Origin of the sequence: Natronomonas gomsonensis (genome assembly GCF_024300825.1) — an archaeon.
GTDB classification, from domain to species: Archaea; Halobacteriota; Halobacteria; order Halobacteriales; family Haloarculaceae; genus Natronomonas; species Natronomonas gomsonensis.
Genome location: NZ_CP101323.1, coordinates 611061 through 665327 on the forward strand (window position 1 = coordinate 611061; position 54267 = coordinate 665327).

Annotated in this window: 55 protein-coding genes and 1 tRNA gene (2 of these 56 running past the window's edge); 28 read left to right on the forward strand and 28 right to left on the reverse strand. The window is 65.1% G+C overall.

Going from position 1 to position 54267, the window contains the following annotated elements; translation table 11 throughout:
• From NMP98_RS03405 to NMP98_RS03420, 4 genes are all read right to left on the reverse strand, one after another.
• Positions 1-617: the 5' portion of a metal ABC transporter permease gene (locus NMP98_RS03405; RefSeq protein WP_254860154.1), read on the reverse strand. Its footprint begins 421 nt before the window's first position; the window shows 617 of its 1038 coding nt (coding positions 1-617); the start codon lies at positions 615-617; its stop codon lies beyond the left edge, outside the window.
• On the reverse strand, positions 617-1357 hold the full coding sequence (locus NMP98_RS03410; protein ID WP_156708114.1) for a metal ABC transporter ATP-binding protein: 741 nt from the start codon (positions 1355-1357) through the stop codon (positions 617-619). Before NMP98_RS03410 ends, NMP98_RS03405 begins: the two co-directional genes overlap by 1 nt.
• Complete coding sequence (locus tag NMP98_RS03415) at positions 1354-2337, reverse strand: metal ABC transporter substrate-binding protein (RefSeq protein WP_254860155.1); 984 nt, start codon at positions 2335-2337, stop codon at positions 1354-1356. Before NMP98_RS03415 ends, NMP98_RS03410 begins: the two co-directional genes overlap by 4 nt.
• Positions 2338-2433: 96 nt before the next feature.
• Entirely contained in the window at positions 2434-2910 is a 477-nt protein-coding gene (locus NMP98_RS03420; protein ID WP_254860156.1) for a YbaK/EbsC family protein, read from the reverse strand.
• Between the two features lie 102 nt (positions 2911-3012).
• Here NMP98_RS03420 and NMP98_RS03425 point away from each other — a divergent pair, with 102 nt between their 5' ends.
• A complete protein-coding gene (locus NMP98_RS03425) occupies positions 3013-3564 on the forward strand; it encodes a hypothetical protein (RefSeq protein ID WP_254860157.1) in 552 nt (183 codons plus the stop codon).
• Position 3565: 1 nt separating this feature from the next.
• On the opposite strand, the gene NMP98_RS03430 is transcribed toward NMP98_RS03425, so the two are convergent.
• Positions 3566-4945: an ACP synthase gene (locus NMP98_RS03430; RefSeq protein ID WP_254860158.1), complete on the reverse strand. Its 1380-nt coding sequence runs from the start codon at positions 4943-4945 to the stop codon at positions 3566-3568.
• Entirely contained in the window at positions 4942-6132 is a 1191-nt protein-coding gene (locus tag NMP98_RS03435) for a thiolase domain-containing protein (protein ID WP_254860159.1), read from the reverse strand. Before NMP98_RS03435 ends, NMP98_RS03430 begins: the two co-directional genes overlap by 4 nt.
• Positions 6133-6240: 108 nt before the next feature.
• On the opposite strand from NMP98_RS03435, the gene NMP98_RS03440 reads away from it, so the two are divergent.
• Together NMP98_RS03440 and NMP98_RS03445 are read left to right on the forward strand one after the other, a co-directional pair.
• Positions 6241-8241, forward strand: coding sequence for a hydantoinase/oxoprolinase family protein (locus tag NMP98_RS03440; protein ID WP_254860160.1), 2001 nt, complete (start codon positions 6241-6243; stop codon positions 8239-8241).
• Positions 8238-9926 (forward strand): hydantoinase B/oxoprolinase family protein, encoded by a 1689-nt coding sequence (locus tag NMP98_RS03445; RefSeq protein ID WP_254860161.1) that lies wholly within the window; start codon positions 8238-8240, stop codon positions 9924-9926. The genes NMP98_RS03440 and NMP98_RS03445 overlap by 4 nt, the downstream gene beginning before the upstream one ends.
• Positions 9927-9951: 25 nt before the next feature.
• Here NMP98_RS03445 and NMP98_RS03450 read toward each other — a convergent pair whose 3' ends face one another.
• Positions 9952-10986: a guanosine monophosphate reductase gene (locus tag NMP98_RS03450; protein ID WP_254860162.1), complete on the reverse strand. Its 1035-nt coding sequence runs from the start codon at positions 10984-10986 to the stop codon at positions 9952-9954.
• A 125-nt stretch (positions 10987-11111) separates the two neighbouring features.
• Here NMP98_RS03450 and NMP98_RS03455 point away from each other — a divergent pair, with 125 nt between their 5' ends.
• From NMP98_RS03455 to NMP98_RS03465, 3 genes are all read left to right on the forward strand, one after another.
• Entirely contained in the window at positions 11112-11534 is a 423-nt protein-coding gene (locus NMP98_RS03455) for a hypothetical protein (RefSeq protein WP_254860163.1), read from the forward strand.
• Positions 11535-11622: 88 nt separating this feature from the next.
• Positions 11623-12810 (forward strand): chorismate synthase, encoded by a 1188-nt coding sequence (gene aroC, locus NMP98_RS03460; protein ID WP_254860164.1) that lies wholly within the window; start codon positions 11623-11625, stop codon positions 12808-12810.
• 89 nt (positions 12811-12899) lie between these two features.
• A complete protein-coding gene (locus NMP98_RS03465; protein WP_254860165.1) occupies positions 12900-13331 on the forward strand; it encodes a hypothetical protein in 432 nt (143 codons plus the stop codon).
• Between the two features lie 14 nt (positions 13332-13345).
• Here the strand turns inward: NMP98_RS03465 and NMP98_RS03470 are convergent.
• Together NMP98_RS03470 and NMP98_RS03475 are read right to left on the reverse strand one after the other, a co-directional pair.
• A tRNA-Ser gene (locus NMP98_RS03470) sits at positions 13346-13429 on the reverse strand.
• A gap of 40 nt (positions 13430-13469) precedes the next feature.
• The gene (locus tag NMP98_RS03475; protein WP_254860166.1) at positions 13470-14192 is read right to left on the reverse strand and encodes a hypothetical protein; all 723 of its coding nucleotides are present in this window, start codon (positions 14190-14192) and stop codon (positions 13470-13472) included.
• Positions 14193-14251: 59 nt separating this feature from the next.
• Between NMP98_RS03475 and NMP98_RS03480 the strand changes: the two genes are divergently transcribed.
• On the forward strand, positions 14252-14467 hold the full coding sequence (locus tag NMP98_RS03480; protein WP_254860167.1) for a hypothetical protein: 216 nt from the start codon (positions 14252-14254) through the stop codon (positions 14465-14467).
• Positions 14468-14616: 149 nt separating this feature from the next.
• Here the strand turns inward: NMP98_RS03480 and NMP98_RS03485 are convergent, their stop codons facing one another.
• Together NMP98_RS03485 and NMP98_RS03490 are read right to left on the reverse strand one after the other, a co-directional pair.
• Entirely contained in the window at positions 14617-15084 is a 468-nt protein-coding gene (locus NMP98_RS03485; RefSeq protein WP_254860168.1) for a hypothetical protein, read from the reverse strand.
• Positions 15085-15324: 240 nt separating this feature from the next.
• Complete coding sequence (locus NMP98_RS03490) at positions 15325-16308, reverse strand: FKBP-type peptidyl-prolyl cis-trans isomerase (protein WP_254860169.1); 984 nt, start codon at positions 16306-16308, stop codon at positions 15325-15327.
• Positions 16309-16401: 93 nt separating this feature from the next.
• On the opposite strand from NMP98_RS03490, the gene cyaB reads away from it, so the two are divergent.
• The 5 genes from cyaB to NMP98_RS03515 all read left to right on the forward strand — a co-directional run bounded on the left by cyaB (position 16402) and on the right by NMP98_RS03515 (position 20219).
• A complete protein-coding gene (gene cyaB, locus NMP98_RS03495; RefSeq protein WP_254860170.1) occupies positions 16402-16935 on the forward strand; it encodes a class IV adenylate cyclase in 534 nt (177 codons plus the stop codon).
• A gap of 72 nt (positions 16936-17007) precedes the next feature.
• A complete protein-coding gene (locus NMP98_RS03500; protein WP_254860171.1) occupies positions 17008-18213 on the forward strand; it encodes a methionine adenosyltransferase in 1206 nt (401 codons plus the stop codon).
• A gap of 40 nt (positions 18214-18253) precedes the next feature.
• Positions 18254-18802 carry a hypothetical protein gene (locus tag NMP98_RS03505; RefSeq protein ID WP_254860172.1) on the forward strand — a complete coding sequence of 183 codons (549 nt, stop codon included), beginning with the start codon at positions 18254-18256 and terminating at the stop codon, positions 18800-18802.
• Positions 18803-18866: 64 nt separating this feature from the next.
• Positions 18867-19319 carry a DUF5804 family protein gene (locus NMP98_RS03510; RefSeq protein WP_254860173.1) on the forward strand — a complete coding sequence of 151 codons (453 nt, stop codon included), beginning with the start codon at positions 18867-18869 and terminating at the stop codon, positions 19317-19319.
• Positions 19320-19355: 36 nt separating this feature from the next.
• Complete coding sequence (locus NMP98_RS03515; RefSeq protein WP_254860174.1) at positions 19356-20219, forward strand: alpha/beta fold hydrolase; 864 nt, start codon at positions 19356-19358, stop codon at positions 20217-20219.
• Here NMP98_RS03515 and NMP98_RS03520 read toward each other — a convergent pair.
• Positions 20216-21196: a PLP-dependent cysteine synthase family protein gene (locus NMP98_RS03520; protein ID WP_254860175.1), complete on the reverse strand. Its 981-nt coding sequence runs from the start codon at positions 21194-21196 to the stop codon at positions 20216-20218. The two genes, NMP98_RS03515 and NMP98_RS03520, sit on opposite strands and share 4 nt — an antisense overlap.
• Positions 21197-21306: 110 nt before the next feature.
• On the opposite strand from NMP98_RS03520, the gene NMP98_RS03525 reads away from it, so the two are divergent.
• Both NMP98_RS03525 and NMP98_RS03530 read left to right on the forward strand, forming a co-directional pair.
• Positions 21307-22779: an HTTM domain-containing protein gene (locus NMP98_RS03525; protein WP_254860176.1), complete on the forward strand. Its 1473-nt coding sequence runs from the start codon at positions 21307-21309 to the stop codon at positions 22777-22779.
• A 99-nt stretch (positions 22780-22878) separates the two neighbouring features.
• Entirely contained in the window at positions 22879-23250 is a 372-nt protein-coding gene (locus tag NMP98_RS03530; protein WP_254860177.1) for a TlpA family protein disulfide reductase, read from the forward strand.
• A gap of 18 nt (positions 23251-23268) precedes the next feature.
• On the opposite strand, the gene NMP98_RS03535 is transcribed toward NMP98_RS03530, so the two are convergent.
• Positions 23269-25374, reverse strand: a complete 2106-nt coding sequence (locus NMP98_RS03535) for a thioredoxin domain-containing protein (RefSeq protein ID WP_254860178.1) — start codon at positions 25372-25374, stop codon at positions 23269-23271.
• A 208-nt stretch (positions 25375-25582) separates the two neighbouring features.
• On the opposite strand from NMP98_RS03535, the gene NMP98_RS03540 reads away from it, so the two are divergent.
• From NMP98_RS03540 to NMP98_RS03550, 3 genes are all read left to right on the forward strand, one after another.
• Positions 25583-26362: a hypothetical protein gene (locus tag NMP98_RS03540; protein ID WP_254860179.1), complete on the forward strand. Its 780-nt coding sequence runs from the start codon at positions 25583-25585 to the stop codon at positions 26360-26362.
• A gap of 137 nt (positions 26363-26499) precedes the next feature.
• Positions 26500-27795 (forward strand): phosphoribosylamine--glycine ligase, encoded by a 1296-nt coding sequence (gene purD / locus NMP98_RS03545; RefSeq protein WP_254860180.1) that lies wholly within the window; start codon positions 26500-26502, stop codon positions 27793-27795.
• Between the two features lie 63 nt (positions 27796-27858).
• The gene (locus NMP98_RS03550; RefSeq protein ID WP_254860181.1) at positions 27859-28557 is read left to right on the forward strand and encodes a sterol carrier protein; all 699 of its coding nucleotides are present in this window, start codon (positions 27859-27861) and stop codon (positions 28555-28557) included.
• 1 nt (position 28558) lies between these two features.
• Here the strand turns inward: NMP98_RS03550 and NMP98_RS03555 are convergent, their stop codons facing one another.
• Together NMP98_RS03555 and NMP98_RS03560 are read right to left on the reverse strand one after the other, a co-directional pair.
• Positions 28559-29437: a winged helix-turn-helix domain-containing protein gene (locus NMP98_RS03555; protein WP_254860182.1), complete on the reverse strand. Its 879-nt coding sequence runs from the start codon at positions 29435-29437 to the stop codon at positions 28559-28561.
• A gap of 42 nt (positions 29438-29479) precedes the next feature.
• Entirely contained in the window at positions 29480-31117 is a 1638-nt protein-coding gene (locus NMP98_RS03560) for an NADH-quinone oxidoreductase subunit D (protein ID WP_254860183.1), read from the reverse strand.
• Positions 31118-31204: 87 nt separating this feature from the next.
• Here NMP98_RS03560 and NMP98_RS03565 point away from each other — a divergent pair, with 87 nt between their 5' ends.
• Positions 31205-31867: a helix-turn-helix domain-containing protein gene (locus NMP98_RS03565; RefSeq protein ID WP_254860184.1), complete on the forward strand. Its 663-nt coding sequence runs from the start codon at positions 31205-31207 to the stop codon at positions 31865-31867.
• On the opposite strand, the gene NMP98_RS03570 is transcribed toward NMP98_RS03565, so the two are convergent.
• Together NMP98_RS03570 and NMP98_RS03575 are read right to left on the reverse strand one after the other, a co-directional pair.
• The gene (locus NMP98_RS03570) at positions 31868-32308 is read right to left on the reverse strand and encodes an RNA-binding protein (protein ID WP_254860185.1); all 441 of its coding nucleotides are present in this window, start codon (positions 32306-32308) and stop codon (positions 31868-31870) included.
• A 4-nt stretch (positions 32309-32312) separates the two neighbouring features.
• Complete coding sequence (locus NMP98_RS03575) at positions 32313-32513, reverse strand: DUF1918 domain-containing protein (protein ID WP_254860186.1); 201 nt, start codon at positions 32511-32513, stop codon at positions 32313-32315.
• 152 nt (positions 32514-32665) lie between these two features.
• Here NMP98_RS03575 and NMP98_RS03580 point away from each other — a divergent pair, with 152 nt between their 5' ends.
• A complete protein-coding gene (locus NMP98_RS03580) occupies positions 32666-33232 on the forward strand; it encodes an NUDIX hydrolase (protein ID WP_254860187.1) in 567 nt (188 codons plus the stop codon).
• Here the strand turns inward: NMP98_RS03580 and NMP98_RS03585 are convergent, their stop codons facing one another.
• The 3 genes from NMP98_RS03585 to pyrB all read right to left on the reverse strand — a co-directional run bounded on the left by NMP98_RS03585 (position 33233) and on the right by pyrB (position 35657).
• Complete coding sequence (locus tag NMP98_RS03585) at positions 33233-34099, reverse strand: alpha-amylase family protein (protein WP_254860188.1); 867 nt, start codon at positions 34097-34099, stop codon at positions 33233-33235.
• Between the two features lie 197 nt (positions 34100-34296).
• A complete protein-coding gene (gene pyrI / locus NMP98_RS03590; protein ID WP_254860189.1) occupies positions 34297-34758 on the reverse strand; it encodes an aspartate carbamoyltransferase regulatory subunit in 462 nt (153 codons plus the stop codon).
• Entirely contained in the window at positions 34755-35657 is a 903-nt protein-coding gene (gene pyrB, locus NMP98_RS03595) for an aspartate carbamoyltransferase (protein WP_254860190.1), read from the reverse strand. The genes pyrI and pyrB overlap by 4 nt, the downstream gene beginning before the upstream one ends.
• A gap of 154 nt (positions 35658-35811) precedes the next feature.
• Between pyrB and NMP98_RS03600 the strand changes: the two genes are divergently transcribed.
• The 4 genes from NMP98_RS03600 (at position 35812) to NMP98_RS03615 (ending at position 39246) form a co-directional block, all read left to right on the forward strand.
• Positions 35812-36438 carry an RAD55 family ATPase gene (locus NMP98_RS03600; protein WP_254860191.1) on the forward strand — a complete coding sequence of 209 codons (627 nt, stop codon included), beginning with the start codon at positions 35812-35814 and terminating at the stop codon, positions 36436-36438.
• Between the two features lie 168 nt (positions 36439-36606).
• Entirely contained in the window at positions 36607-37962 is a 1356-nt protein-coding gene (locus tag NMP98_RS03605) for a phosphopentomutase/phosphoglucosamine mutase (protein ID WP_254860192.1), read from the forward strand.
• A 67-nt stretch (positions 37963-38029) separates the two neighbouring features.
• Entirely contained in the window at positions 38030-38422 is a 393-nt protein-coding gene (gene cdd, locus NMP98_RS03610) for a cytidine deaminase (protein ID WP_254860193.1), read from the forward strand.
• Positions 38419-39246 carry a nucleoside phosphorylase gene (locus NMP98_RS03615; protein ID WP_254860194.1) on the forward strand — a complete coding sequence of 276 codons (828 nt, stop codon included), beginning with the start codon at positions 38419-38421 and terminating at the stop codon, positions 39244-39246. The genes cdd and NMP98_RS03615 overlap by 4 nt, the downstream gene beginning before the upstream one ends.
• Positions 39247-39444: 198 nt before the next feature.
• On the opposite strand, the gene NMP98_RS03620 is transcribed toward NMP98_RS03615, so the two are convergent.
• Both NMP98_RS03620 and NMP98_RS03625 read right to left on the reverse strand, forming a co-directional pair.
• Positions 39445-40611, reverse strand: a complete 1167-nt coding sequence (locus NMP98_RS03620) for an NAD(P)/FAD-dependent oxidoreductase (protein ID WP_254860195.1) — start codon at positions 40609-40611, stop codon at positions 39445-39447.
• A gap of 97 nt (positions 40612-40708) precedes the next feature.
• Positions 40709-41248, reverse strand: a complete 540-nt coding sequence (locus NMP98_RS03625; RefSeq protein WP_254860196.1) for an Rrf2 family transcriptional regulator — start codon at positions 41246-41248, stop codon at positions 40709-40711.
• 135 nt (positions 41249-41383) lie between these two features.
• On the opposite strand from NMP98_RS03625, the gene rocF reads away from it, so the two are divergent.
• Positions 41384-42283 carry an arginase gene (gene rocF / locus NMP98_RS03630; protein ID WP_254860197.1) on the forward strand — a complete coding sequence of 300 codons (900 nt, stop codon included), beginning with the start codon at positions 41384-41386 and terminating at the stop codon, positions 42281-42283.
• An 18-nt stretch (positions 42284-42301) separates the two neighbouring features.
• On the opposite strand, the gene trpB is transcribed toward rocF, so the two are convergent.
• The 4 genes from trpB to NMP98_RS03650 all read right to left on the reverse strand — a co-directional run bounded on the left by trpB (position 42302) and on the right by NMP98_RS03650 (position 48618).
• The gene (gene trpB / locus NMP98_RS03635; protein ID WP_254860198.1) at positions 42302-43462 is read right to left on the reverse strand and encodes a tryptophan synthase subunit beta; all 1161 of its coding nucleotides are present in this window, start codon (positions 43460-43462) and stop codon (positions 42302-42304) included.
• 63 nt (positions 43463-43525) lie between these two features.
• Positions 43526-46027, reverse strand: coding sequence for a DNA gyrase subunit A (gyrA, locus tag NMP98_RS03640; protein ID WP_254860199.1), 2502 nt, complete (start codon positions 46025-46027; stop codon positions 43526-43528).
• Between the two features lie 31 nt (positions 46028-46058).
• The gene (gene gyrB / locus NMP98_RS03645) at positions 46059-47987 is read right to left on the reverse strand and encodes a DNA topoisomerase (ATP-hydrolyzing) subunit B (RefSeq protein ID WP_254860200.1); all 1929 of its coding nucleotides are present in this window, start codon (positions 47985-47987) and stop codon (positions 46059-46061) included.
• 82 nt (positions 47988-48069) lie between these two features.
• Positions 48070-48618, reverse strand: a complete 549-nt coding sequence (locus NMP98_RS03650; RefSeq protein WP_254860201.1) for a mechanosensitive ion channel domain-containing protein — start codon at positions 48616-48618, stop codon at positions 48070-48072.
• A gap of 154 nt (positions 48619-48772) precedes the next feature.
• On the opposite strand from NMP98_RS03650, the gene NMP98_RS03655 reads away from it, so the two are divergent.
• The 3 genes from NMP98_RS03655 to NMP98_RS03665 are packed head-to-tail and all read left to right on the forward strand — an operon-like array spanning position 48773 to position 52592.
• Entirely contained in the window at positions 48773-51181 is a 2409-nt protein-coding gene (locus NMP98_RS03655) for a DNA topoisomerase VI subunit B (protein ID WP_254860202.1), read from the forward strand.
• Between the two features lies 1 nt (position 51182).
• On the forward strand, positions 51183-52289 hold the full coding sequence (locus NMP98_RS03660; protein WP_254860203.1) for a DNA topoisomerase IV subunit A: 1107 nt from the start codon (positions 51183-51185) through the stop codon (positions 52287-52289).
• 42 nt (positions 52290-52331) lie between these two features.
• A complete protein-coding gene (locus tag NMP98_RS03665) occupies positions 52332-52592 on the forward strand; it encodes a hypothetical protein (protein ID WP_254860204.1) in 261 nt (86 codons plus the stop codon).
• Here the strand turns inward: NMP98_RS03665 and NMP98_RS03670 are convergent.
• Complete coding sequence (locus NMP98_RS03670) at positions 52589-53281, reverse strand: MBL fold metallo-hydrolase (protein ID WP_254860205.1); 693 nt, start codon at positions 53279-53281, stop codon at positions 52589-52591. The two genes, NMP98_RS03665 and NMP98_RS03670, sit on opposite strands and share 4 nt — an antisense overlap.
• A gap of 97 nt (positions 53282-53378) precedes the next feature.
• On the opposite strand from NMP98_RS03670, the gene NMP98_RS03675 reads away from it, so the two are divergent.
• A complete protein-coding gene (locus NMP98_RS03675) occupies positions 53379-53633 on the forward strand; it encodes a hypothetical protein (protein WP_254860206.1) in 255 nt (84 codons plus the stop codon).
• On the opposite strand, the gene ligA is transcribed toward NMP98_RS03675, so the two are convergent.
• Positions 53630-54267: the end of an ATP-dependent DNA ligase LigA gene (ligA, locus tag NMP98_RS03680; protein WP_254860207.1), read on the reverse strand. The gene runs 1009 nt beyond the window's last position; the window shows 638 of its 1647 coding nt (coding positions 1010-1647); its start codon lies beyond the right edge, outside the window; it ends in the stop codon at positions 53630-53632. The genes NMP98_RS03675 and ligA overlap by 4 nt on opposite strands.

Consider the following 54267-nt stretch of genomic DNA (forward strand, 5'->3'; position numbering starts at 1 on the left):
AGCCACGCACCGCTCGGCGTGACGAAGCCGACGTTGCCGAACAGGAAGCTCTCGATGTTGAGTCCCGAGAACCCGCCACCGATGGAGATGACGATAGTGCCGACGGCGAACGACCCCGTGAGCATGATGGCGATGGGCACGTCGCCGTAGGTGTCGGTGTGTTCGGTGAGCCACTGGACGGCGAAGGCACCGAGAATGCCCGCGATGAGCGCCGGAAGCAGGATCGGGGTCGACCAGCCGGTCGAGGCGGCGAAGAACAGACCGAAGGCGACGCCGGCGAAGGCGGTGTGGGCCAGCGTCTCGCCGATGAGCGCCATCTCGCGGTGAACGAGGTAGGTGCCGACCAGCGGCGCGACGATGCCGATGAGGACGCCGGTCGCAAGCGAGTTCCAGACGAACCGGAACCGAAGCAGGTCGGTCCCGACGAGGAGGCCGAGGAGGTGGCCGGTGTCGACGAGCGTCGTCGCCAGCGTCGCACCGAGGCCGCCGATAGTTCCGGGCCCGTAGGCTTCGGCGAACGTCGCCAGCAGGTAGAGTCCGGAGACGACGGCCAACAGCGCCGTCACACCCACGCCGACTCGGACGAGTCCCCGCCGGGCAGTGCGTCGAACCGCCATCAGTGGTGGTGGCCGACGACCTGTCCGGTCGAACCGTAGGCGCGCTCTAAGGCGTCGCTCTCGTGGAAGGACTCGGGGTCGCCGTGGTGGTACAGTTCCGTGTTGAGACAGGCGATGCGACTCGCGCGGTCGGTGACGACGCCGATGTCGTGTTCGATGAGGACGATGGTGATGCCCTCACTGTTGAGTTCGTCGAGCAGGCCGTAGAATCGGTCCCGTGACTCGGCGTCGACGCCGACGGTGGGTTCGTCGAGTGCGAGCAGGTCGGCGTCGCTGGCGAGCGCGCGGGCGATGAACGCCCGCTGGCGTTGGCCGCCGGAGAGGGTGTTGAGCTTTCGGTCGGCGAGGTCGGTGATGTCCACCCGAGCCATAGCGGCCTCGACGGCCTGGTGGTCTTCCTCCCGAAGGCGGCCGGAGCCGACGTGGGGGTAGCGACCCATCTCGACGACTTCCTCGACGGTGACGGGCATCGCGGTTCCCTTTTCGGTCGATTTCTGGGAGACGTAGCCGATTCGGTGGCCGTCCTCGAAGGACTCGATGGGCTCGCCGAACAACTCGACGGAGCCTTCGTCGGGTTCGACGAGTCCCAACATGACGCTCAAAAGCGTCGTCTTTCCCGAGCCGTTCGGGCCGATGAGTCCAAGGAACTCGCCTTCTGCGATGGTCAGAGACACGTCTCGTAGGGCCGGGGCTTCCCCGTAGCTGAACGAGACGTTCTCGATGCGGACGGCGTCGGTCATTCGGCTTTCAGTGCGGCTTTGAATGCCGGCAGGTTTAGCTCTTTCATCTGTTCGACGTACCCCCAGCCGTCGTCGAGCCATTCCCCTTTCGTTCCCTCCGCCGAGGAGATGGCGACCGCTTCCTCGGCGTTCGATTCGCGGACGATGGTCTCGGCGAGACGCGGGGAGGAGAAGGTGTCGTAGAGGACCACGTCGATGCCGTTGTCGTCGACCACTTCGATGGTGTCGCTGATTTCCGCCGACCCGGGTTCGGCGTTCGGGGAGACGCCGACTGGCGAGCGAACCTCGAAGTCGTAGCGTGCGGCGAGATACTGATAGGAGTCGTGGCCCGCGACGACGACGGTGTCGATAGCGCGCTCTGAGAGTTCCGACTCGAACGTCTCGTCGAGCGCTTCGAGTTCATCGACGTAGGCGTCGGTGTTCGAGCGGTACGTCTCGGCGTTGTCCGGGTCGGCTTCAGCCAGCGCCTCACCGATGGTCTGGACGCTCGTGGCCGACCGGAGTGGGTCGGTCCAGTAGTGGGGGTCGAAGTCGCCGCCGTCGTGGTTGTCCTCCGAGTGACCGCCACCGTCCTCGTGGTCGCCTCCGCCGTCGACCTCTCGAAGCTCTACGTTGGCGAGCGCGTCGACGACGGTGACGGCTTCGTGGTTCGCCTCGAGGTTTTCGGCGCTGTCGAGCGCCCAGTTCTGAAACCCCGGGATGTCGAGGTAGACGAACGCGGCCGACCGGGCGGCGTCGACCTGTGCCTGGGAGCCGACCTCGTACTGGTGGCCCATCTCGCCGGGCGGGATGGGGTTCTGCACCTCGGTCACGTCGCCGACGACGTGACGGGTGAAGTCGGCCAACGTGTAAAACGAGGTAAACACGCCCTCCCCCCCGCTATCGCCGCCAGCGGTGCCGGGGTCACCGAGACAGCCGGCGAGGCTCCCGCCGACAACTGCCGCCGCTCCGCCGAGTACCTGTCGTCGCGTCGGGTTCATACCCACCAGTTACCCATCTCCAGTTAAAAATGTTATTATCTATAGGCCCTTAGTTAATAATATTGGGGCCAATACAGCGCTGTCTTGTTAACCGACTCACGCCGCGATGTCGGCGACCGTCGCCTCGGCGAGGTCCCGGAGCGTCTCCGGGTCGATGGGGAACACCGCCTGTGGTGTTCCAGCGGCGGCCCACACCTCCTCGAACCCTAGAAGCGTCTCGTCCATGAAAACGGGGACGTCCTCGTCGTGACAGAACGCCGGGACGCCGCCGATGGACCACCCCAGCGTCGACTTGATGTCGTCGGCGTCGCCCATCGACACGCTCTCGGCGTCGACGCCGACGAGGTCGGCGACCTTCACCTCGCTCACGCGGTTTGCGCCGCTCGTGACGACCACGACGAGGTCGCCGTCGGCCGAGAGAACGATTCCGCTGGCGATTTGGGCGACATCGCAGCCGATGGCTTCGGCGGCGTCGGCCGCCGTCTTCGTTCCCTCGGGGAACTCGTGTACGTCGACCTCGAAGCCGTGACGGTCCGCAGCACGGGTCCGGAACTCCTCTGCACTCGGGTGCATAGCGAGGGGGTGTCGGCCGGTGTGCAAGAATCCCCCGATGAGAGTCAAACGGTCGTTTGAACCTTCGGCACGGTTTTTATAATCTCCCCGGTAGCCGCTACCGTGAAACGACGTTCCCTCCTCACGGCCGCGGCGGCCGCGACCACGACCGGTATCGCTGGCTGTCTCGGTGGCGGCCCTGCCACGGCCCCCGAAGACGACGAAAGCGACGACCCGACTGATACGCCGACCGGCCCCCGACTCGTCGACCGGTCTTTCGAGGTCGAACGCGTCGAATGCGGCGACGACTACGGCAGCCACGACGTGACCACCGAGGACGGCGTGGTCACCGTCGAGGGCGTTCTCGACGGCCGAGACCCCTCGTACACGGCAGAACTCGTCACAACCGAGTACGACCGCGACGCCGACGAACTGTACGTGGAAATCGAGAGCATCGAGGGTGACGGCGATGACGTGTCGGCACAGTGTATCGTCGAAATCGAGTACGTGGCGACGTTCACTTTCGAGAACGGGGAACCGTCGTCGGTGCGGGTCGACCAATCCGGGGTCAGAAGCGGGTCGTCGAGCGCCAGTAAGTCGGTAAGTGCCGGCACCGAGACCGAGACGCCAGAACTGACTGGCACGCCAACCCGGACACCGTCTGACGACGACTAACCTACAGCGTGACGGCTTTCAGTCCGTAGCGTGGCACGCCCTCTTCGACGTAGACACGTCGGGGGACGGCCCGGATACGGTCACCGACGGACGCACCGCCGGCGACCTGCATCGGCAGCGACACCTCGCCGTCTTCGTCGTCGATACCGAAGCGAACGATGGCAACGCCGAAGGCACCCTGTCGGGCCTGCTGTTCGGCGAACTCCGGCGGCGCGCCACCCTGTCCGATGGTCGTCGCGGCGTCGACGACGCCCTCCAGTTGCGGTTCGACCGTCTCGAACTCGACGAGCGACAGACAGTCGGGGCAGGCACCCTCCGGCGGGAAGGCGACCGCGGCACACTCCGGACAGAGTCCCGCCTCGTGGCGGTGTCGCTGTGGGAGGCTCCGACGCCACGTCGGAACCGGGACGTGTGCCGCGCCGCCGTCGGGTTTCTCGCCGACGATGTCGCCGCGTCGACGGAGGTACGCCGGGTAGTCGAGTTCCTGGTCGCCGTCCAGCGACGCCTCGACCGGCGCAGTTCCCTCGACGACGAACGCCGTCACGCCGGCGCCTGACCCCCACGCGACGGCGAGCGTTCGGTCGTGGCCTGCTCGGAAGGATTCTGCCAGCGATAGCGGGACGCTCGCGGCGGCGGTGTCGCCCAGCGAGGAAACCGTCTCGACCGCGGCGATGGCCTCGGTATCGAGACTCGTCCGGTAGGGGAGTTTCCCGTTCGGTGCCTGCAGCGCGATAGCTTCGGCGTCGGCGTCTTCGAGGGAACCGACGGCGGCCTCGATTGGCTCGGTGAAGGCGGCGCGGTCGTAGGTGCCGATATCGAGTCCCTCGACGTTCTCGCTGCCATGCTGTCGGAACCTCGTTCCCGGACGCACGTCGGCGTGAGCCGCCCGGTCGGTGACGACTGCCGGGGCGTCATCGCCGACGAGGAACGCTGCCGCACCTGCGCCGGCGGCGTGTTCGCGGCTGTCGTCCGGTTCGCCTTCCGGGCAGTCAGCGACGACGACGAGCACCGTGCCGTCGCCATCGATGGCTTCCAGTAATGCGTCGGCACCCGCACGTGTACTGCCAGCGTAGATACGGCGAACAGCGTCGGCCGGGACGTTCAGGTACGACCCCACGCGTGCGGTGAGGTCCTCCTCTTCCAGCGGTGGGGTCGTCGTCGCGACGGCGAGTCGGTCGACGGCCCCGCCGTCGGCGTCACCGGCCGACAGCGCCCGCCGTGCGGCCTGGACGCCCATCGTCAGGGCGTCCTCGTCGGCGTCGGGGACGGCCTTCGTCTCGACGCCCGGCGCATCGAAGCGCCCCCACGCCTCCTCGAAGGCCTCGGCTGTCACTCGGTTTTCGGGCGTGTACGCGCCGATAGCGAGGATACCGCGGCTCATGCGTCCACCTCCTCGGACGCTCGGTCTTCACGCTCGAAGACGTGGACTACCGCCGCGCCGCCGGAGCCGCCGACGTTGTGGGCTAACCCAACGGCCGGCTCGTCGAGTTGTCGCTCGCCGGCTCGTCCGGTCAACTGGTCGAACACCTCGACGACCTGTCCGGCACCCGTCGCGCCGATGGGGTGGCCCTTCGATTTCAGACCACCGGAGGTGTTGACGGGGAGTTCGCCGTCGATTCGGGTTGCCCCCGACTCGACGTAAGGGCCGGCCTCGCCACGCTCGCAGAAGCCCAAATCCTCGTAGGCCATGAGTTCCGCGATGGCGAAGCAGTCGTGAACCTCGGCGAAATCGAGGTCATCGGGACCGATGTCGGCCTCCTCGTAGGCGGATTCGGCGGCCTTCTCCGAGGCCGGCACCGAGTTGTAGGTGTCCCGCTGGAAGAGGCCGACGCGGTCGGAGGCGGCGCCGACGCCCGCCACGCGGACGGGTTCGTCGGTGTACTCGTCGACGACGTCCTCACTGACGATGAGTGCCGTCGCCGCGCCGTCGGTCGTCGGACAGCAGTGATACAGGTTCAGCGGTTCGGCGACATCCGGGGCGTTCACCGCGTCTTCGAGCGTGCAACTGAACCCGAGGTGGGCCTTCGGGTTCTTCGAGCCGTTTGCGTGGTTCTTCACCGCGACGTGGGAGAGTTGTTCTTTCGTCGTTCCGTGTTCGCGCATGTGAGCCGAGGCCATCTGGGCGTAGACGCCGGCGAACGTCGTCCCCGACATCCGCTCCCACTCAGTCTCTCCTGAGACGCCGAGCCAGTAGCGAACGGCGTCGCCCGAGAGGTCGGTCATCACCTCGACGCCCCCCGCGAGCGCCACGTCGGCCATTCCCGACCGAACCGCCATCACGGCCTGTCGGACGGCATACCCGGAGGCCGCACAGGCGTTTTCGACGCGGGTGACAGGCACGCCGTGGAGTCCGACGTGTTCGGTGACCGCCGGACCGGGCAACCCGAGTTGGCGGCCGCCGACACCGAGGGTTCCGACGTAAGCCTCGTCTATTTCGGCGGTGTCGATTCCGTGGTCGACTGAGTCTACCGTGTTCTCGACGGCGGTCTGGAACAGCGACCGATAACTCTCGTCGGGAAAGGAGCCGTACTTCGACTGGCCCGCCCCGACGACGTAGGCATCGCGCATACCCGTGGCTGGGATGGACTGGTCATAAACCCGACGACAACTGAACAGGGGTTGTCCGGGAGCCTTTGTTGGGTAACGTTCAGGGGTTGGCCGCCCCACGCTGTCGGTATGGAGACACGCCTTGGTGTCGACATCGGCGGCACCTTCACCGACCTCGTGACGATTGCCGACGGGTCGGTTCGCGTCGAGAAGGTGGCCTCGACGCCCGACGCCCCCGAGCGGGCGGTCGCGAACGGTCTCGAAACCATCGCGGACGCGGCCCCGCCGGCCGACATCGGCTTTTTCGCCCACGGAACGACCGTCGCGACCAACGCCGTCCTCGAAGGTGAGTTCGCCGAGACGGCGCTCGTCACGAACGAAGGGTTCCGCGACGCTCTCGAAATCGGCCGCCAGAACCGCCCCGACATCTACGACCTCCACGGGACGAAGCCCGACTCGGTGGTCCCCCGGCACCGACGCTACGGGATTCCGGGCCGCCTCGACGCCCGCGGCGAGGAACTCGAAGCGCTCGACGAGGACGCGGTCCGGGAACTCGCTGCCGACATCGACGCCGATAGCGTGGCCGTCTCGCTGCTGTTCGCCTTCGAGAACTCCACACACGAAGAGCGCGTCGCCGACATCCTGCGGGAGGCGGGCGTCGAGAGCGTCTCGCTGTCCTCGACCGTGTTGCCCGAAATCAGGGAGTACGAGCGCACCCTCGCCACGTCGCTTAACGCCGCGCTCCGGCCGGTGATGGACCGCTATCTCGGCCGTCTCGAAAGCGAACTCGACGATTTGGGCGTGACTGCACCCCTGCGCGTGATGGGTTCCAGCGGCGGCATCGTCGACGGCGAGACGGCCCGGACCCGACCGGTCGAGACGCTTCTGTCGGGGCCGGCCGCCGGCGTTCGTGGGGCCGCCCACGTCGCCGGGCGACTCGGCCACGAGAACCTCCTGACGATGGATATGGGCGGCACCTCCTGTGACGTGTCGCTTGTCGAGGGCGGCGACCCGGTCGTGACCCGGGACGTAGAGGTCGGACCGTATCCGGTCGCGGTGCCGATGGTCGACGTCCACACCGTCGGGTCCGGCGGGGGGTCACTCGCGTGGCTCGACGAGGGCGGCGCACTGCGCGTCGGTCCGAACTCCGCCGGCGCCGACCCCGGACCGGTTTGTTACGGACGCGGCGGCACCGACCCGACGGTCACCGATGCCCACTGCGTGTTGGGGCGCATCGACCCCGGTGCGTTCCTCGGCGATGTCGGCGGTGCCGTCGCGGCGGCCGATTCGGCCTTCGAACGACTCGGTGACCGCCTCGGTGTCGGCCGACGGGAGGCGGCGGCCGGCGTCATCGAGGTCGCCAACGCAAACTTGGCGCGTGCCCTCCGAGTGGTCAGCGTCGAGCGCGGCTACGACCCACGGGAGTTCGCCCTCGTGGCTTTCGGCGGTGCGGGACCGCTACACGCCACAGCGGTTGCCGCCGACGTGGGCGTCCCAGAGGTGCTCGTCCCGCGGGCCGCGGGCGTTCTCTCCGCGCTCGGACTGCTCGTCTCGGATTTGACCTACGACGATTCCGCGACCCGAATCCGCCCGTGGGACGACCTCGACGCCGAGACGCTGGAATCGACGCTCCGGGAGTTCGAACGCGTGGGAACGGAGCGGGTTCCCGACGGCCTCCCCGTGGAACACGAGCGCTACCTCGACGTGCGCTACGTCGGACAGTCTTTCGACCTGCGCGTTCCGGCCCCCGACGACATCGACGCTGCCGCACTCGATACGGTCGCAGCGCGGTTCCACGAGCGCCACGAAGCCCGCTACGGCCACGCGGCACGCGGTGAACCGCTGGAACTCGTGACCGTCCGCGTACGAACTCGTGGCGTCGTCGACCCGCCGGATATCGACCCGCCGACCGACGCAGGCACCGCAGACGACGCGGTTCGAGAGACTCGGACGGTACGCTTCGACGGCGACCGAGAGACGCCGGTGTACGACCGGGGGGAACTGCCGACCGAAACCGAACTGGAGGGGCCTGCCATCGTCGAGGGCGCCGAGAGTACGGTCGCCGTTCGCCCGGCGGATTCCCTGACGGTCGAGAGAGACGGCACGCTCCGGCTGGAGGTGGGCCGATGACAGACGAGGAGACGCCATCGGGGGAGACCGGAGTGGACCCGGTGACACTGGAGGTCGTCCGCAACGCCTGTGCCGCGGTCTGTGAGGAGATGAACGCCACGCTCGTCCGGACGAGTTACTCACCGAACATCAAAGAGCGAAAGGACTGCTCGTGTGCGCTGTTCGGCGCCGACGGAACGCTCGTCGCCCAAGCCGAGAACATGCCCGTCCACCTCGGGGCGATGCCCTTTTCCGTCGAAGCGGCGCTAGATGCGTTCCCCCCGGAGACGCTCGAACCGGGCGACGCCGTGCTGTTGAACGACCCCTACGACGGCGGCGCCCACCTGCCGGATTTGACGCTCGTGACGCCCGTGTATCACGACGGCGACCTCGCGGCGTTCACCGCCAACCGTGCCCACCACGCCGACATCGGCGGTGCGACGGCCGGCAGCGTCGGGTCGGATTCGACGGAAATCTATCAGGAGGGACTCCGCATCCCGCCGGTGAAACTCCGGGTCGGCGGCGAGGCCAACGACGCCGTTTACGACCTCATCGAGCGGAACGTCCGCACGCCGGAGGAGCGCCGCGGAGACCTCCGGGCACAGGTCGCGGCCAACGAGACGGGCGCAGAACGGTTCCGGGAACTCCTCGACCGCTACGGCCCGACAACGCTTGCGGACGCCCTCGCGGAGATAACTGATTACTCCGAGCGACGAATGCGCGGCGAACTCGCCGAGATCCCGGACGGAACGTATCGCTTCGAGGACCGACTCGACGGCGACGGCCGGGGCAACGAGGACCTCCCGGTCGTCGCGTCGGTGACCGTCGACGGCGAGTCGGTGACCGTCGACTTCGCGAGCACGGCCGACCAGACGCCCGGCCCGATAAACGCCGTGTTCGCGGTCACGGCGTCGGCGACGTACTACGCCGTCCGCGCCGTCACCGACCCGGATATCCCGCCCAACGAGGGCTGTTACCGCCCCATCGACATCCAGACGCCCGATGGCTCTATCGTCGACCCGGACCCGCCGGCGGCGGTGGTCGGCGGCAACCTCGAAACGTCCCAGCGGGTCACTGACGTGGTTTTGGGCGCCTTCGCCGAGGCGGTCCCCGAACGCGCCGCTGCGGCCGGACAGGGGACGATGAACAACGTCACCTTCGGCGGTACCGACCCTGACGGCGACTCGTTTGCGTTCTACGAAACCCAGGCCGGTGGCTTCGGCGCACACGCCGACGGCGACGGAATGGACGCCGTCCACGTCCACATGAGCAACACGCTCAACACGCCCGCGGAGGTGTTGGAGACGGCGTATCCGCTCCGCGTCCGTCGGTACGCCCTCCGACCGGACACCGGCGGCGCCGGCGAGTACCGCGGCGGTCTCGGCCTCCGACGCGACATCGAGGTCCTGACCGACGCGACCTGTAGCCTGCTGGCCGACCGCCAGCGGCACCCGCCATACGGACTCGTCGGTGGCGAGGGGGGTGCCTGCGGAGAGACGTACCTGCTGGCGGACGGCGAGCGGCGCCGCCTCCCGGAGAAATCGACACACGACCTCGCTGCTGGCGACACGGTTAGCCTTCGGACGCCCGGCGGCGGTGGCTACGGCGACCCGACGGACCGCCGGCGATCGGCGCTCGAACGGGATATCGAACTCGGGAAGGTGAGCCTCGACGCCGCCCGCGAAACCTACGGATACGACCCCTGAAAAACGAGCGTCGGTGCCGGCGGTGTCACTTCTTGCGTGCGAACCCGTGGGCGCCGTTTCGCCCCTTCGTCGTCCCGTTGACTTCCATGAACTCGGCGTTCTTCTGGGCGGTCGAGAGGTCGTGAGCGCCGGCGTACGAGAAGCCCGAGCGGATGCCGGCGACGAACTCCTCGAGATGCGGCGCGACCGGGCCGACGTACTCGGTGACGGCCTCGACGCCCTCGTCGGCATCGACATCGCCCTCCTTGTCGTCGCGGTCCTCGGCGGCCGCCGCCGTCGACATGCCACGGGAACGCTTGTACTGCTCGCCGTCGATTTCGACGGTTTCGCCCGGTGCTTCCGCACACCCGGCGAAGAACCCGCCCATCATCACGGCGTCGGCGCCCGCCAACAGCGCCTTGACGGCGTCGCCGGAGGTTCGGATACCCCCGTCGGCGATGGTCGTGACGCCGGCCTCGTCGGCCGCAGCAGCACACTGCTCGACGGCCGTGAACTGCGGCATCCCGAACCCAGTCACTTCGCGGGTGGTGCAGTGTGAGCCGGGGCCGACACCGACCTTCACGCAGTCGGCACCCGCCGCCGCGAGGTCGGCAACCGCCTCGCGGGTGACGACGTTGCCGGCACACAGCGGCGTCTCGGGGAACGTCTCGGCGAGGTCAGCCGTCGCCTCCAGCGCTCGGTCCATGTGGCCGTGAGCGACGTCGACGACGAGCATCGAGACGCCCGCCTCGACCAGCGCCCGTGCTCGCTCGAGGTGGGCCTCGGCGATGCCGACCGCGGCGGCGACTGGGTGGTCGTCGTCGGCCACCGACCGAACCATCGCGGCCTGTTCGTCGATTGGAAGGAACCGATGGACGACGCCCAGTCCGCCGGACTCGGCGACGGCGCGGGCCATTTCCGCCTCGGTGACGGTGTCCATCGCCGCCGTCGTTATCGGTAACTGCAGTTCGATGCCATCGGCCAACTCCGTCGATAGGTCGACCTCCGAGCGGCTGTCGACCGGCGACCGCTGTGGCACGAGCAACACGTCGTCGTACGAGAGTCCCGTTTCGTAGGGCATACGCAAACCTTCCAAGCGTATCAGATACGGCCGTATAAGCCCCGCGATTTCGGCAGCGTACGACCGTGGGCAGGGGCTGCACCACCGCCGAACGGTTTTGTTCCGCCGGGTTGTCAACTTCTACGATGGACGAATCCGACGGCGTGTCGACGATGCGGCTGTACGGTGCGACGGTTGCCCTCGTCTCGGGGCTGTACTCGGGCTATGTCGCGGTCACCGGGATGGCGATGACGCTCGGTGCGTGGTTCATGCTCGGGGTAGGAGTGGTCGTCTTCGCCCACGGCGTCGTCTTGCTCACGCCCGCGGCCGACAGCCTCGGAGACGCAAGTGGCCCGCTTATGCTCGTCTACGCCGCGTTGATGCTTTTGAATCAGCTCCGAATGCAGTTCGGCGGTGCCGCGGGGATGGTGAACGACGGGATGGGTGGCGGAATGGGGACCGGAATGAACTCCACTGCGACGATGGGTGCCGACCCCGGAATGGTCGCTATCGCCGCGTTGATGCTCGCAAGCGGCGTCATCATGACTGTCCGGAACGACGGGATGTGAGGGATGCAAGCGAGCCGGTCGTCCGCCGAACACAGCGTGCGTTGCGTAATTGCAAAACCTAAACCCCCGGCGGTCCCAGAGTCCGACAATGAACGGCAACCGCTTCGGTCGGCTCTTTCAGGTGACCACGTTCGGCGAGAGCCACGGCGACGCGATGGGCGTCACCGTCTCCGGCTGTCCCGCAGGCGTCGAGTTGGACGAGGAGGCCATCCAGTACGAACTCGACCGGCGAAAACCCGGGCAATCGAAGATTACCACCTCCCGCGGGGAACCCGACGAGGTGACGGTCAACTCCGGGACGCAGGACGGCTACACCACCGGCACCCCCATCGGCATGGTCATCCAGAACAAAGACGCCCGCTCCGGCAAGTACGAACCCTTCATCACCGCGCCACGGCCCTCCCACGGCGACTTCACCTACTCGGCGAAGTTCGGCACGCGCAACTGGGGCGGTGGCGGCCGGTCGTCGGCACGCGAAACCGTCAACTGGGTCGCCGCCGGGGCAGTCGCAAAACAGGTGCTCGAACAGTCCGAGCACGACGTGCGAATCAAAGCCCACGTCAACCAAATCGGCGACATCGAGGCGCCCGACATCACCTTCGAGGAGATGGTCGAACACTCCGAGGAGAACGAAGTTCGGTGTGGCCACCCCGAGACGGCCGAGCAGATGAGAGAGTGCATCGACGAGTACCAACAGGAGGGCGACTCCATCGGCGGCTCAATCGAGTTCGAAATCCGCGGCGTCCCCCGCGGTCTCGGTGGCCCCCGATTCGACGCCTTCGAGGCCCGCCTCGGACAGGCTATGCTGTCCGTCCCGGCAACGACGGGCTTCGAGTTCGGCCTCGGCCGGGAGGCCCGAACCTACACCGGGAAGGACAGAAACGACGAGTGGACCTTCTACGAGGGCGGCCGCGACGATGTCGTCGCCGAAGAGGGCGACCCCATCCCCGTCGAGAACGACCACGGCGGCCTGCAGGGCGGCATCACGACTGGCCTTCCCATCTACGGCGAAGTGACGCTGCACGCGCCGACCTCGATTCCCAAGGAGCAACAGACCGCCGACTGGGAGACCGAGGAAATCGTCGACGACGCACAGGTCATCGGCCGCCACGACCCCGTCCTCCCGCCGCGTGGCGTCCCCGTCGTTGAGGCAATGCTGTATCTCACCGTCTTGGACTTCATGCTGCTGGGCGGCCGCATCAACCCCGACCGACTCGACGGCCGCGCCGGCGAGTACGACACCGACTACCACCCTTCCAGTCCGCGCAACGAGTAACTGCGCTGGCGAGAGAATCGTTTTCTCGCTTCGCTTCGGCGACGGGCGTTTCCAAAGCGCCTATTTCGTCTCGTTGACAACAGCCGACGATGCGTCGACGCGACGTTCTGCGTGTCGCTGCCGGGGCTGGCGTGGCCTCTGCCGCTGGATGTACGCTCCCGGGCGGTGGCGAGGGCGTTTCCGCGACGGTGACTCACGTCTACGTTCTCAATCGGCGTTCGCAGGCGTACCCGTTCGAACTGGAAGTCGAGTACGGTGGCGACCGAATCCTCGACCGCTCACGCGACATCTCCAGCGCGGAATCGGACTCCCAGCCGGCGGCGCTAACGTTCGAGGACTTTCCCAAAGAGCGGGGGCAGTATCGGTTCGGGTTCCGAGTCGGGGACGGCGAGTGGCTTCGAACCGCTCCGACCGAGTTGAACGTCACCGAAGCCGGCGCCGGCTGTGTCCGAGTGACGTTCGTCATCAACCTCGACGACCGAGTGACGGCCTACGCCCGACAGCCGTGTGTCGAGGAGTAGGCTGAAAACACGAGCGGTGGGGCTGGGATTCGAACCCAGGAGGCCGTGAGGCCATCTGCTCTCAAGGCAGACGCAATAGTCCACTCTGCCACCCCACCGCGTTTCGTCCTATCGACGGACGGCCCTAAGCGTTGTCGGTCACCGGACGAGCGTCAAGCCGTCGTCGTCGGCTTCGACTGCGAGCTCCGAATCCGCAATCCACTCCGCAAGGTGCCGTGACACGATGCGGTCGGCCTTCCGGCGAGTTCGGACGGTCGTAATCGCTTCTGCGAGGTCGGCGCCGGTTTCGACGACCGGTTTACGTTCGAGGAAGTCGACCTCATATCCGGCGTCGAGTCCGCGGTCGGTGAGCGTCTCGACGGCGGGCGCAGCGAAGGCGTCGGCGTAGTCGATTGTCTCTTTGAACGCCGCGAAGTACACTCGGCCGCCCGGTGCGGGGCCGAGGACGACCTCGCTGCTGCGGAGTTTCATCGCCGACCCGTCGATTTCGGTGCGGGCGAGGAAGGCGGCCTCGGGGCGGGTGATGGCGACCGAGCCCTCGTCTTCGGTCTCAAGGAGGTGCGTCGCGGTGTTGCCCGCCCGTCCGGAGAACGACTCGCCGACCTGCACCTCGAAGCGAACGTCGTCGGCGTCTGGGTCGACGACGCCGTCGAGGAGGTCACGGATTTCGGCTTCGGCGTCTTCGGAGCGGTAGTTCACCAACAGCGGCCCGCCGCTTTTGTCGACGGCCGAGGCGACGTCTTTCGTCATCGCGGCGTAGAGGTCAGCCGCCTCGCTCTCTGAGAGCGGCGACGTTTCGACGAGTCGGTCGAGAACTTCGCCCGCTCGTGGCGGGTCAACGAGGACGGCGGTCGTGGTCATACCGACACCACTCGCGGGAAGGTCTTGAGTTTTATAATCCGGCGCTCGCAGTGTCGGGTATGGAATCGACGAAACCGCTGTCGTTTGTACTCGCCGCACTGGTCGCGCTGTTGGCCATCGGCGGAGTCGTAGAACTGCTTCGCTCGACGTTCACCAGTGAGTTCGCCGTCGCGGCTATCGCCACGATTGCACTCGTCGCCGTCGCCGTCATCGGGATGGTCGTCGTCGGTGCGCAGAACCGCCAATGGCTCAGCAACCCCGATTCTTACTGGTAGGCGTCTCTGGGTCAACGTTGGGTACGTCCGGCTGAGGCTGTCGAAAATACATGTATTACTGCTCGTTAGTGGGAACGACAGCCTTCGGAATAGAACTGCTTTCGCGGATTCGTATGATGGAACACGCCGTCCGGGCTGTGGGTGTGCACCTAGGCGTGGAGCGTCCATAGAAGTGGAATCGCCGGGTTACCAAGGTCGAGGATATCCCACTCGGGGTCGGCATAGTCGAACAACCCCGATGGGGGCTCCGTCTCGTAAGGGGCCGCCTTCGGTACGATGTATTCTACTGCCCCGAGAATGCGGTTCCCGTTGCTGGTCTCGCCGTACACCATCCCCTCTGGTCGGAGCTTTTCCGGCCTCCCGTCCATAACGAGGTCGAAATTCACGTAGTGATAACCCATCCCACAGACTGCCTGGTCTTCGCCTTCGTCCCCGTCTGCTTCCGCGTTGGCTGGGTTGTTGTACTCCGCCGTTGCCGAACGTACCTCGGCCAGTTCCCGGCTTACCCCGCCTCTGTGTGCCGCGACGGCCCCGCTCAGAGCAACACTGCTAACGGCACCCGCGCCGATTGTTTTTAACACTGTTCGCCGTTGAAACGGTCGATGTTCGGGGTCCATTGTTCCTCACGTTCCCTGCCTTCTCGGGCAGTGTGTTACACTCTATCACGCGAAATCTTAGTTAGTTCGTACTTATCGTCAGGAACCGAAAACTGCCGTTCACTCGGCCGATACGGTAGAAATCGCTTCTTTGCGCTACGTTTCCCAGTCGCTACCGAACAGTACGTGGTTCTTAAACGAGTACGGGATGGACCGCGAACAGCCCAGTTCCGAATCGCTGGGGTGGGGATTAAATTGAGATTACAGTTCGTCGGCGATTTCGTCAGCGTCGATGTCGGCCTCTTCGAGGGCCTCCTCGATGTCGACGTCGTCGGGGACGCCACCGCCGCCGCCCATGCCGCCCATCATGCCGCCCATGCCCATCCCCATGCCGCCGCCGTCGAGGATTTCCTGGATGAGGATGCGGTCGATGTCGGTGAGGTCGATGACCTGCTGGGCGATTTGCTGTTTCTGCATCATCCACTGCTGGTTCATCGAGAGCTGGGGCGTCGACTCGACGTAGAGGGTGCGCTTCTCGACGGTCTCGGTGACGGTCTCGGGTTCGGCATCCTCGTCGTCCTCTTCCGGCTCTTCGACGCGGGTCTCTTCGACCTCGTCGGTTTCGACCCACATCTCGAGGTCGAGGTCGAGGAACATGCCGAGCAGACCCTTGGCCTGTTCGAGGTCGCCGTCGACCTCTTCGAGGATTTCGTAGTCGTACTCGATGTCCTCGCCGGCCAGCGGGTGATTGAAGTCGACGCGTGCGCGGCCGCCGATGATGGTCTCGAGGACGCCCTGCTCGCCGTCAATCTGGATGCGAGCACCGGGGTAGCGGTCATCCTCGTCGATTTTGTCGGCCGAGACGGTGCGGACCTGCTCTTCGTCGTACTCGCCGAAGGCGTCCTCGCCGGCGACGACGACGCTTCCCTCGTCGCCGACCTCCTTGCCGCGGATGTCGTCTTCGACCTGCGGGAAGAGGTGGCCCTCACCGAGGACGATGACGCGCGGTTCGAAGGTGCCCTGGTCGGCGACGCCCTCCTCTTCTGCGACATCCTCGTCGGTCGTGTCGACGAGGTTGTCGTCTTCGACGGTGCGGGCGGTGTAGGCCAGTCGGATGAAGTCGCCGTCCTGCAGCCCTTCGGCTTCCACTTCGTCCTGCTCCTCGGTCTCGGTGTCTGTTACTTCTTCCTCGGCCGCTTCGGCCTCGGTGTCGGTCTCCTCGACCTCATCGGGTTCGTCGCTCATACTCGCTACGTCAGCCGTCGCACCCTTAACAATCACGTTTCCCGTCCGCCCGGAGCCGAGGCGCTTTAGTCGACGCCGAGACACCGAAAGTCCATGTACGAAGTCGAGTTGAAGGTCCGAGCCGACCACGAATCAGTTCGGGAGCGGCTCTCGGAACTCGGCGCCGAGCCGCTGGGGGCGGTCGAACAGGCCGACACCTACTACGACCACCCGGTTCGGGAGTTCGCCGAGACCGACGAGGCGTTCCGCATCCGCCGGGAGACACACGACGGGGAGACGACGGCCCGAGTCACCTACAAGGGGCCGCTCGTCGAGGCGGCCTCGAAGACCCGCGAGGAGTTGGAGACCGAAGTCGCCGACGGCGAGACGATGGGCGGAATCGTCGAGGCGCTGGGGTTCGAGCCCGCTGCGACCGTCGAGAAGCGTCGCGAGCGGTTCGGCTACGGCGAGTACACCGTGACGCTCGATTCGGTCGTCGGACTCGACGAGTACGTCGAAGTCGAGACCGAAGCCGAAACCGTCGAACCGGCCCGAGAGGGTGCTGAGGAGCTGCTCTCGCAGTTGGGTCTCGATGCCGCAGACCAGATTCGAACGTCGTATCTCGGCTTGCTGCTCGACGATGAGTAATGCTCCGCGGTAATCTATCAACCGCGTTTGGTTTCCGTAAGTTATAGAACCGCCGGAGAGCTACTGCGAATAATGAGCGAGCGAAACATCCGCGTCGAGCCGGTCGTCGGCCGCGCGGTCGAGGACCAAGAGGTCGAAATCGTCGAGCGAAAGGGGTTGGGACATCCCGATTCAATCTGTGACGGCATCGCAGAACACGTCTCACAGGCGCTTGCGTCGGCGTACATCGACCGCGTCGGAAAAGTCCTCCACTACAACACCGACGAGACACAACTCGTCGCCGGCACCTCCGCACCCGCCTTCGAAGGCGGTGAAGTCATCGAACCCATCTATCTACTCATCACCGGCCGCGCGACGAAAGAGTATCAGGGGACGCGAATCCCGACCGAAACCATCGCGCTCCGTGCCGCCCGGGATTACTTCCAGAAACACTTCCCGCTGGTCGACTTCGGGACGGACATCATCGTCGACGTGAAGTTGGGCGAAGGCTCCGGGGACCTCCAAGAGGTGTTCGGCGAGGAGGGCCAACAGGTGCCGATGGCCAACGACACCTCCTTCGGCGTCGGCCACGCGCCGCTGACCGAGACCGAGAACATCGTTCTCGAAGCCGAGCGACAGCTCAACGGCAGGTACAGCGTCGATAACCCCGAAGTCGGCACGGACATCAAGGTGATGGGCAAACGCGAGGGCAACGAAATCGACGTGACCGTTGCCGCCGCGATGGTGGACAACTACATCGAGGGGCTCGACGACTACGACGATGCTGTCGGCGGTATCCGCGAGTTCGTCACCGACCTCGCTTCGGAGTACACCGACCGCTCGGTGGAGGTCCACGTCAACACTGCTGACGACTACGAAGAGGGCTCTATCTACCTGACGACGACGGGCACCTCGGCCGAACAGGGCGACGACGGCTCCGTCGGCCGCGGCAATCGCGCCAACGGCCTCATCACGCCCAATCGCTCGATGTCGATGGAGGCCACCTCCGGGAAGAACCCCGTCAACCACATCGGGAAGATTTACAACCTACTCTCGACGGATATCGCGGAATCGGTCGTCGAGGAGGTCTCCGGCATCCGCGAGATTCGCATCCGACTGCTCAGCCAAATCGGCCAACCCATCGACAAACCCCACGTCGCCGACGCGAGCCTCGTCACCGAAGACGGCGTCGAGGTCGGCGACATCGAAGACGAGGTCGAAGCCATCATCGACCGCGAGTTGGCGAACGTCACCTCCATCACCAAACGCGTCATCGACGGGGAACTGACGACCTTCTGAGCACAGAAGAACTGTATAGGGGTATCCGTTAATTCGGTGTGTGAACCTGCTGCCCTGGCTGCTCGATTGGCCCCCCTCCCCCGCAACGGTCGCCGTCTTCGTCGTTTTGACGACGCTCAGTGTCGGCACCCTCGTGGTGTTCGGCGGTGTCGTCGACGACGGAACGAACGAGAACGTCACCGTCGAGGAAGTCGACCTCACGGTGGCGTTGAACGACGAGCTGTCGTTCCCCGACGGCGAAAACGGGACCGTACAGACGTGCATGGCGAGCGGAACGCCCGGCGATAGCGTCAGCGTTCTCGGCGACGTGGTCGTCGAGATACCGCCCGACTCCGGCCGTGGATACGCCGCCGAGCGCTCGGCGACAGTCGAGGTGAGCCTCGCCCACACCGACGAGACGACGACAGCGACGGTCGAGGGACCGGGCCGGGAGACGATGGACGTGTTCTGGATTCTTGAGGACGACGAGACGCTCTCGGTCGGTGACACCGAGACGGTTCAGGTTCGCGTCCGAATCGATGGCTCACGGGTCACACGCGCCACTCGAAACGTGACCGTCCAAGAGGGGTCGCGGTCCTACGACTGCTGACCGTCTCCGAACCGGCCAAGCGTCGGTCCGAAACCGCTTTTTGATGCCTCCCGAATGAAAACCCATGACGAGGGTGTGTCTGGTCGGTAGCGAGGACGTGGAGTTGCGCTACGAACTCGTCAGCCGCGAGACGGCCCGCAACGCGCTCGCAACCTACGACCTCCGGGAACCGTATCGAAACACCGTCGCCTTAGAGACCGTCTCCCTCGGTGCGGCCGTCGCCCTGTTGAACGACCTCAACTGGTATCTCGTCCGCTTCGCCGACGAATCGCTGGTCCTCGAACCCTCGGTTAGCGACGAAGAATGGCTCTCCCGTGACCTCGCGGCGGCAATCCGGGACAACGACGTTGCGGCCGAGGACTCCGAGCGCTTCCTGAAGGTGTTCGGCATCAGCGACGGCGAGTTGCTCGAACCGATGTTCGTCACCCGCACCGGCCACGAACTACCGGAGTACGACCTCCACGAGGTCGACGACACGCTCGTCGTCCGCGTCAGCGAAGACGAGTTCGGTGCCTAGCCGACGGTATTTCACGCCGCCCCTCGACGGGACGGTATGAGCGAACTCGACGCGACGACGCGAGATGTCTCCGTGGACGGAACGGACGTTCGCGTGTACGTGGCCGGCCCAGACGAGGGACGCCCGATACTGTTGCTGCACGGCGGCGGGATGGACGCCGCCAGCGTCTCCTGGAAAAAAGCGTTTCCGGCGCTTTCGGAGACCCACCGCGTCTACGCGCTCGACTGGCCCGGATACGGCGAAAGCGACCCCGTTCCCAACGAAAAAACCCCACACGTCGACTACTACGTCGACGTTCTGGGTACCGTCCTTTCCGAACTCGACCTCCTTGAGGTGACGCTCGTCGGCATCTCGAAAGGGGGCGGCATCGCACTCGGCTACACGCTCGACCGACCGGCACGGGTCTCTCGGCTCTGTCTCGTCGACAGCTACGGCCTCGCTGGCGACGTTCCGGGTGGTAAACCCGGTGCGGCCTACGTCAAGGCGCCGAAGCTACTGGAGGCGACGTGGTGGGCGATGAAGCGAAGCCGCCGCGTGACGAGAGCCGCCATCAAGAACCTCGTGAACCCGGCGAACCTCGACGAGGAGTTCGTCGACGACGCTGTTCGAGAGGTTCAACGACCGAATGCCGGCGATGCCTACCGACGCTTCCAGCGCGCGGAGGTCGGCTGGCGTGGCCTCCGGACGAACTACGCCGACCGGATGTCCGAATTGCCGGTCCCGACGCTTTTCGTCCACGGCGAGGACGACGACCTCATTCCCCTCGAACAGTCGAAGGCAGCGGCCGACGCCGCGCCCGTCGCTGACCTGTTCACGCTCGCCGACTGCGGCCACTGGCCGCCGCGGGAACACCCCGAGGCGTTCGTCGCACGACTGGACGCGTGGCTTCAGCGGGGCTAATCGAACATTCCGGTCGACATGTAGCGCTCCCCGGAGTCCCAGAAGACGGTGACGACGAGCGGGCAGTCGTCGGGAATCGGTTCGGGGTCGGTAGGGTCGTCTTCGAGGATGCCGACCTCGTTGTCCGGGCCGGGACAGGACTCGACGCCGCGGTCTTCGGCCAGTCGCTCGGCGACCCGCTTTGCAGCCAACAGGCTCCCGCCCGACGATTGCCCGACGAGAATGCCCTCCCCGCGAGCGAGGCGGCGACACTCGGCTTCGGCCGATTCGATGTCGACCGTCTCGACGCTGTCGAGGAGGTCACGGTCGAGGTTCGGACTGACGAAGCCGGGGCCCATCCCCTGGAAGTCGTCGTCGCCCGGTTCGCCGCCCGAGAGAACGGCGTTGTCCTCGGGTTCGACGCCGACGACCTCCATCTCGGGGAACGCCTCCTTGAGTCGGCGGGCGGTGCCCGTGATGGTGCCGCCGGTGCCGATGCCGGCGACGAGGGCGTCGACGGTTCGGTCGCCGACCTGTTCGATGATTTCGGCGCCGGTCGTCCGGTAGTGGGACTCTGGATTGGCGGGGTTCTCGAACTGCCGGACCTGGACCATCCCCTCGGCTTCGAGTTCGTCGGCGCGGTCCTTGGCGTCCGAGATGGTTCCATCGACCAGTTCCAAATCGGCGCCGTAGGCGTTCATGATGGCGCGGCGCTCCGGGGATTTCGAGGCGGGCATCACGACCGTAATGTCGTACCCCTTCGCGGCAGCGACCATCGAGAGCCCGATACCCGTGTTGCCCGAGGTAGGTTCGACGATACGGTCACCCGGAGTCAACTCACCGGTGGCTTCGGCGGCTTCGACCATCGCCAGCGCCGGGCGGTCCTTGGCTGACCCACCAGGGTTCTTCGATTCTATTTTCGCTGCGATGACCGCCCCCGGTGGCGACTCGACCTGCACCAGCGGCGACCCGACCGTACCGAGAATGCCCCGTTTCATAGCCGGCGATTGACCGTCGCGGTATAAAACCTCCCTGAACGCGGGAGGGACTGCCGTCGTCGCAGACAGCACAAGAGCTATCGGCCGCCGGGTGAATCCCCCAGCAACGAATGGCGTCGGGGCTATCGGTTCCGCGAACGCTCGAAGCGGTTCGGCCGGCGCTGGAGCGCCGCCTCGGCGTCGACGCTCGCGGCCTCGCGGCGTTCCGAATCGCGTTGGGGTGTCTTCTCCTCTTGGATTTGCTGGGCCGTGCCGGGGATTTGCGGGTGTTCTACACCGACGCGGGCGTCCTCCCGCGGGCGGCCAACGCGGCGCTGTATCCGACGCTCTCGCGGCTGTCGCTGCACGGACTCTCGGGAGCGCTGTGGGCACAGGCCGCACTTTTTCTCGTCGCCGGCGTCTTCGCAGTCCTGCTCGCGGTCGGCTACCGAACGCGGTTCGCCGCGACAGTCTCGTGGGTGCTCTTGGCATCGCTGCAACTGCGGAACTATCTCGTCCTCAACGGCGGCGACACCGTCCTGTTGGTCGCGCTGTTCGTCGGCCTGTTCCTCCCGCTCGGCGATCGGTGGTCGCTGGACGCCCTCGGCCGCGAGTCGCGAACCCCTCGGCAGTTCGTCGTCGGCTTCGGGACCGCCGCACTGCTCTCACAGGTCGTGTTGATTTACACGACGAATGCGATTTTCAAGCTCCGCGGGTCGCTGTGGATGGAGGGAGAGGCCGTCCGGTACGTCTTCGCCCTGGACCGTTTTACGGTTCGACTCGGCGATTTCTTCGCCGGCATCGAACCGTTGCTCGTCGCGGTCAACTGGGCATGGTTCGGCCTGCTCGTCGCCGCACCGCTGCTCGTCGTTTTGATCGGCCGCGCTCGGACGGCGCTCACCGCTGCGTTCCTCGCGGCCCACGTCGGAATGTTCCTCACGATGGAGTTGGGGCTGTTTCCCCACGTCATGGTGGCCTGCCTGCTCGTGTTCCTGCCACCGTCAGTGTGGAACCGAATCGAGCGTCTGCTCTCGGGTGTGGTGACGCGACTGGAGGAGAGACTGACGACCGCGGAAGGTCACCCGAGGGTTCCCCTCGGGCCGTCGCTTCCGAAAGCGGTTCGACGCTCTGGCCACCGCATCGCCCCCGCCGCGACGGCGACGATACTCGTCGTCGGACTGCTGTGGCAAGCCGCGGCGGTCGGCTACCTCTCGGTACCGAGCGACTCCCCCGTCGACCCCGAAGACCACAGTTGGAAACTGTTCGCGCCCGATCCGCCGACGACGGATGGGTGGTTCGTCGTCGACGCCGACCTCGAATCGGGTGAGACGGTCGACGCCTATCCCCACGCCGACACCGGATTGGACCGGCCGCCGGACGTAGCCGCGACGTACCCCAACGCCAGGTGGCGCAAGTACCTCTCGGAGGTCCGCGGCGGCGAGACGGAACGCCGGGCGTTCGCCGCCTATCTCTGTCGGAGCACGGACGGCCCCGTCGACTCGGTTACCGTCGGCTTCGTCCGCGAGAAGATTCACCTCGACGGACCCAACCCGACCGAGTACGTCGAGTTCGGGACCTACGACTGTCCCGCGGTCGGCCGGTGACGGCGGTTTGAACCTCCGCAATGGAGGCCGTATGACCGACTCCGTCGGCTCCGTCCACGGGAGCGCGTTCCTTAAGAAGCGTGCGACGAATCGGTAGGTATGGAACTGGAAACGATGCGGCCGAACCCGGTGTGGGACGCCGACTCCTACGACGACGCAGTCGCGACTTTCGAGGCGCACGCCGACGACATCGTTGTGAAGGTGTGGGGCGGCGACTGGTGTAAGGACTGCCGCTCGCAACTGCCCGATTTCGGCGCGGCACTCGATGCCGCCGGCGTCGAGAACGTCGAACACTATCCCGTCGAGAAGGAAGACGACGGCAGCAAGACCGGCCCGAAGGTCGAAGAATACGGCATCGAATTGATTCCGACCGTCGTCGTGGAAGACGTCGAGACGGGAGAAGAGCTCGCCCGTTTCGTCGAGGAGGAGGACATGCCGATTGCGGTGTACCTCGCCGAACAATTGGCGTAACAGCGGTCGATTTTTCCGTCAGAGGTCTTCCACCCACTCCAGCGCCGCATCCATCTCGTGTTGCGGTGGCGAGCAGGTGAACGACCGGCAGGCGTAGACGGTGGGTTCGCCGTCGCGGGCCTCGCGGTTGGCCCAGATGGGCGGCACTTCTTCGAGTCCGAGCGTTTCGACCCACTGCTCGACACCGTTCTCTGCGGGCGGTCGGATGGTGAGAAACCGCGTCGGGAGATACCGCTCCGACAGCGATGTCCGCCACTGCTCGGGCAGGTGGTCCGCGGCGACGGTCAACTCCAAGGCGCCGACCGCACGGTCGTCGGCCGCGAGCGCGAGCGAGGCGTGCGACAGCGGGTCCGAATCCAGTTTCGAGGCGTGGGTTTCCACGACGGTTTCGGCGATTTCGTTGAATCCTTCCTCGGGGGCGACGTGGGCGAGTGCGGTGAGCAACTGGACGGCGACGCCACTTGACGACGGCGTCGACGTGTCGGTGAGTTCCTGCGGCCGAGCGACCAGCGACTCGCCGTCGACCGGCGTGAAGTAGAGCGTCCCCTCCGAGTCGTCGTAGAAGGCATCTCGGATGACTCTGCCGAGTTCGAGCGCGAACTCCAAGAACGCAACGTCACCGGTGGCCTGATACGTGTCGAGTGCGCCGCGTCCGAGGAAGGCGTAGTCTTCGAGGTAGCCCTGAATCCCCACGTCGTCGTCCTTCAGTCGGCGGTTCAGTCGGCGCTCTTCTGTGTCCCACAGCCGGTCCATACAGAAGGTGAGCGCGTCCTCGGCCGCGGCCGCGTACTCGCTGTCGAGGGTCAAAGCGCCCTCCGCGAACGCCGAAATCATCAGGCCGTTCCAGCCGGCGAGTACCTTCTCGTCCCGTGGCGGGCGCGGACGCTCGCTTCGGGCGTCGAAGGCCTGCTTTCGGGCGCGTTCCAGTCGGTCGCGTATCTCGCCCGGCGTTCGCTCGTGGCGTTCGGCCAACTCCTCGATGGACGCTGATTCGGTGAGGACGGTCGTCCCGTTCTCGAAGTTCCCCGCCTCGGTGACGCCGTAGCGGTCACGGAAGATTGCGGCGTCGGTGTCGTCCTCGATGGACTTCTCGACCGTCTCGGGCGTCCAGACGTAGAAGACGCCCTCCTCGCGCTCGCCGTCTTCGTCCTCGCTTTCGGCGTCGAGCGTCGAGTAGAAGCCGCCGTCGGGGTGGGTGAGTTCCCGCTGGACGAACGTGAACGTCCCCCGGACGGCATCGGCGTAGCGCTCGGCCCCGGTCAGTTGGTAGCCGGCCAGCAGCGCCCGCGGAATCTCCGCGTTGTCGTACAGCATCTTCTCGAAGTGCGGGACGGTCCACTCGCGGTCGACGCAGTAGCGGTGGAAGCCGCCGCCGACGTGGTCGTAGAGGCCGCCCGAGACCATCGCGTCGAGTGCCTCCGTCGCCACCTCCCGGTACTCGTTGCGCCCGGTTCGGTCGAAGGCCCGCAAGAGCAAGTGAACCCGGCCGGGTTGGGGGAACTTCTGGCCGCGACCCCACCCGCCGTGTTCGCGGTCCGCCCCGCGGACGGCCGCGCTGGCAGCCGAATCGACGAACTCGGCGTCCGGGGCCTCGCCGGGCGTTTCGGGGGTGTCCTCCAACTCCCCAGAGACGGCGTCGGTCCACTGTTCGGCGCGGTCCTCCATCTTCTCGCGTTCCTCGGGGTCGTTCCAGGATTCGGCGATACCGTCCAGCACCTGCCCGAAGGCGGGTGTCCCCTGCTTCTGCTCGGGCGGGAAGTACGTCCCCACGTGGAACGGTTTGCCCTCCGGGGTGAGCCACACCGACAGGGGCCACCCGCCGTTGCCGCGGACCAGTTGACAGACGGTCATGTACACCGAGTCCACGTCGGGGCGCTCCTCGCGGTCGACTTTGATTGGAACGAAGTTCTCGTTGAGTTGCTCGGCGATGTCGGGGTCCGAGAAGCTCTCGTCTTCCATGACGTGACACCAGTGGCAGGCGGCGTAGCCGATAGAGAGGAATATCGGCACGTCGCGCTCCTCGGCGAGGGCGAGGGACTCCTCGTCCCACTGTTGCCACGCAACCGGGTTGTCGGCGTGCTGTTTGAGGTACGGCGAAGACGCCTCGTCGAGGCGGTTGTCCATACTGGCAGTCGGGTCGCCAAGTTAGTAAACGGCGTGGCTTTGCGAGACGCCGAGCGGAGCGAGGGGTCTCGATGCGAGGGCGGTCGAGCGAAACGAGAGGTCTCGATGAGAGGACGACCGAAGGGAGTCCTCGGGAAAGGCGAGCGGCGACGAACCGAGCCACGAGCGATTAGCGGGTTATTTGAGTCACCGGCCTGTCGTGGGCGATATGAAGCTCTCTCGTAGGGACGCCCTCCGTGCCGGCGGTGGGTTGCTGGCGGCCGGTCTCGCCGGCTGTATCGAGCAGCGCGTGACGCGCCGTGAGACCAGAGTCGAGACGTCGACGACGTGGGCGTTGAACCCGGGCGTCGGTGCGGAACTCGACGGCGCGGCGTTCGGCGACTACGTCGATTCAATGTCGGACCGCTACGGCGACAGCGGTGTCTGGGGCACCGAAAGCGAAACACCGGACACCGTAGACACCGCCTACGTCCAGCGGCTGGCGCTGTCACGGGAGACCCCGGCCGACCCCGGTGGCAGCGAGTCGAGTTTGAACCCCGACGATGTCGACCCCGACGCGCCGCTTCTGTACGTCGACGCATCGGTGTCGGCCTACGAAATCGGTGAGAACCGCTATCGCTACTGGCTGTGGGTCGCCGCCGACGCCGCCGACGACCGACTGGTGCGCGACATCGACTTGGCGATGCTCTCGGCGAACGTCGAACTCCGAGACGGAACGGTGGCCGACAGCGCGCAGTTCTCCCGGAGCGACGGTGAGGCAACCGTCTCACTCGGCGGGGCGCCGTCGGCGACGTTCCCGCTCAACGAGACGACCGAGAGCCTCGAGACGAACAGCGACCGCAGCCGAAACGGCGCGTTTAGCGCCGAGTGGGGCGGGAGCGTCGACGGCGTCCAGTCGCTCAACGGCGTCCTCGAGGAGAGCCGAACCGGCGACCACGACTTCTTCTGGACGGTCGGCGCCGCCTACCAGTTCGACGAGAACGTCTGAGTGGGGTTGCGCGCGGAGCGCGCAACCGGATACCGTGGCGGCGAAGCCGCCACGCGGCCGTCGGATACTCACGTTCCTGCACACTTCGTCGGCGTCCAACAGCAACGTTTACACTTCTTTGCCCACCGATTTCGCGTATGACCGAGACCGTACTCCTCGTGGGTGGCGGCGGACGCGAACACGCCATCGCCCGTGCCGTCGACGACTCGGCCGACGCCGAACTGTACGCCTGTGCGTCGAACCGAAACCCCGGAATCACCGACCTCGCGGAGGGGTTCGAGGAAGTCGACGAGACCGACCCCGACGCCATCGTCGAGTTCGCCGAGTCGGTCGGCGCGACGCTGGCCGCAATCGGCCCCGAGTCCGCACTGAACGCGGGCGTGGCCGACGCCCTCGACGATGCCGGCGTCTACGCCTTCGGCCCCCGAGAGGCCGAGGCGCGCATCGAGACGGACAAGGCCTTCCAGCGGGAGTTCATGCTGGACCACGCTATCCCCGGTTGTCCCGACTTCGAGGTCTTCGAGGACGGCGAGGCCGCCGCCGACTACATCCGGAACTACGACGGCGACCTGGCCATCAAGCCGCGCGGCCTCACCGGCGGCAAGGGCGTCCGCGTCACCGGCGACCAGATTACCAAAGAGGAGGGCGCCGAGTACGTCCTCGAAAGCGACTACGACACCTACGTCTTGGAGGAACGCCTCGTCGGCGAGGAGTTCACCGTACAGGCGTTCGTCGCCGACGGCCAGTATCGCGTCTCGCCGGCCGTCCAGGACCACAAACGCGCCTACGAGGGCGACGAGGGGCCGAACACCGGCGGCATGGGGTCGTACTCCGACGCCACCTTCGAATTGCCGTTCATGACGGAGGGCGATTACACTGACGCCGTCGAAATCATCGACGCGGTCGTTGAGGCGATGCCCGACTACAAGGGCATCCTCTACGGCCAGTTCATGCTCACGTCAGAGGGACCGAAGGTCGTCGAGTTCAACGCCCGCTTCGGCGACCCCGAGGCGATGAACACACTGCCGGTGCTGGAGACCGACTTCGTCGAGTTGCTCGTCGCCGCCCGCGAAGGCGAGGAACTGCCGGAACTCACCTTCTCGAATCAGGCGACCGTCTGTAAGTACGCCGTCCCCGAAGGATACCCGACCGACCCCGAGGCCGGCGCGAAGGTGAACATAGACCCTGAAAGCGCCGGCGAGGCGCTGCTGTTCTACGCCAGCGTCGACGCTCGCGACGACGGCGTCTACACGACGACCTCGCGGTCGTTCGCCGTCGTCGGACTGGCCGAGACCATCACCGGCGCGGAGGCCATCGCCGAGGAGGCACTCGCGAAGGCCGGCGAGGAGGGACTTCGCGTCCGCCACGACATCGGCAAGGCCGAACTCCTCCAGCAGCGCATCGACCACATGAACGAGATTCGCGGCGAGTAGGGAACCCGCGTAAACGCGGCAGCAGCCTTTTTGTACGGCAGGTCGTCGTCCGCGGCAAGACCGATGCCACAGTTCCCGACTGAACAGTGGTTACAGGAGTATAGACGCCACCTCAACGACAGCGATGCGTTCGCGGAACTCGGCGAAGGGTGGGGACAGGGCTTCGATGGCGACGTGCTGTACGTCATCACCGACCTTCCAACCGAGGAGACGACGCTCGGAGAACTACCCGAGGCGACGCTCGATGGCCTCCCCGACCACGTCTACGAGACGGTGTCGGACGTGACCGTCGCCGACGCCCCGGAGACGTTCGCGCCGATTCAGTCCGGCATTCCCGACAGTTTGGCTGACAAACTCGACCAACTGGAGTCCCACGTCGTCGACGACACGGTGTACGCCTACGTCGGCTTGGAGGACGGCCGCTGTACCGAGGTGGAGGTCGTCGACGGTCCCGAAGCCCGCGAGACGGGGTTCGTCATGCGTGGCTCCTACGAGGTGTGGCGCGACATCGTCGACGGCCGGCCCTCGTCGTCGGCCGTCGTGACCGGCGAGTTGTCGGTGAGCGGCAATCGGCTTCGGCGGCTGCGGTATGCTCCGATGTTCCAACTGCTCGGTTCGGTTGCAAGCGAGGTAGAGACGACGCATCTCTTCGATGGCGACGACTCCACCTCGACGCCGCTTCTCGACACCGCGATGCGGGGGCGGATGGTCGCCGAACGGGAGACGCACCGAAGCGTCAAACGAACGCTGGAGTTGTTCTGACTCAGGAACGTTCCTCTTCGATAACGTTCAACTCGTCGTCGACCACAAGCGTCAGCGTCTCGCCCTCGCAGGGAACCGCGAGTTCGAACTTCCAGGGGTCTTTCGACCGAACGGTCAGGTAGTTGTCCGTCATCACGAACGCCAACTCCCAGTGGGGAATCGCGGTCACGTCGACAGCGTGTTCGTGGAAAAAAGCGACGACAGCGGGATGATGCAGCAACGCCAACCCGACGGTCATGTACTGCTCTCGGCCGCAGTGGCCACAGAAGCGGTGGCAGAACACGTCGAGTCGTTCGGCCCCGTCGGCCCACGCGACTGCGTCGCTTTCGAGGAACTCCAGTGCCATCGGGTTCGCACAGACCGGGCAGACGCCGTCGGCCGACAGCCCCATCTGGTGGCGATTGTACTGGTCGACTCGGGTCAACAGTTCGCTTCGGTCGCCCTCGACGGCGCTTGGCGGGAGCGTCGTCCGGGCATAGAGGTGTTCACACCCTGGACAGGTCATCGTGAACAGTCCGTCGTCGTAGGCGGCCTCGACCGGCGTCTCACAGAAATAACAGTCGAAGTCGGCGTCGAAGCCCCCGACGGTGAGACTTCGGCTGAATGCCCCCGCCTTGATTGCGCGATACAGCGCCACCCCCGGCGGTCGGAGGACGTAGCCGTCGTCGGTTTTCTCGACGAACGGGCCGACCAGTTTCTGAAGGTGGTAGTTGAACTGGCCGCTGTCGACGTCGCTGTCGACGCGTTCGCGGAGTTCCGAGAACGACACTCTCTCGTGTGGCGTCGCCCCGAGGACGCGGAGGATGCCCGCCCGGAGTTCGTTGCCCACGAGCGCGAAGGCCTCTTCGGCGGTCGTCTCCGCCGTCTCGCCGTCCGTCATCGACTGTCCGCAGTCACGGAGGGATAAGGAATCTTTGGGTGGTCAGCGGTCGACCTCGCCCATGATGGTGTCGAGGCTGCCGAGCGTCGCGATGAGGTCCGGGATGTACTCGCCTTCCGTCATCGCCGGCAGCGCCGAGACGTGCGAAAAGGACGGCCCGCGAATCTTGAACCGAGCGGGCTTGTCCGTCCCGTCCGAGCGGATGTAGATGCCGAGTTCGCCCTTCGCGGCCTCGACGGCCCGATAGATTTCGGTGTCGGGGTCGGGCTTGAGCGTCCGCGGGACGTTGGCCTGAATCGTCCGCTCGTCTTCCGGCCACGATTCGAGCAGTTCGACGCACTGTTCGATGATTTTTGCGGACTGCTCTACCTCACCGAGTCGGACCAGCAGCCGGCTGAGGTTGTCACAGCCGTCTTCGGTCACCACGTCCCAGTCCAACTCCTCGTAGTAGCCGTAGGGGTCGTCCCGGCGCAGATCGTAATCGACCCCCGACCCGCGGGCGACGGGGCCGGTACAGCCGTAGGCCTTCGCCGTCTCGGGCGGCAGTTCGCCGACGCCGACCGTTCGGAGTTGCAGTATCTCGTTTGAGGACAGCAGGTCGTGGTACTCCCGCATCTTCGCCGGCAGCCCCTGCGTGAACGACCGGACCTTATCGAAGAACGCCTCCCGGTCGCCCGGAATGTCCCACGACACCCCGCCCAACCGGAAGTAGTTGAACATGAGTCGCTGGCCGGTCAAATCCTCGAGAATCTCCTGGACGAGTTCGCGGTCCCGGAAGGCGTACTGCCACGTGGCGTTGAAATCGCCGACCACGTCGAGCGCGTAGGCACCGACGGCGAGCATATGCGAGAGGATACGGCTCAACTCCGCGGCCATCGTCCGGATGAGTTGTGCGTACTCGGGGACCTCGATGTCGGCGAGATCCTCGGCGGTGCGGGCGTAGGCCCACTCGTTGAGGATGCCGCCACCGCCCCAGTCCCAGCGGTCGGGGTACGGCATTATCTGGTGGCGGTAGGTACCCTGCTGGCACATCTGCTCTTCACAGCGGTGGATGTAGCCGATGTCGGGGTCCACGTCGGCGACCGTCTCGCCGTCCAGTGTGACTTCGAGGTGCAGGACGCCGTGGGTCGCGGGGTGATGCGGTCCGACGTTGACCAACATCGTATCTCCTCGCCGTTTGTCGTCCTGGAGGGGATTTGCGTGTTCGCGATAGGGGACCACCTGCGACGATTCGATGTCGTAGTCTGGAGCCAGTGGGTGTCCCTGCCAGGTCTCCGGCAGCAGGATGCGGCGCAGGTCAGGGTGGTCGGCGTACTCGATGCCGACGAGGTCGTAGGCCTCCCGCTCGTGCCACTCGGCGGTTGGGTACACCGACGCACCGGACTCGCTGACCGGCGCGTCGCTGGCCGTCGGGACGACGATGCCGAGTTCATCCGTCGGGTCGTCGTAACTGCGGAGGTGATACACCGTCTCGTAGCGGTCCTCGTAGGCCTGTGCGGTGACACAGGCGCAGTGGTCGTATCCGAGCGACCGGGCCGCTTCGAGGGCGTCCGCGACCTCGTCGGCGCGGACGACCACCGCCGGGGCGTTCTCGTGGGTCTCGTAGCCAATCGCGAATTCCGAAAGCGCCTCCGGGACGGGGGTCTCCGAGCGCTGTCGGGCAACGGCGTCAGTCGACATACGCGACGTTACCGACGGCATCGGGACATGAATACTGCCTCACGAGTTCGGCGTTTTAAGTTATGCGCGGCCGAACGCCCCGCAACGATGAAGTCCCTCCGCTGTACCCTGCGGTTCGAAGAGGCGGCGATGCACCCCGTCCACCGTCGACTCACGCGGGACGAGGCGCTCGTCAACGACCAACTGCTACACAGCCACCGCGCCGAGGACGGCCGTGCGACGCTTCTGTTCTACGTCGAGGGCGACCGCGAAGCCTACGCCGACGCGCTGGAGGCGACAGACCGCATCGTGGAGTATCGAATCACGCCACTCGACGACGAGGCGTGTTACGCCTACATCCGAGAACGGTCCAGCGAATTCGACATGCGACTGGAGGACGCCTTCCAGCGGCCGGGACTGCTCGTCATCCCGCCGGTCGAGTTCCACAGCGACGGTACGGCCCGACTAACCGCGGTCGGCGAACCCGAGGCACTGCAGACGGCTCTGGAAGACGTTCCGGCGGCCGCCAGCGTCGACATCGAACGCGTCGGGGAGTACGACACGCCCGAGTTGACCTCGGGCGTCGACCTCACCGAGCGGCAGTACGAGGCCGTCGTCGCGGCGTTCGATGTGGGCTACTACGACGTTCCGCGGGCGGGAACCGTCGAGGAGGTCGGCGAACGGCTCGGCTGTGCGCCGGGCACCGCTTCCGAGCACCTCAGAAAAGCCGAACGGGCCGCGATGGGTGCCCTGCTGGACCGCAACGCGTAGTCAGTCGCTTTCCTCGGCCAACTCCTGAAGCGCCTCCTCGGCCGTCTCGACCGCCTTCTCCTTCTTGGCGGGGTAGGCTTCGACCTTGCCGCGGAGCATCAACCCCGTTCCGAGTTCGACGTCGCCTTTGTAGGCGGCCTGCTTGTCGAGTTGGATGAAGAAGGCGCAGTTGTCGTCGACCCGCTGGTCGAGTTCGTCGATGAGTCGCTGGAAGTCGTCCAGTCGCGCCAACGCCGAGAGGACGTGTCGCACCTCGTCGGCGCGTTCGAGTCGTACCGACAACACGAGGATGCGGTCGCCGTGGTGGCCCTCGGTCTCCTCGCGTTCGATGTCGACGTCTTCGGGGAGAAACGTCCGCAGCGCCGCCTCGACCCGCTTTTCGTCCTCTGTCGCATAACAGAACGCACGTAGGTCGACGTAGTGGAACGGGACGGCGCTCATCGGCTCACTCCTCGTCTTCGTCGTCCGCGTCGGCAGCCTCCAAGGAGTCCTCGGGGATGCCCGCTTCCTGTCCTTCCTCGAACTGGACGATGTAGGTGTTGTCGCCGAACATCGTCTCGGAGACCTGCGTCACCTCGCCGGTCTCGCCGTCGTACTCGCTGTGCTTGTCGTGGAAGACGACGTTGTCGCCCTTCTCGAATGCCATACCCGCGGATTCTCGCCCGTGCGGAAAAAGCCCGTCGTTTCCCGGTTCGAACGGCTTTTGAGACGGTGGCACGAACGACCGTATATGACCGTCCCTGCCGTTCGTACACGCTTTCCTCCCGCGTTCGCCTTTTCCGAAGGGGTGATGAGGCCGTGACGACCGTCGACGGCCTCTGGTATCTCGCCGACGAGGCCGAACAGCGCGCCGCACAGGCGTACCACCGGACTGTCGACACCTACGGCGAGGGGCTCCTCGAACGCACCTACCGGAAACACGTCTCACGCGGGCGGTTCCGGACGCTTGCCGAACGCATCCAACGCAGCGGCGCACCCTACGGTGCCCACACGCTCGTATACCGTCCGTCGGGGGAGGTCCTCCTCGTGCGTCACGAGGGCGTCGACCTGTGGGTTCTCCCGGGCGGCGGCGTCGACGGTTCGGAGTCGTTCCGCGAGGCCGCCGAGCGGGAACTACAGGAGGAAGCCGGCGTCGACGCCGCCTACGACGGCCTGGCGATGCTCAACCGCGTCGAGATTACCTGTGGGGGCCACCGGACGTGGGGCGTCCTCCCGGTGTTCCGTGCGCGGGCGGAGACGACCGACACGGCGATAGCCGACCCCGACGATGAAATCAGCGCGGCGCGGTGGTTCGACCCGCCGTCGGTCCCCGAGGACACCCGCGACCGCGAGGACCTCATCGACGCTGTACGCGCCGTCGCCTGACTACCACTCGACGCCTTCGCTCTCGTCGGCGTCCATTCGTCGCAACAGCGCCCGCGCCGTCGAGGCGTCGTAGCCGAACAGCACCGACTCGCCGTACTCGCTGGCGACTTCGGCGGCGTGAATCAAGTCGTCGATGTCCACGTCGACGGCGTAGAGTTCGATGCTGAGTGGCGTATCGAGGCGGTCGACGAACCCGCTGGCGATGGTTTCGAGCCAGTAGGTCGTCCCGTAGTGGGTGTCGTACAGCGGGACGACGAACTCGTCGACGTACTCCTCGATTGTGTTGAGGTCGATGCCGGCGCGCTCGTAGAGGTGTCCCTCGTAGGGGTCGGGGTACAGCGTCATGTAGGTGGTTCCCGGAATCCGGTCTGCGGCCGCCTCGACGAACTCGGTGATGACATCGGCGCGCCACTCGTAGCGGTCCTCGATGGTCGTCTCCTCCGGCGGTGGCCCCTCACCGTTTTCGTGGCGTGTCTCGACCCACGACTCGAAGGCCGCGTTACAGCGGTCACAGTAGCAGTACTCCGCCCGCGGGAAGCCGATGTCGTCGAGGCGGACGTCCGGGTTGACTTCGGCACAATCCTCGATTATCTCCAAGAGTCCCTCCCGATACCCCTCGTGGGTCGGACAGACGTAGGCCCAATCGAAGTAGGTCCGCTCGCGAGTCGCCCGCTGGCCCTCCGGGTTGACGGGGACGATGTCCTCGTTGCCGTCGGCCGCGGCGTTGTCACCGAAACACGACACCATACTCACCGCATCCGCGATGGGGTCCGCAGAGCGCCCCGAGACGTCTTTCACCTCGTAGAACGCGCGGTCGAACTCCGGCCAGCGTGCCTCCTCTTCGTTTCGCGTGACGACGCCGTACATACCCGTAGTCGGCACTCGGCGTGGGTAAGTCGTTCGGAAGAGTGGTTGGGTGGCGGTACGCTTACTGTTTCTTCACGTACAGCAGGACTGCTGCAGCGAGGAGGACCAGCGCGATAGCTTTCTTCGACATACGGTATCACGGACGAACCGTAACGGCATAGTCTTTCCCCCGGAGCGGCCGAGCCACGACGACATCCCTATGCGACGCTGATGTGTGCGGCCAGCGACTCCCTGATGATGGTATCGCAGTATGCACACCGGACGCCCTCGTCGAGGACCTCGAAGCGCGATTCGACGGGTTCGTTTTCCGTGGTGATGCAGTTGGCGTTCGGACACGACAGTACGCCGACGACGCTTTCGGGGCGAGAGACGCGATGTTTCTCGACCACGTCAAACTCGCGGACGATGTTGATTGTCGCGGCAGGCGCGATGAGCGACAGCACGTCGACCTCGTTTTGACTCAACTCTCTGCCTTCGACCTTCACGATGTCCTTGCGGCCGAGTCGGTCGGAGGGGACGTTCATCCCGACGGAGACCTCCTCGCCCGAGGTGCCGTCGATGCCGAGGATAGCGAGGACGTTGAGCGCCTGACCGCCGGCGATGTGGTCGATGACGGTGCCGCTTTCGATTTTCGAGACGCGGAGTTCTGTGTCGGTCATAGGATTGAATCGAGCAGCGCCATTCGGACGGGAACGCCGTTGTGTGCCTGTTCGAAGTACGTCGCGTACTCCGTTTCGTCGATTTCGGGTGCGATTTCGTCGACGCGCGGCAGCGGATGCATCACCGTCAGGTCGTCCTTGGCTTTCTCCAGCAGGTCGGCGTCGATGCGGTACTCGCCCGCTATCTGCCGGTACTCGTTCTCATCGGGGAACCGCTCCCGCTGGATGCGGGTGACGTACAACACGTCGAGTGCTTCGAGGACGTTCTCGATGTCCGTGTGTTCGCGGACCTGCGCACCGGCCTCGTGGAGGTCATAGCGAACGCTACGCGGCAGTCGCAGGCTCTCTGGACTGATGAAGTGCTGGCTGGCGTCGAAGTTCGTCAGCGCGTGGGCCAGCGAGTGGACCGTCCGGCCGTACTTCAAATCGCCCATGATGCCGATGGTGAGGTCGTCGAAGCCGGCGTTCTCGCGGATGGTGTAGAGGTCCAATAGCGTCTGAGTGGGGTGTTGGCCCGCGCCGTCGCCCGCGTTGATGACGGGCACGTCGACGAACTCGCTGGCCAGTTTCGCGGCGCCCTCGGAGGGGTGTCTGAGGACGATGGCGTCGGTGTATCCCTCGATGACGCGAACGGTGTCGGCCAGCGACTCGCCCTTTTTGACCGACGAGGACTCGACGCTCCCCATGTCGACGGTGTCGCCACCGAGCCGCTTCATCGCGGTGTCGAAGGACATCTTCGTCCGCGTACTCGGCTCGAAGAACAACAACCCGAGGAGGTCGTTGTCGTGGGAGTGAGCGACCGCGCCGGGGTCGTCGGCGATTTCGGCGGCGCGGTCCAACACCGCCTCGATATCGCCACGCGACAACTGCTTCGCGCTTATCAGGTAATCGTGGCGCATTACCGAAAGACCCGCCCCGGACGCTCTTGAATCTCCCGACCCGACCGGACTCCGCACATCGCTCCCGTGGTTTGCAGTCCCAACCGCTGTCTTGCCGAATCAACACACAACCCTGCCAGAACATTTAATCAGGTGGACATGCTAAACCGAACAGATGAGCGAGCGCCTCAGAACCGGAATTAACGTTCTCGACCGGAAGCTCAACGGTGGGATTCCGGCCGGGAGCATCGTGGCGCTCACCGCCCAGCCTGCAAGCCAAGCGGAACTGTTCCTGTACGAACTCACGGCCACTCGCGGGACGCTGTATCTCTCACTGGACAGAACAGGCGATTCGGTCTCCAACAGCATCGACAACTCGAACACGATGACGGGAGACCCGACGGTGCGGGACGTGACGGGCGACGCCCCACTCGACAACGCGACGAAACTCGTCTCCGCGCTTCCGGAGTCCTCGAATCTCATTATCGACCCTGCCGACGTGCTCGAACGCCAGGAGCCGACCCGCTATCGGAACTTCATGAACGAACTCCAGAATCACATCTACAACACGGGAGGACTCGCGATCCTGCACTGTCTCGACGGCCGCAACGTTCCCGACCTGCGAGACACCACAGAACACATGGCGGATTTGGTGTTCCAACTCGACACCTCGGTGAAGGGCGACCGCATCGAGAACCGCCTCGCCGTCCCAAAGTTTCGCGGTGGTCAGGCACTTTCGGACGTCATCAAACTGGAACTGTCCGACGAGGTCGACATCGACACCAGCCGCGACATCGCATAGGGTCACCACCCCGGCACCCCACGATTTATGTACGGAAACGCGGCCAGAGCGCCCATGCTCTGAACGGACGCCGGCAGTCCGCCGAGGCCGAAGCACAGCGTGAGGGCTGCCGGACGGGAGCGCTGTCGTTCGCCACGATTCAAGTGCGCCCGCCGCACAACTCCGGGTATGGAACTGTTCGGAACCGCCGGGATTCGGGGCGACGCGACGACGGCGGTGACGCCGTCGCTCGCGCTCGCGGTCGGCAGAGCCGCGGCCGTAGACGGCGAGACGTTCGTCGTCGGCCGCGACGGCCGCGAAACTGGTCCGGCGCTCGCCGCAGCGGTCGAAGCCGGAATAGCAAGCGGCGGCGCCGAGGTTGTCAGGGTCGGCCGCGTCCCGACGCCGGCGCTCGCCTACGCCTCTCGGGGACGTCGCGGCGTGATGGTCACGGCGAGTCACAATCCACCGCAGGACAACGGACTGAAACTGTTCGTCGACGGAACGGAGTACGACCGTACGGCCGAGGAGGCGGTCGAATCACGCGTCGACGGGGGGACGGGACCGACCGACTGGAGCGCGTGGGGAGATTCGACCCGCGAAGAGGTACTCGACGACTATCGCGACACCATCGTCGAGTACACGCGTCGAGTCGTCGGTGACTGTGAAAACACGAAAGTCGCCGTCGACTGCGGCAACGGGATGGCGAGCGTCGCGACTCCCCAAGTCCTCCGAGCGCTCGGTGCCGACGTCGTCGCGCTCAACGCCAACGTCGACGGCCACTTCCCCGGACGCGAGTCGAAACCCACACCCGAGAGCCTCGAAGACCTTCGTGCGTTCGTCGCCGACGGCGACTTCGAGTTCGGCATCGGCCACGACGGCGACGCAGACCGCATCGTGGTCGTCGACGAGGAAGGCGAAATAGTCCACGAGGACACCATCCTCGCGATGCTCGCGGGCTTTTACACCCGCCAGAGCGACGCCGCCGACCCGGTCGTCGTGACGACGCCGAACGCCTCGGCGCGCATCGACGAACACGTCGAGACGCACGACGGCCGAATCGAACGGGTCCGACTCGGCGCGCTTCACGAGGGCGTCGCCGCCGTCCGGGATACGGGGACGGCCGACACCGATGTCGTCTTCGCGGCGGAGCCGTGGAAACACGTCCATACCGGCTTCGGACCGTGGATAGACGGCGTCACCAGCGCCGCGGTCGTCGGTGCGTTGATTGCACGCGATGGCCTCGCGGAACTCCGGGCACCGATTGCCGAGCGACCCTACAGGAAGGTAAGCGTCGACTGTCCCGACGACCGAAAGGGGCCAACGATGGATGTTCTCGAATCCCGACTCCCGGAGTCGTTCCCCGAGGCGTCGGTCGACACCGAGTACGGCGTCCGGTTGACCTTCGACGACGCCTCGTGGACGCTGGTCCGTCCCAGCGGCACCGAACCGTACGTCCGCATCTACGCCGAAAGCGACGATGTCGAGGCGCTCGTCGGCGACGTTAGAGAGGTCGTCGTCGAGGCCATCGACGACGTGTCGTAGCCCCGGCCCCGATGCCGCCGAAGCCGTCGACGGCAGGTATTTGCGCTGGGCGGCCGAGTCCCGGCGTATGGACGACAGGGAACTACTTGAAATCGCTCGCGAGGCCGTCGAGCGGTCCTACGCGCCGTACTCGGAGTACTACGTCGGGGCAGCCCTCGAAACCGACGACGGGTCGGTGTACACCGGCTGTAACATCGAGAACGCCAACTACTCCAACAGCGTCCACGCCGAGGAGTTGGCGCTGTCGAAAGCCGTCGAGGATGGCCACCGGGAGTTCGAAGCGGTCGCGGTCAGTTCGGACCGCCGGGACGGCGTCACGCCCTGTGGGATGTGCCGACAGTCGCTGTCGGAGTTCTGTGCCGCTGATTTCCGCGTTGTCTGTGAGGGCGAGGACGGGCCGACGACGTACACGCTCGGCGAACTTCTCCCGAACACCATCACGATGGAGCATCTCGAATGACCGCCGACAGCGAAGACCCGAACGACGACGAACAGTATCACGTCGAACTCGCCGACGGGGACATCGAGGGACCGGTACTCCTTCCGGGCGACCCGAACCGCGTCGAGATAATCGCGGACTGCTGGGATGAGTATCGCGAGCGGGCCTCTCACCGCGAGTATCGAACGCTTGCGGGGATGTACGACGACGAACCGCTCGCGGTTACGTCGACCGGAATCGGCTCGCCGTCGGCGGCCATTGCCGTCGAGGAACTCGCCCGCATCGGCGCCGAATCGTTCATCCGGGTCGGCTCCTGTGGTGCGATACAGGAGGGGGCGTCCGTCGGCGACCTCGTCATCACGACGGCGGCGGTCCGACAGGAGGGAACGAGCGACGAGTACGTCCGCGAGGATTACCCAGCGGCCGCCGACGACGAGGTGGTCACGGCGCTCGTGACCGCCGCCGAGCGACTCGACCACGACTACCACCTCGGCGTCACCTGCTCTACGGACTCGTTTTACGACGGGCAGTCACGGCCGGGATTCGAGGGGTTCCGTGCCGCCGGCGCCGAGGAGCGAATCGAAGAACTACAAGCGGCAGGGGTCCTGAATTTCGAGATGGAAGCCAGCGCCATCCTCACGCTTTCGAGTCTGTACGGGCTCCGGGCCGGAGCCGTCTGTACCGTCTACGCCAACCGCGTCACCGGCGAGTTCAGAACCGAGGGCCAGCGGAAGGCCGCCGAAACTGCCTCACTCGCGGCGGCGCTGTTGTCGAAGATGGACCGAGAGAAGGCTAACGCAGGTGTCGACCACTGGCACGCGGGGCTGTCGCTTGATGATGGGTAACGGAAGTAAAGCATCCGCGCGAGCGAAGCGAGCGCGGTTCGCGGCGACGAGACGGCTGTGCCGTCGAGTCGCCGTAGCGAGTGCCGACTAACGCGCCCTTTGGGCGCGGCAGGAGGCGCTCGCGCATATTTTCCCCAAGTTTTTGCCACGGAGGCGTGTTCGCCCACGGGGAACCGCCGGAGTGTGCAAAAAGTGGGTTTACATGTCCGGGAACGCTTTTGCGGCGTCGGCGAACCCATTGACCGTCTTAATCCAGCGTGCGGCGACCGTCTTTTTCAGCGCCTTTGCGGCGGGGCCGCCGAAGGTGTCGACAGGCAGTCCCTTCACGTCGTGGGCGACGGCCTTGCTGCCGACGGAGATGAGCGTCCCCTTGTCGTCGTACTCCCACTCCTTCAGCGGCTGGCCGCGGATGGTGCGGGCGATGTTCTCGCCGGCGACCTCGGCGGCCTGCCAGGCGGCCTGTGCGGTCGGCGGTGCGGGTTGTTCCTGTCCGGGCTGGTCGATGAGCGCGGCGTCGCCGAGGGCGAAGATGCGCTCGTCGGAGGTCTGGAAGTTCGAGGCGGACTCGATGCGGTTGCTCCGTTCGTCCTTGTCGACCTCGGCCGTCTCGGCGGCGTCTTGGCCGGTGATACCGCCGGTCCACAGCAGCACATCGTAGTCGAGTTCCGTCTCGTCGCCGACGTAGACGGTTTCCTCGTCGACCTCGCCGATGAACTCGCCGGTGTGAATCTCGACGTCCTTCTCTTCGAGCAGTTTGCGGAGTTTCGCCTGCACGACGGGGTCGTTGTTCGGGAAGACGTTGTCGAGGCCCTCGACGAGGTGGATGTCGAGCGGGGCGCGGTGTTTGTCTCGGAACTCCGCGATTTCGCCGGCGGACTGGATGCCGGAGAGGCCGGCACCGCCGACGATGACCTGTGCGGGGTCGTTCCGCGAGGCTTCCCGGGCAGCCTCGGTGATGGCCTCGTGGATTTCGAGGGCGTCGTCGAGCGTCTTCAGCGTCAGTGAGTGTTCTTCGAGGCCGTCGATACCGAAGAAGGCAGTCTGGGAGCCAAATCCGACGAGGAGGTAGTCGTAGTCGATGGTCGAGTCGTCGTCGAGCGTAATCTGACGGTCCTCGGTGTCGATTCCCTCGACGCGGCCCTGTACGAACCGGGTCGACGGCGACTTGATTTCCGACACCGAGAACGTGATCTTCTCCTGTACCTCTGGATTGCGGATACAGCGGTGGGATTCGTGGAGAACAAGGTGGTGGTCGACGTCTGACACCCACGTAATGTCTGCCTCTCCGTCGAGTTCCGATTCGAGCCGTTTGACCGCGCCGGTGCCGGCATAGCCGGACCCGAGCACGACGACGTCGTCCGTCATGTAAGACAGTGGGGATGCCTCCGATACAAACCTGTTGGAACCGCACGGCCGGCGAAAGTTGCCGAATCGACTCCCTTCGGGCGATTGTGCCTCGGTATCAGTGGGCGGCCTCTTCGTTGCCCGCCGGTGCCTCCATCTTGTCGATGGTAAGGATGAGGCTGTTGTTCGTGTCGTCTTTGCCCTCGATGGTTCCCGCGATGAGGAGTCGCGACAGCGGAGTCGGCCCGACGGTGATGTCGTCACCCTCGCTGAAATCGGCGATGGAGCCCTGCAGTTTGATTTCGGCACGGCACAACTCGGGGTGGTGGACGCTCGTGAGGTCGATTTCTTGGACGTTCGCACTCTCGATGAGTTCGCCGTCGTGTCGGAAGGGGACGTCCGCCGCTTGGTCCATCTCCTGTATCTTCAGCGCGTCGTAGGCGTTCGCTGTAGGCTTGTAGCCGCCTTTCGGTCCGGGTACACCTTCGACCAACTGGAGCGCCTTGAGACTCTGCATCTGGTTGCGAATCGTCCCGGGGTTTCTGTCTACCTGTTCGGCAATGTCTTCCCCCTTGACGGCGCTTTCGGACTCACGGTGAAGGTTGATGAGCTCCTGAAGAATCGTCTTCTGACTGGGGGTGAGCTCGATTGATGACATAGGCTATCATTCGATAGTTCCGTCCTTAAACCCGACGGTGGGACAATGCGTTTCGCCGGCGTTCGGTTTCCTCACGGTCGCTGACGTGAAGGGCACTGGCGGCGGTTTTTAGACGGTCGGTACTGTACCGGTGGTATGGACCTCCGAGTAATCGGTGCGCCGATGGACCTCGGTGCGGACCGACGTGGCGTCGACATGGGGCCGTCGGCGATTCGGTACGCTGGTCTCGCCGATACCGTCCGAGACGTCGGCCTTTCCTACGACGATGCCGGTGACCTGCCCGTCCCGCGACCAGAGGGTCGAGACCCGAACGCCGAAACGCCGGGAGAGGGCCGAGCGAAGTACCTCCGAGAGACGCGTTGGGTGTGTCGCCGCGTCGAGAGCGCCGTCGCCGACGCCATCGACGACGGCGACCTCCCTTTGGTCCTCGGCGGCGACCACTCCATCGCTATCGGCAGCGTCGGTGGGGCGAGCGCGGACCAGGACATCGGCATCCTCTGGCTCGACGCCCACGGCGATTTCAACACGCCGGAAACGTCCCCGAGCGGGAACGTCCACGGGATGCCTGTGGCGGCCATGCTCGGACGTGGGGCGTTCGCCGAGAAGCGGTGGGCCAACGCCGACATCGACGAGGAGAACATCGCGATGGTCGGTCTCCGAGATATCGATGAAAAGGAGCGCCACGCCATCCGTGACAGCGACGTGACGGCGTTCACGATGAGCCACATCGACAACCGGGGGCTCGTCCCGGTCATCGAGGATGCCATCGCCGCGGCGCTCGACGGAGTCGACGCGCTGCACGTCAGCCTCGATATGGACATTCTCGACCCTGACGAGGCCCCCGGCGTCGGGACACCCGTTCGTGGCGGCGTCACGTACAGAGAGGCACACGCCGCGATGGAACTCATCGCCGATACCGGTGCCGTCCGGTCGATGGAGGTCGTCGAGGTCAACCCCATCCTCGATTCACACAACAGAACTGCGGAGTTGGCTGTCGAGTTAATCGCGAGTGGCCTCGGAAAAGTGATTCTCTGAAATCGGTCGGGAACTCGTCTACAAGTCGAGCATCTCGGCGACCTGCTGCATGTCCTTGTCGCCGCGACCCGAGAGGTTCACGACGATGGTGTCGTGGTTGCCCTCGTCGGCCAGTTGTCCGGCCAACGCGACGGCGTGGGCGGTTTCCAGCGCCGGGATGATGCCCTCCAACTCCGAGAGGTCCCGGAACGCGGCCAGCGCCTCGTCGTCGGTGATACCGCGGTACTCACAGCGGCCGACAGCACGGAACATGGCGTGCTCCGGGCCCACGCCGGGGTAATCGAGTCCGGCGGAGACGCTGTGGACCTCCACATCGTCGTCGATGACGCGGGTCTTCATCCCGTGGATGACCTCCTCGTTGCCCGCCGCAAGCGGTGCAGCGTGGCGCTTGGAGTCCGCGCCTTCACCGCCGCCTTCGCCACCGTAGAAGTCCACGTCGTCGTCCCGGAAGGCGTCGAACAAGCCGATTGCGTTCGACCCGCCGCCGACGCAGGCGACGCAGGCGTCCGGGAGGCCGCCGATTTGCTCTTTGGCCTGCTCGCGGGCCTCCTTGCCGATGACCGACTGGAACTCCCGGACCATCCGCGGGAACGGGTCCGGACCGACGACGCTGCCGACGAGGTAGTGGGTGTCGTCCATGTTCTCGGCGAAGTCCTCTAAGGCGGCATCGACGGCGTCAGCCAACCCGGACCCGCCGCGGGTGACTTCGTTGACCTCGGCGCCCATCAGTCGCATCCGGAAGACGTTCATCTCCTGACGCTCGACGTCTTTCTTCCCCATGTAAACCTCGGTGTCGAGGTCGAACAGTGCACCGACCATCGCCGTCGCGGTGCCGTGTTGTCCGGCGCCGGTTTCGGCGATGATGCGCTCTTTGCCCGCCTTCTTCGCCAACAGCGCTTGCCCGATGGCGTTGTTGATTTTGTGTGCGCCGCCGTGGAGTAAGTCCTCTCGTTTGAGGTAGATGTCGGCGCCGTAGGCCTCGCTGAGGTTCTCGGCGTGGAACAGCGGCGTCGGCCGACCGGCGTACTGTTCGAGGACGTGCCGGAACTCCGCTTGGAACTCTTCGCTATCGACGATGTCGTCGAACGCACCGGCCAACTGTTCGAGGGGTTCGAGCATTGGTTCGGGAACGTAGCGCCCACCGAACTCGCCGAACTCGTTGTCGTCCGCGTCTGACATGGATAGTGGTACGCACTACCGTACAAAACGGTTGCGAAGTGGACAGCGTTGGGGTCTCGATCGCTACTCGTCGGTCTCCTCGGCGGACGCGTCGTCGCCTCCGGTGTTGTCGACGACGTCGACGCCGGAAACGTGGTCGTCCTCGTCGAGACGCATCACGACGACGCCTTTCGTGTTTCGGCCCACTTCAGAGACCTCGTCGACGTGCGTTCGCATGATTTGGCCGGATTCGCTCATGATGACGAGTCCGTCACCTTCCGAGACGGCGTTGATGGCACAGACGGGGCCGTTTCGCTCGTCGGTTTTGATGTCGATGAGGCCCTTCCCGTAGCGGGACTGCTGGCGGTACTCGCTCAGCGGCGTCCGCTTGCCGTAGCCGTTCCGCGTCACCGTCAGCAGGTCGCGGTCGTCGTCGGGTTCGGCCGCGACGAGTCCGGCGACTTCGTCGTCCTCCTGTAGCTTGATTCCGTTGACGCCGCGGGCGGAGCGGCCCATCGGCCGGGCGTCGGCCTCGTCGAAGCGGATGGTCATTCCGCCCCGGGTCCCGATGAGCAGGTCGCCATTTCCGGCGGTGACTTCCACGTCGACCAACGCGTCGTCGTCTTCCAGTCGGACGGCACGGATGCCGCCGGAGTGGACGTTCTCGAAGTCCGAGACCGCGGTTCGTTTGACGTAGCCGCCGCGAGTCGCCATCGCGAGGTAGCCGTCGTCGATGTCGTCGGTGTTGACGACGGCCGTAATCTCCTCGCCGTCGTCCAAATCGAGGACGTTTACCGCGGAGGTTCCCCGAGCGGTCCGACCCATCTCCGGCAACTCGAACACCTTCAGGCGGTACACCTGCCCCTGATTGGTAAAGCAGAGCAGGTAGTCGTGTGTCGAGGCGGTGAACACCGTCGAGACGCGGTCGCCCTCTTTGGGGCGCGTCCCGATGATGCCCTTCCCGCCGCGGTGTTGGGTGTCGAACTCCGAAAGCATCATCCGCTTGACGTAGTCTTCCTCGGTGACGACGACGACGACTTCCTCCTCGGCGATGAGGTCCTCGCGGGTGACCGACCCCGCGTCCTCGATGATTTCGGTGCGGCGGTCGTCGGCGTACTCGTCTTTGATTTCGCGGAGTTCCCCTTTGATGACTTCGAGCAGTTCCGACTCGTCGCCGAGGATGGTTTCGAGACGCTCTATTTCGGCCTGTACCTCCTCGTACTCGGCTTCGACCTCACCGGCCTCCATCGAGGTGAGCGACCCCAACTGCATCCGGACGATGTGCTCGGCCTGCTCCGTCGACAGTTCGAACTCGGTCTCCAACCCGGCGATTGCGGCGTCGCGGTCGTCGCTGCCGCGGATGAGTTCGACGACATCGTCGACGTTGCCCAAGGCGACGAGACGGCCTTCGAGAATGTGGGCGCGGTCTTCGGCCTCCTCGAGTTCGAACTGCGAGCGCCGGCGGACGACCTCGCGGCGATGCTCGACGAACTGTTCGAGCATCTCCTTGAGGTTCAACACCCGGGGTTGTCCGTCGACCAGCGCCAACGAGATGACCGAGAACGTATTTTCGAGGTGGTGTTCGAGCAGTTGGTTCTTCACCACGTCGACGTTCGCGCCGCGTTTGCAGTCGATGACCACGCGGATTCCGGTCCGGTCGGACTCGTCGCGGATGTCGCTTATCCCCTCTATTTTGCCCTCCTGGACGTCCTCGGCGATGCGCTCGATGCGGCGGGCCTTGTTCTGCTGGTACGGCATCTCGTTGATGACGATGCGGTCGCCGCCGCGGTCGGTGTACTCCACGTCGATGTCCGCACGCACGCGGAGTCGACCCCGCCCCTCCGTGTAGGCGTTCATCAACCCCTCGCGGTTGACGATTTTCGCGCCGGTCGGGAAGTCGGGCCCCTTGACGTACCCCTCGGAGTTCGGGGTATCGATGAGGTCCGACACCGAACAGTCGGGGTTGTCGATGAGGTGGATAGAGGCGTCGATTATCTCGCCGAGGTTGTGCGGCGGGATGTTCGTCGACATCCCAACTGCGATACCCGAGGCACCGTTCACGAGCAGGTTCGGCACCCGCGCGGGCAACACGTCGGGTTCGGTAAGCCGGTCGTCGTAGTTGCTCTCGAAGTCGACGGTGTCCTTCTCTATGTCCGCCAGCAGTTCCTCGGCGATGGGGGCCATCCGGGCCTCCGTGTACCGCATCGCCGCCGGCGGGTCGCCGTCGACCGACCCGAAGTTACCCTGCCCGTCGACCAGCGGATAGCGAAGCGAGAAGTCCTGTGCCATCCGGGCGAGGGCGTCGTAAATCGCGCTGTCGCCGTGGGGGTGGTAGTTACCCATCGTCTCGCCGATAATCGACGAGGACTTGCGGTGGCCGGCGTGGGCGGTGACGCCCATCTCCGACATCGCATACAGGATGCGTCGCTGGACGGGTTTGAGACCGTCGCGCGCGTCGGGCAAGGCACGCCCGACGATGACGCTCATCGCGTAGTCGATGTATGACTGCTCCATCTCGTCTTCGATGCGGACGGGCTCTACTCGGTCTGCGGGTTCGTCCGGAGGTTCGGGTGTCTCTGAACTCATGTGTGAACTGGTGGTGTCTCGTCGTTCGTCCTCAGATGTCGACCCATTCGGCGGCGTCGGCGTGTTCCTTGATGAACTGCTTTCGCGGCTCGACGGCGTCGCCCATCAGCACCGAGAACATCCGGTCGGCCGCGGCGGCGTCCTCGATGGTGACCTGCTTGAGAATGCGGTTCTCGGGGTTCATCGTCGTCTCCCAGAGTTGTTCTGGGTTCATCTCGCCGAGGCCCTTGAACCGCTGGACCTGCGAGGGGTTGCCGTCGCAGACGTCCTCGATGATTTCCTCCCGTTCGTCTTCGGTCATCGCGTCGTAGGTCTCTCCCTTGTACCGAATGCGGTACAGCGGCGGCTGGGAGGCGTAGACGTAGCCGGACTCGATGAGCGGCGTCATGTGCCGATACAGGAACGTCAACAGGAGCGTCCGGATGTGGGCGCCGTCGACGTCGGCGTCCGTCATGATGATTATCTTGTGATAGCGGGCCTCCTCGATGTCGAACTCCTCGCCGATACCCGTCCCGATGGCGGTGATGAGGTTCCGAATCTCGTTGTTTTCGAGGATGCGGTCGAGTCGGTGTTTCTCGACGTTGAGGATTTTGCCTTTAATCGGAAGAATGGCCTGATACTCGGGGTTGCGGCCCTGTTTGGCCGACCCGCCGGCGGAGTCGCCCTCCACGACAAACAGTTCCGAATCTTCGGGGTCACGCGTTTGACAGTCCGCGAGTTTGCCCGGGAGGCTCGTCGACTCCAGTGCCGATTTCCGGCGCGTGAGCTCCTCGGCCTTCTTTGCGGCCTTTCGGGCCTTCGCCGCCTCGACGGCTTTCGAGATGATGGATTCTGCGGTGTCGGGGTGTTCTTCGAGGTACGTCGCCAACTCCTCGTGGACGGCGCTTTCGACGATGCCGCGAACTTCGCTGTTACCGAGTTTGGTCTTCGTTTGTCCCTCGAACTGCGGGTCAGGATGTTTGACCGAGATGACCGCGGTCATCCCTTCCCGGATGTCGTCTCCTTTCAGCGTACCCTCGAGGTCCGACAGCATGCTGTTGGAGGTCGCGTAGTCGTTGATGACGCGAGTGAGAGCCGTCTTGAATCCCGTCAGGTGTGTCCCGCCCTCGCGGGTGTTGATGTTGTTGGCGAAGGCGTGAATCGACCCCTGAACGCCTGCAGTCGCCTGCAGAGCGATTTCGACGTGGATGTCGTCTTCTTCGTCGGAGACGTACACCACGTCCTCGTGGAGCACGTCGCGCGTCTCGTTGAGGTACTCGACGAACTCCTTGATGCCGCCTTCGTACTCGAAGGTGGACTCGACGATTTCTTCGGGGTCCTCGGGGCGTTCGTCCCGAATCGCGATTTCGACTCCGGGATTGAGGAAGGCGAGTTCCCGGAGTCGCGATTCGAGCGTCGAGAAGGTGAACTCGGTCGTCTCGAAGATGTCGTCGTCGGGCCAGAACCGAATCTCGGTGCCCGTCTCCTCGTCGTCGGCCATGTCGCGGACCCGTTCGAGGTCGTCTTCGGGTTCGCCGTGGTCGAAGCGGTGGCGCCAGACGGCGCCGTCGCGTTTGATTTCGACTTCGAGCCACTTCGAGAGGGCGTTGACGACGGAGACGCCGACGCCGTGGAGGCCCCCCGACACCTGATAGGACTTGCTGTCGAACTTTCCACCGGCGTGGAGGACGGTCATGATGACCTCGACGGCCGGCCGGTCGTACTCCTCGTGGGTGTCGACGGGGATGCCGCGACCGTCGTCCCTGACGGACACCGAGCCGTCCTCGTTGATGACCACCTCGATGGAGTCACAGTGGCCAGCGAGTGCCTCGTCGATGGAGTTGTCGACGACCTCGTAGACGAGATGATGGAGACCGCGCGTATCGGTCGACCCGATGTACATGGCCGGGCGCTTCTGGACGGCTTCGAGACCCTCCAGTACCTGAATCTGCCCGGCGCTGTATTCACTATCCTGAGACATCTGGATACCTGTCCGTCCCTAACTCCCCACCGGGTATAAATCCCCCGCACGCGCGGGCGCGAAAGCGCGAGAAGCGGCCCTCTCAGCCGCCCCGTTTCGTCCACTTCGATTCCACGTCCCGGTTGGCGAGAACCGTCGTATCGCCGTTCTCCAGCGTGAATCGACTCTTTCGGAGTTCGATGGCAGCGACGGTTCCCTCGACGCTGCCGACTGATACCCGGTCTCCGACCTCGAAATCGGGGTCCTTGAGGAGGTACACCCCCGCGACTGTGTCCTCTATCATCTCCGAGAGCGCATACGAGATGCCCAACGCGATGAAGCCGACGGCGGTGCCGAGACTCGCCGCGAGGTCGCCCAATCCGACGATTTTCAGAAACGCCAAGCCGACACCGAACCACATGAAGATGCCCACGACGGTGACGAACAGGTCGGCGACGAGCGACTGTCGGTCCGAGTAAACCTGCTCTAAGGACCGCCGAAGGACTGCCAACACGACCCGAATAAGAATGTACGCGAGGGTGATGAATATCAACCCTGAGAGGACCCGTGGAATCGCCGCCTGAACACCCGCTGCGAGTTCGGTGACCGCCCGAGCGACAGTGTTCGTCAGGAACTCCGTGGCCGTTACCATACACTGACGGCGGCCGCCGACAGCAAAAGGGTTCGGCCGCCGGTCGTTCTCCGCGGCGTCAGACAGGCGTCAGCGGGGGCGCCACGCCGTCGGCTTTCACTTTCACTCCGGTAGCGACGAGGTTTTAGGTACCGGGGGATTCATCACAGAACGAATGACCTCGTTTCAGTCGCAACTCGGGGAGGGCGACGGTGACGATCCCGACCCCGACCCCATCGCGGAGGAGCTCGCCCGCAGCCAGCGCTCCATCTCTATCGCCGAGTTCTTCGAGAAGAACAAGCAGATGCTCGGCTTCGACAGCGGGGCGAAGGCGCTCGTCACGGCCATCAAGGAGGCCGTCGACAACGCCTTAGACGCCACCGAGGAGGCCGGCATCCTCCCGGACATATACGTCGAAATCGAGGAGGTCGGCGACTACTACCGCCTCACCATCGAGGACAACGGCCCCGGAATCACCAAAGAGCAGGTGCCGAAGGTCTTCGGGAAACTGCTGTACGGTTCGCGGTTCCACGCACGAGAACAGAGCCGCGGCCAGCAGGGTATCGGTATCTCAGCGGCTGTCCTCTATTCACAACTCACCTCCGGCAAGCCCGCGAAAATCACCTCCAAGACCAACAACGGCAGCGACGCCCAGTACTTCGAGTTGACCATCGACACCGACACGAACGAACCCGAAATCGACGTCGAGGAGGGTGCCAGTTGGGAGCGACCCCACGGGACGCGCATCGAGTTGGAGATGGAGGGCAACATGCGCGCCCGCCAGCAACTCCACGATTACATCAAATACACCGCGGTCGTCAACCCTCACGCGCGAATCGAGTTCCACGAACCGAAGGAGTCGTTCAAGTTCGAGCGGGCGACCGACGACCTGCCGCCGGAGACCGAAGAGATTCGTCCACATCCCCACGGCGTCGAGTTAGGGACGCTTCTGAAGATGCTGGACGCGACGGATTCCTACTCGGTGACGGGGTTCATGCAGGGGGAGTTCACTCGCGTCGGCCAGAAGACGGCAACCAGCGTCGCGGACAACCTCCGGGACCGTCACTTCGGTCGGGAGGCCGCCTGGTCCGCACCGCAGGCCAACGAGGACACCGATATCCGGGCGGCGGTTACCGCTGCCGTCTCGAACAAAGGTGCCGAAGCGACGAAGACACTCGCAACCAACGTTGCCGAAAGCGTCGAGGACGCCGGGCGAGTCGCCCACAGCGAGGTCGTCACGTTGGTCGACGAACACGCCGAGGCGGTCGGCGAAGAGTACGACAAGACGTTCGGGGAGACGGTCCGGGAAAACGCCGTCGAGGCAGCGTGGGGAGAGATAACGTCGAACCGCCGTTCGGACCTGTATGAACTGGTCGATGAGGCGACGACGAGTCGGAAAGACGATGCGGTCGTCGAGGCGATGGCCCGCCGACTGGCCGACAAGTTCGACGACCAGGAGGACCAGCGAAACCGCGTCACGCGTGACGAACTACGGGAGTTCGTCGACCGGGCCGCAGACATGACCATCGAGCGCGACGACGCCAGTTTCGGCGAGACGGCCCGCGAAAACGTCGTCGAAGCGGTCTGGTCACAGTCGGTTCGCGTCCCCGACGAGGTGCCGAACGTCAAATCCGTCGCCGAGGACCGCGACACGGCGGCCCGCCTGCTCGAAGCGATGCGGGAGACGGACATCCTCTCGCCGCCGACGGATTGTCTCGCCCCGATTTCGGAGGAACTCGTCTACGCCGGCCTCGAAAAGGAGTACGAGGCCGATTTCTACGCCTCCGCGACCCGAGACGCCGAGGTCCACGGCGGGGACCCCTTCGTCGTCGAGGCGGGCATCGCCTACGGGGGCGACCTCGACGCCGGCGGGTCAGTCGATGTGCTCCGGTTCGCAAACCGCGTGCCGTTGGTCTACCAGCGCGGCGCCTGTGCCACCGTCGACGTGGTCAAGAACATCAACTGGCGGAACTACGGCCTGGACCAACCCGGCGGGTCGGGAATGCCGAACGGCCCCGCGGTGTTGATGATTCACGTCGCGTCGACGAACGTCCCGTTCACGAGCGAGTCGAAGGACGCCGTCGCCAACATCCCCGAAATCGAAGACGAAATCGAACTCGCCTTGCGCGAGGCCGCCCGCGAGTTGAAGTCGTATCTGAACAAGCGCCGGTCCATGGAGAAACGCCGCCGCAAACAGAACGTCATCGCCGACATCCTGCCGGAGATGGCCGGGAAACTCTCGGAGGTGACCGGCCGCGAACCGCTCGATATCGATGACTCGCTGGCCCGCATCATGAACAACGTCCTCATCGAGCGGAGCGTCGAAGACGGGACGGTCGAACTCACCGTCCACAACCACGGCGACACGAACGTCGCCCCCGAAATCACGGAAATCGTCAGTTCGAACCCCGGCGACCACGACGACGCCACCGTCGTCGAGATGGACGGCGAGTGGTTCCTGAAGTGGTCGCCGACGGTCGCAGCCGGCGACAGCGAGACGCTTGCGTACGACATCGACGGCGACGCCGACTTCGACGTCTCCGTCGAGGGTATCGAAGCCGAGAAACTCACCATCAACGCCTAACATGAGCACAGACACCGACCCCGACGTGAAGGACGAACTCGCCCGCGAGCGACTCATCGACCTCGCGGCGGAGTTCTACGACCAGTTCGCCGAGGGAGACGTTCCCTCGATGCAGATACCGACCCGGACGAAGAGCAACATCGTCTTCGACGAGGACAACGACGTGTGGGTGTACGGCGACCGCCACTCCACGCGGTCGGCCAACAGCGTCCGCGGCGCCCAGAAACTCCTGAAAGCCATCTACACCATCGAGTTCCTCGCCAACCAACTCGACGAGGACCGCTCGTCGACGCTGCGTGAGTTGTACTACCTCTCGGAGTCGTGGGACGAAGAGCGCGCACAGTTCAGCGGCCAAGACGAGTCCAACCAACTCGTCGAGGACCTCGAAATCGTCAGCGGCGTCACCCGCGAGGACTTCCACATGCGACCCGAGGAATCCGGGGCGACAATCATGGGGCCGCTGTATCTCCGCGAGCAGACCCGCCGCGGCGAACGGGAGATTCACTGCCAGAAGGACGTGGGTGAAGGTGGGTATCAGATTCCCAACAACCCCGACACCATCGAGTTCCTCGACAACGACGCCGACTTCGTGCTGTGCGTCGAGACCGGTGGGATGCGCGACCGACTGGTCGAGAACGGCTTCGACGAGGAACACAACGTCATCGTCGTCCACCTCAAGGGTCAACCCGCGCGTGCGACCCGCCGAATCACGAAACGGCTCCACGACGAACTCGATTTGCCGGTCGTGGTGTTCACCGACGGCGACCCGTGGTCGTATCGCATCTACGGCTCCGTCGCCTACGGCTCCATCAAGTCCGCACACCTCTCGGAGTACCTCGCGACGCCGGAGGCGGAGTTCGTCGGTATTCAGCCCGAAGACATCGTCGAGTACGACCTACCGACCGACCCGCTGTCGGATTCGGACATCAACGCCCTCGAAAGCGAGCTCGACGACCCCCGATTCCAAAGCGAGTACTGGACCGAGCAAATCGAACTCCAACTCGACATCGGGAAGAAGGCCGAACAGCAGGCACTCGCTTCGCGGGGCCTCGACTTCGTGACCGACACCTACCTCCCCGAACGACTCGGCGAGATGGACGTCCTATAGGCGAGGGAACTGGTTTTTACGGACCCGAACCAAACACGACGTATGAAGTGGCGCTGTGCGGAGTGCAAGCGCGTCTACGACAATCCACCGGAGACCTGCGTCTGTGGCGCCGCGAACGTCACCCCCGACGACGGTGAGGACGGTCGATACTCGCTGTCGGCACTCCGCGAGCGTCTGTTGGACCCGCAGTCGAGCGACCGCAGTCTCGTCCGCGATGAGCCCTACGTGGCCGTTGCCTTCCGTCTCCTCTTGGCGCTGGCGTTGCTCGGCGCCGTCGTCGTGACGATACAGGCGTTCGTCTAACCGTCGAGTTCAACGGCGACCCCCCGCTCGCGGAGGTCCGCGGCGAAGGCTTCGGCGTCGGTTTCGATTTCGGGGAACGTGTCGTAGTGAATCGGGACGACCAGTTCGGGGTCCATCGCCTCGGCGAGGTCGGCCGCCTCGTGGCGGTCCATCGTGAACGTCCCGCCGATTGGCGGACAGAACACGTCCACGTCGAGGTGTTCGTGGCCCGCCAGTACGTCGGTGTCGCCGGGCCAGTAGACCGAAACGCCGTCCAGCGTGACGTGAAAGCCACAGCCGCGGCCTTTCGGATGATACGGCTCACCGGAGGGTCTGACGTGTGAGCCGTCGGGGTCGTTGTACGCCGCCGTGGTCCTGATGATGGCGTCACCGACGGCGATGTCGGATTCGGCGTCGACATCCCGAACCTCGTAGGGGAGGTCCGCGGGCCGCTCTACGTTGCGGTCGATTCGGTGGGTGTTGATGCCCTCGAAAACGACGACTGTGGCGGCGTTGTCGGCGACACGGCGAATCGCGTCGGTGTCGTAGTGGTGGTCGTGGGACACGCAGACGAGATTCCCGTCGCCGCCGTCGTAGCCGTCAAGGACGCCGTAGCGACCGGGGTCGAGATACACGACGGTTCCGACGGCTTCGAGTCGGAGCGTCGCATAGCCGAGCCATTCGAGTTCCAACCCCTCGTGTTCGAGCATACTCGGGGCGAGACGTTCCGACACCACAAGCCCGGCGGTTTTTCACGCGCTGAAAGAGCGCTACTCGGTTTATGAGACGGTGACCCGATGAACTCGTATGGCGACGGACGAGGAGTTGAAACAGCGTGTCACGCAACTGGAGTCCTCGGGGAACACCGGTGGGTTGGCGCCGGCGTCGGCGAGCGAGGAGTTGGCGGAGTACCGAGCGACGACCAGCGAGATACACGACGAACTCGCGCGGCGAATCGAGGAACTCGACGACTGTACTGCCGCCGAGGCGGCACTCGAAGAGATTATCGACCGGCTGGACGACCTCGAAGCACGCCTCGACGCCCTCGAAGCCAGGGATTAGGCGTTTGCGAGCCGTTCGACGCGTTCGAGACTGTCGGCATCATCGGGCGATTTGTCCTCACGGACGCCGACGAACCGCGGGAATCGAAGCGCATACCCGGAGGAGTACGTCGGTGAGTGCTGTATCTCCTCGTACCCGACCTCGAAGACGACGGCCGGTTCGATGTCGACCTCGGTCCCCGACTCGGAGCGAACGTACGGCTCCAGCCGGTCGTGTAACGCCGCGAGTTCTTCGTCTGTGATGCCGGTCGCGACTTTCCCGAGCGTCTCGTAGCCGTCCGGCGTTCGGGCCGAAAGCAGGAACGTTCCCAACAGGTTCGCCCGACGCCCCTCACCCCACTCGGCACCGGTGACGACGAGGTCCAGCGTCTCCACGTCGGGTTTTCGCTTGAGCCAGTTCTTCCCGCGGTTGCCCGGCGTGTACGACGAGTCGGGGTTCTTGAGCATGATTCCCTCGTGGCCGTCATCGAGAGCTTCGGCCTCGAACTCGGCGATGGCGTCTGCGTCGTCGGTTAGGACCAACTCCGAGACGCCCGTCGACAGCAGGCCACACAGGCGGTCGTGGCGCTCGACGAGCGAGGTATCTAGTAAATCGTCGCCGTTGGCGTGCAGACAGTCGAAGGCGTGTAACTCCA

Excerpts from the sequence above, each read along its gene's own strand:
- NMP98_RS03615 (WP_254860194.1), top strand. The coding sequence starts at position 38,419 with ATGACCGCCGACAGCGAAGACCCGAACGACGACGAACAGTATCACGTC.
- NMP98_RS03620 (WP_254860195.1), bottom strand. The coding sequence starts at position 40,611 with ATGACGGACGACGTCGTCGTGCTCGGGTCCGGCTATGCCGGCACCGGC.
- aroC (WP_254860164.1), top strand. The coding sequence starts at position 11,623 with ATGAACGGCAACCGCTTCGGTCGGCTCTTTCAGGTGACCACGTTCGGC.
- NMP98_RS03570 (WP_254860185.1), bottom strand. The coding sequence starts at position 32,308 with ATGAGCGCCGTCCCGTTCCACTACGTCGACCTACGTGCGTTCTGTTAT.
- NMP98_RS03410 (WP_156708114.1), bottom strand. The coding sequence starts at position 1,357 with ATGACCGACGCCGTCCGCATCGAGAACGTCTCGTTCAGCTACGGGGAA.
- NMP98_RS03475 (WP_254860166.1), bottom strand. The coding sequence starts at position 14,192 with ATGACCACGACCGCCGTCCTCGTTGACCCGCCACGAGCGGGCGAAGTT.
- NMP98_RS03500 (WP_254860171.1), top strand. The coding sequence starts at position 17,008 with ATGAGCGAGCGAAACATCCGCGTCGAGCCGGTCGTCGGCCGCGCGGTC.
- NMP98_RS03600 (WP_254860191.1), top strand. The coding sequence starts at position 35,812 with ATGAGCGAGCGCCTCAGAACCGGAATTAACGTTCTCGACCGGAAGCTC.
- gyrB (WP_254860200.1), bottom strand. The coding sequence starts at position 47,987 with ATGTCTCAGGATAGTGAATACAGCGCCGGGCAGATTCAGGTACTGGAG.
- NMP98_RS03445 (WP_254860161.1), top strand. The coding sequence starts at position 8,238 with ATGACAGACGAGGAGACGCCATCGGGGGAGACCGGAGTGGACCCGGTG.
- NMP98_RS03485 (WP_254860168.1), bottom strand. The coding sequence starts at position 15,084 with ATGGACCCCGAACATCGACCGTTTCAACGGCGAACAGTGTTAAAAACA.
- NMP98_RS03455 (WP_254860163.1), top strand. The coding sequence starts at position 11,112 with ATGGACGAATCCGACGGCGTGTCGACGATGCGGCTGTACGGTGCGACG.
- pyrB (WP_254860190.1), bottom strand. The coding sequence starts at position 35,657 with ATGCGCCACGATTACCTGATAAGCGCGAAGCAGTTGTCGCGTGGCGAT.
- NMP98_RS03530 (WP_254860177.1), top strand. The coding sequence starts at position 22,879 with ATGGAACTGGAAACGATGCGGCCGAACCCGGTGTGGGACGCCGACTCC.
- NMP98_RS03655 (WP_254860202.1), top strand. The coding sequence starts at position 48,773 with ATGACCTCGTTTCAGTCGCAACTCGGGGAGGGCGACGGTGACGATCCC.
- NMP98_RS03625 (WP_254860196.1), bottom strand. The coding sequence starts at position 41,248 with ATGTCATCAATCGAGCTCACCCCCAGTCAGAAGACGATTCTTCAGGAG.
- NMP98_RS03670 (WP_254860205.1), bottom strand. The coding sequence starts at position 53,281 with ATGCTCGAACACGAGGGGTTGGAACTCGAATGGCTCGGCTATGCGACG.
- NMP98_RS03480 (WP_254860167.1), top strand. The coding sequence starts at position 14,252 with ATGGAATCGACGAAACCGCTGTCGTTTGTACTCGCCGCACTGGTCGCG.
- NMP98_RS03415 (WP_254860155.1), bottom strand. The coding sequence starts at position 2,337 with ATGAACCCGACGCGACGACAGGTACTCGGCGGAGCGGCGGCAGTTGTC.
- NMP98_RS03605 (WP_254860192.1), top strand. The coding sequence starts at position 36,607 with ATGGAACTGTTCGGAACCGCCGGGATTCGGGGCGACGCGACGACGGCG.
- rocF (WP_254860197.1), top strand. The coding sequence starts at position 41,384 with ATGGACCTCCGAGTAATCGGTGCGCCGATGGACCTCGGTGCGGACCGA.
- gyrA (WP_254860199.1), bottom strand. The coding sequence starts at position 46,027 with ATGAGTTCAGAGACACCCGAACCTCCGGACGAACCCGCAGACCGAGTA.
- NMP98_RS03420 (WP_254860156.1), bottom strand. The coding sequence starts at position 2,910 with ATGCACCCGAGTGCAGAGGAGTTCCGGACCCGTGCTGCGGACCGTCAC.
- cdd (WP_254860193.1), top strand. The coding sequence starts at position 38,030 with ATGGACGACAGGGAACTACTTGAAATCGCTCGCGAGGCCGTCGAGCGG.
- NMP98_RS03490 (WP_254860169.1), bottom strand. The coding sequence starts at position 16,308 with ATGAGCGACGAACCCGATGAGGTCGAGGAGACCGACACCGAGGCCGAA.
- NMP98_RS03660 (WP_254860203.1), top strand. The coding sequence starts at position 51,183 with ATGAGCACAGACACCGACCCCGACGTGAAGGACGAACTCGCCCGCGAG.
- NMP98_RS03510 (WP_254860173.1), top strand. The coding sequence starts at position 18,867 with ATGACGAGGGTGTGTCTGGTCGGTAGCGAGGACGTGGAGTTGCGCTAC.
- NMP98_RS03515 (WP_254860174.1), top strand. The coding sequence starts at position 19,356 with ATGAGCGAACTCGACGCGACGACGCGAGATGTCTCCGTGGACGGAACG.
- trpB (WP_254860198.1), bottom strand. The coding sequence starts at position 43,462 with ATGTCAGACGCGGACGACAACGAGTTCGGCGAGTTCGGTGGGCGCTAC.
- NMP98_RS03585 (WP_254860188.1), bottom strand. The coding sequence starts at position 34,099 with ATGTACGGCGTCGTCACGCGAAACGAAGAGGAGGCACGCTGGCCGGAG.
- NMP98_RS03450 (WP_254860162.1), bottom strand. The coding sequence starts at position 10,986 with ATGCCCTACGAAACGGGACTCTCGTACGACGACGTGTTGCTCGTGCCA.
- NMP98_RS03665 (WP_254860204.1), top strand. The coding sequence starts at position 52,332 with ATGAAGTGGCGCTGTGCGGAGTGCAAGCGCGTCTACGACAATCCACCG.
- NMP98_RS03540 (WP_254860179.1), top strand. The coding sequence starts at position 25,583 with ATGAAGCTCTCTCGTAGGGACGCCCTCCGTGCCGGCGGTGGGTTGCTG.
- NMP98_RS03565 (WP_254860184.1), top strand. The coding sequence starts at position 31,205 with ATGAAGTCCCTCCGCTGTACCCTGCGGTTCGAAGAGGCGGCGATGCAC.
- NMP98_RS03560 (WP_254860183.1), bottom strand. The coding sequence starts at position 31,117 with ATGTCGACTGACGCCGTTGCCCGACAGCGCTCGGAGACCCCCGTCCCG.
- NMP98_RS03535 (WP_254860178.1), bottom strand. The coding sequence starts at position 25,374 with ATGGACAACCGCCTCGACGAGGCGTCTTCGCCGTACCTCAAACAGCAC.
- NMP98_RS03575 (WP_254860186.1), bottom strand. The coding sequence starts at position 32,513 with ATGGCATTCGAGAAGGGCGACAACGTCGTCTTCCACGACAAGCACAGC.
- NMP98_RS03440 (WP_254860160.1), top strand. The coding sequence starts at position 6,241 with ATGGAGACACGCCTTGGTGTCGACATCGGCGGCACCTTCACCGACCTC.
- NMP98_RS03435 (WP_254860159.1), bottom strand. The coding sequence starts at position 6,132 with ATGCGCGATGCCTACGTCGTCGGGGCGGGCCAGTCGAAGTACGGCTCC.
- NMP98_RS03520 (WP_254860175.1), bottom strand. The coding sequence starts at position 21,196 with ATGAAACGGGGCATTCTCGGTACGGTCGGGTCGCCGCTGGTGCAGGTC.
- pyrI (WP_254860189.1), bottom strand. The coding sequence starts at position 34,758 with ATGACCGACACAGAACTCCGCGTCTCGAAAATCGAAAGCGGCACCGTC.
- NMP98_RS03550 (WP_254860181.1), top strand. The coding sequence starts at position 27,859 with ATGCCACAGTTCCCGACTGAACAGTGGTTACAGGAGTATAGACGCCAC.
- NMP98_RS03675 (WP_254860206.1), top strand. The coding sequence starts at position 53,379 with ATGGCGACGGACGAGGAGTTGAAACAGCGTGTCACGCAACTGGAGTCC.
- NMP98_RS03430 (WP_254860158.1), bottom strand. The coding sequence starts at position 4,945 with ATGAGCCGCGGTATCCTCGCTATCGGCGCGTACACGCCCGAAAACCGA.
- NMP98_RS03525 (WP_254860176.1), top strand. The coding sequence starts at position 21,307 with ATGGCGTCGGGGCTATCGGTTCCGCGAACGCTCGAAGCGGTTCGGCCG.
- purD (WP_254860180.1), top strand. The coding sequence starts at position 26,500 with ATGACCGAGACCGTACTCCTCGTGGGTGGCGGCGGACGCGAACACGCC.
- NMP98_RS03465 (WP_254860165.1), top strand. The coding sequence starts at position 12,900 with ATGCGTCGACGCGACGTTCTGCGTGTCGCTGCCGGGGCTGGCGTGGCC.
- NMP98_RS03650 (WP_254860201.1), bottom strand. The coding sequence starts at position 48,618 with ATGGTAACGGCCACGGAGTTCCTGACGAACACTGTCGCTCGGGCGGTC.
- cyaB (WP_254860170.1), top strand. The coding sequence starts at position 16,402 with ATGTACGAAGTCGAGTTGAAGGTCCGAGCCGACCACGAATCAGTTCGG.
- NMP98_RS03555 (WP_254860182.1), bottom strand. The coding sequence starts at position 29,437 with ATGACGGACGGCGAGACGGCGGAGACGACCGCCGAAGAGGCCTTCGCG.